Source organism: Rhodococcus sp. 06-470-2 (assembly GCF_002258235.1).
In the GTDB taxonomy this organism is placed as follows: Bacteria; Actinomycetota; Actinomycetes; order Mycobacteriales; family Mycobacteriaceae; genus Rhodococcoides.
The window spans coordinates 56427-114097 of record NZ_NOYB01000038.1; the positions used below are offsets into that span (position 1 = coordinate 56427).

Consider the following 57671-nt stretch of genomic DNA (forward strand, 5'->3'; position numbering starts at 1 on the left):
TGCTCTTCCGTCGCCAGCTGGTCATGTTCGGTCCGCGCGAGGTGCTGCTGACGAGCGACGAGCCGGTGGTCAAGCAGTTCCTCAACGGAACCATGATCGGCCCGATCGGTATGTCGGAGGAGAAGGACGAGGCGCAGATGGCGCAGGAGCAGGCCATGGTCGACGCCGGGCATCACGCCGGTGGCGTCGACGACGTCGAAGGCATCGTGCCGCAGATGAAGGCCACCCCCGGCACTCCTGTGCGCCAGGCCGTCGGGCGTAGGCAGGAACGGGTGCGCCAGATCATGCACACCCTGCCGCACAACGCGCAGGTCGCGATCCAGGAGAGCCTCGACACCACCGATCCGGGTCAGCAGCCGGTGTACGCAGGCCGGCAGGGCTACGACGAGCAGGGCTACGACCAGCAGGGGTACGACCAGCAGGGATATGGCCAGCAGGGCTACAACCAGCAGGGGTACAACCAGCAAGGTTACGACCAGCAGGGCTACGACCAGCAGGGTTACGACCAGCAGGGCTACCAGGCTCCGACTCAAGGTCGGGGTCAATAGCAGACATGGCGGGATCGAAGAAGTCCGCGTTCGCTCCGGCGAACGCCGCTCTGACACAAGCCGGCAATATCGTTGAACTGTTCGTCGAGGTCGTCCGAAACACCTTTCGTAGGCCGTTCCAGTTTCGAGAGTTCATCGAACAGGCCTGGTTCATCGCCAGCGTCACCATCTTGCCGACGGCGCTCGTCGCAATTCCGTTCGGCGCGGTCGTCTCGCTGCAGACCGGATCGCTGATCAAGCAGCTCGGTGCCGAGTCGTTCACCGGTGCGGCCAGTGTGCTGGCGGTCATTCAGCAGGGCAGTCCGATCGTGACCGCGCTGCTGGTGGCCGGTGCCGCCGGCTCTGCAGTCACGGCCGACCTCGGCTCGCGCACCATTCGCGAGGAGATCGACGCCATGCGGGTGTTGGGCATCGACCCCGTGCATCGTCTCGTCGTTCCGCGAGTGCTCGCGATGATCCTCGTCGCACTGTTGCTCAACGGGCTGGTCTCGGTCGTCGGTATCGCAGGCGGATACTTCTTCAACGTGATCCTCCAGGGTGGTACCCCCGGTGCGTATCTGGCGTCCTTCGGTGCGCTGGCGCAGCTCCCGGATCTCTATGTCGCAGAAGCCAAAGCGGCGATCTTCGGACTGATCGCGGGCATCATCGCCTCCTACAAGGGGCTCAATCCCAATCCCGGACCCAAGGGCGTCGGCGAGGCAGTGAACCAGACGGTTGTCATCACGTTCCTGCTGCTCTTCTTCGCCAACCTGATCCTGACCCTGGTGTATCTCCAGGTCGTCCCAGCAAAGGGAGCGTAACCGCGATGACGATCGCACGAGGTCGCGGTGACCGCACGCTGATGCGCGTCAAGCGCGTCGGCAATGCCCCACTGAACGTGCTCGACCGCGCCGGCGAGCAGATGTCGTTCTACCTTCGGGCCATCGGGTGGATTCCCAAGACCGCTGTGCACTACAAGAAGGAGGTGCTCCGCCTGCTGGCCGAGGTCACCTTCGGCAGTGGCGCGCTCGCGGTCATCGGCGGAACCATCGGCGTGATCGTGATGATGTCCGGCTTCACCGGCATCGTCGTCGGTCTGCAGGGTTACGCCGCACTCGAGCAGCTCGGTAGCTCCGTGCTCACCGGCTTCCTGTCCGCATACGTCAACACCCGTGAGATCGCGCCTATCGTCGCCGGACTCGCGCTGTCGGCCACTGTCGGCTGTGGCTTCACGGCCCAGCTCGGTGCCATGCGAATCTCGGAGGAGATCGATGCCCTCGAGGTGATGGCGGTTCCCAGCGTGCCGTTCCTGGTGACCACCCGCATGATCGCCGGCTTCGTGGCCGTCATCCCGCTCTACATCGTCGGACTGCTGGCGTCGTACGTCGCGTCCCGAGGGATCAGCACCATCTTCAACGGGCAGTCCACCGGGTCCTACGACCACTACTTCAACCTCTTCCTACCTCCGGAAGACGTGTTGTATTCGTTCCTGAAGGTGTTGATCTTCGCCTTCGTCCTGATCATGATCCACTGCTATTACGGCTACCACGCCTCCGGCGGACCTGCCGGTGTCGGCGTCGCAGTGGGCCGTGCCGTTCGTACCGCGATCGTCACGATCGCGGTGCTGGACTTCTTCTTGAGCCTCGCCATCTGGGGCACGACCACCACAGTGAGGGTTGCGGGATGATCGACTCGCCGCCGCGACTGAAGCGAGTACTGCTCGGTTTGGCGTTCTTCCTGGTGCTCATCCTGTTCCTGGGATGGAGCATCACGTCCTACAACAAGACGTTCAAGTCGGTGGTGAACGTCAGTCTCGAAACCGACTCCGTCGGCAATGCACTGCCGATGAACGCGGACGTCAAGGTCCGCGGAATGATCGTCGGTGAGGTGCGCTCGGCATCGACCGTCGACGGCGTGGTCACCTCGCAGCTCGCGATCGACCCGGACAAGGCGCCACTGATTCCGTCCAACGCCACGGCGCGGTTGCTTCCCAAGACGCTGTTCGGTGAGCGATACGTCTCGCTGATCGTGCCCGAGAACGACTCGGCGTCGCCGATCACCGACGGTACGGTCCTGCGTCAGGACACCAGCGGAAACGCCATCGAGGTCGGGCAGTTGCTCGACGGACTGCTCCCGCTGCTGCAGGCGATTCCGCCGCAGGATCTGGCCAACACTCTCGGGTCATTGGCGCAGGGCCTCAGCGGACGCGGCGAGCAGCTCGGACAGACCATCGACAATCTGACCAACGTCGTCTCCGGTCTGAACACCGAGCTGCCCAACATTCAGCAGACGCTCGTCGGGCTCGCCGACTTCTCCCAGACGTACGCGGACGCTGCGCCCGAGTTGATCTCGGCACTGGACAACCTGCGCACGACGGGCAACACCGTGGTGGAGCGGCAGTCCAGCCTGGAGACGCTGTACGGTTCGCTGACCTCTGCGTCCTACACCACCGCGGACTTCCTCCAGACCAACTCCGAGAATCTGATCGGATTGGCCGCGAACTCGCGGGAAGCCCTCGAGCTGCTGGCCGAGTTCTCCCCGACGTTCGGATGCACGTTCACCCAGTTCGCCGAAGGTGCCAGGCGCGGCAAGGTCGTGCTCGGCGAGGGCGACGAGTACCCCGGCATCAACGTGTCCGCATCGTTCGTCAACCCGAAGGGCCGTTACTTGCCGAACCAGGACGAGCCGCGCTTGTTCGACGATCGCGGAGCCACCTGCTTCGAGCCTGCTGCACCGGGTGAGTTCTTCCCGCAGTATCCGGGAGGTTCGATCAACGACGGTTCCTACCAGGTGCCGACCCGCAACCCGGGCCCGCAGGTGATCGAAGGACAGGGACCCCCGAAGTCGGCTCAGAGCTCCATCGTTCCCGCCGTTTCCGCTTCTGCGCAGCCGGCGAGTTACGAGGGCTCGGACTTCGAGCGTGACACTCTCGCCGTGATCTACGGACAGGCGAGTGGTGTTGCACCGGACAGTATTCCGTCGTGGGCGGCCGCTATCGGCGCACCGGCATTGAGGGGAGTGGAGGTGACCGTGCCATGAGAGGCCTTCTCGCGCCGATCATCAAGTTGATCGTGTTCGCCGTGATCACGATCCTTGCCACGGCCACCCTCGCCTTCACCATCGCCAATTCCAGCGGTGGCGGCGGCACCAAGTTCTCGGCGATCTTCACCGACGTCACTTCGCTCAACGAGGGCGACGAGATTCGTATCGCCGGCGTTCGCGTCGGCCAGGTCGACTCGATCGAGATCGCCAACGAGCGCGAAGCCAAAGTGGACTTCACCTTGAGCAGTCGTGATTGGCTGCCGGCCAGCTCGACGGCGACCATCCGGTTCAGGAACCTGGTCGGTCAGCGCTACATCGCCATCGAGCAGGGCTCGGGGGACCAGGGGCAGAAGATCACCGAAGGTGCGACCATTCCGTTGGAGCGGACCAAGCCTGCGGTGAATCTGACCACGCTGTTCGACGGTTTCCGGCCGTTGTTCACCACGCTCAGCTCCGACGACGTCAACAAGCTGTCGTACCAGATCATCCAGGTGTTCCAGGGGGAGTCGGGCACCATCAACGAGTTGGTGACCAACACGGCGACCCTGACGAACACCGTCGCCGACAAGGATCAGGTCATCGGCCAGGTCATCACCAATCTCAACAACGTGCTGGCGACGGTCAACCAGAACGACGGCCAGCTCGACAGCCTGATCGTCAACACCCAGCAGCTCGTCTCGGGTCTGTCGGCCGATCGTGATGTGGTCGGCTCGGCCGTCACCTCGCTCGCCGGTCTGACCAACGCGACCGCCGACCTGCTCGAGCCGACCAGGCCGTCGATCCAGGGATCGGTGACTGCGTTGAACACACTGTCCGAGACGATCAACCGCCGCAGCGACGACGTCGACGCTGTCCTCGGAAATCTGCCCGTCAAACTCGACAAGCTCATTCGCACGGCCCAGCAGGGATCCTGGTTCACGTTCTACCTCTGCGGCATCGACATCGTCGCCGGACCGGGTAACTCGCCGAACCTGAATCTGCCGACCGGGCTTCCGACCGTCAACCAGCCGCTGTACACGAACTCGGCAGAGCGTTGCAAAGCTGGGGGGATCAAACAATGACATCTCGTCGTAGTCCGGCCACCATCGGTGCACTGGGCATCGCCATCATCCTGCTCGCCACGATGTCGGTCTTCTTTCTCGACCGGCTCCCGATCATCGGTGCCGGCTCGGTGTACACCGCCGAGTTCAGCGAGGCAGCGGGTCTCAAGCCGTCGAACGAGGTCCGCATCGCGGGCGTCAAGGTCGGCAAGGTGACCGACGTGCGTCTCGAAGGCGACCGAGTACTCGTGGACTTCACGGTGCAGGACGCCTGGGTCGGTAACGAGTCACGGGCCGCCATCGCGATCAAGACCCTGCTGGGACAGAAGTACCTGGCGCTGGACCCGAGCGGGCCGGACACACTGAGCCCCAAGGACCCGATCCCGCTCGAGCGCACCACGTCCCCGTACGACGTCATCGACGCGTTCTCCGATGCGGCGTCGACCATCAACGACATCGACACCGATCAGCTCGCGACGAGTATGCGGACTCTGTCCGAGGCGTTTTCCGAGACGCCTCCGAACATCCGTGCCTCGCTCGACGGCGTCACCCGGTTGTCGCAGACCGTGGCCAGCCGCGACGAGGAGCTCAAGAAGTTGTTCGAGGCCACCGGTGAGACGTCGAAGGTGTTGGCCGACCGCAACGAGCAGTTCAACAAGCTGATCACCGATGCCGGTCCGCTTCTCGAAGAGCTCAACAACCGCCAGCAGGCGATCTCGCAGCTGCTCACCGGCACGCAGCGCGTGTCGCAGGAGCTGACCGGTCTCGTTCGCGACAACGAGGCGACCATCAACCCGATGCTGCAGCAGCTCAACGGCGTCATCGAGATCCTGCAGCGCAACAACGACAACCTCGACCGCGCGCTCGAGCTGTACGAACCGTTCATTCGGCTCTACACGAACGTCACCGGCAACGGTCGATGGCTCGACATCACGCTGGCCAACCTCACACCTCCCGGAGTTCCGTTGATACCTGGCTACCGCCAGCCCTCGCTCGACAAGTTGCCGGGGGAATGATGACAGACACGCAGGCAGCACCGAGAAACAAGAACAAGCTCGCGCTCATCGCCGTCGTCGTGATCGTGGCGCTGGTGTTGGCCGTCGCCGGCTGGTGGCTGTTCACCAGGGCCGGTACGACCAAGATCACCGCGTACTTCGACAAATCGGTCGGCATCTACTCCGGCTCCGAGGTGCGGGTGCTGGGCGTCAAGGTCGGCACGGTCGACTCCGTCACGCCGCTCGGTGACGACGTCGAGGTCGTGCTTCGTGTCGACCGCGGGATCGACATTCCGGCCGACGCGAAGGCCGTACAGGTCAGCCCGTCGCTCGTCGCCGATCGCTACGTCCAGCTCTCGCCCGTCTACACCGGCGGCGACACCATGGCCGACGGCACGACGATCGGTCGCGATCGCACCGCCACCCCCGTCGAGGTCGACGAGTTGTACAAGTCCATCAACGACCTCTCGACCGCCCTCGGTCCCGACGGTGCCAACAAGGACGGCGCGCTCACCGACCTGGTCAACACCGGCGCGGCGAACCTCGACGGCAACGGTGAAGCGTTGGGCGACAGCATCACTCAGCTCTCGGCTGCCGGCCGCACGCTGAGCGACTCGCGCACCGACGTCTTCGACACGATCAAGAACCTGCAGACGTTCGTCAGTGCCCTGGCCGTCAACGACCAGCAGGTACGCAACTTCAACACCCAGTTGGCCGACCTGACCGGTTTCCTGTCGGGCCAGCGCGAGGACCTGGGAGCTGCGCTTCAACAGCTGTCGGTCTCGCTCGGCGACGTGGCGACGTTCGTCGCGGACAACCGGACCGAACTGACCGATGCCGCAAACGGTCTCGTGGTTCCGACTCAGACGCTCGCCGACAAACGTGAGCAGCTGGTGCAGACGCTCACATTGCTGCCGCTGGCCATCAGCAACCTGGTGAACGCCTACGACGCGGAGTCAGGCACGCTCGCCTCGCGCGCCAACCTCCAGAACGAGACGCAGGATCCGCTCGGCACCGTGTGCCGGCTCATCGATCTCGGCAAGCTCGTTCCCGGCGATCCGCGCTTCGAGGCCCTCGGTGCGCAGATCCAGCCGATCATCGATCAGTGCGCCAACATCACCACGATGATCCAGGCCCCGATCGCCGACCAGAACCGGATCGTGCTGCCGTTCGGTGTTCTCACCAACGACATCGAGCAGAACGTGTCCGTTCCCGGCACCGTTCCCGGCGTCGTCTCGCCGAGGCTCGGAAACAGCACGATGCCCGGACTGGAGCAGTCGTACATCGGAGGTGGGGGACAGTGAGAACCTCTGTGAAACGGAATCGAGCTCGTGTGAAGCGTTCCTTGGTCGTCGGAGCGGGCGTCTGTGTGGTCGCTCTGTCGGCCGGAGCCTGCTCGTCGGCAGGCATCTATGCCATCCCGCTTCCCGGCGGTGCCGATGTCGGTGACAACCCGTTCAACCTGACGGTGCAGTTCGACGACGTGCTCGACCTCGTCCCGCAGTCGACCGTCAAGGTCGACGGTGTGGCCGTCGGCCGGGTCGACTCCATCTCCGTGCCGAACGAGGGGTGGACGGCCGATGTCGAGGTCATCCTCAACTCCGACGTGGATCTGCCCGCCAATGCGATCGCATCGGTGCAGCAGACCAACCTGCTCGGTGAGAAGTTCGTGCAGCTCTCGGCACCTCCCGGTGACGAGTCGGCAGCGCGGCTGCAGGACGGCGACACCATTCCACTCGATCGCACCCGTCACGCCACCGACATCGAGCAGGTACTCGGCGCGCTGTCGCTGCTGCTCAACGGTGGCGGCGTCGGGCAGCTCTCGCCGATCATCAAGGAACTGAGCACGGCTTTCGACGGTCGCGAAGGCAGGACCAAAGAGCTTCTGCAGCAGGCGAACACGCTGATCGACGGCCTCAACCAGCAGCGGGACGACATCACCCGTGCCATCGATGGTCTCGACACTCTCAGCGGCCGCGTCAACACGCAGACCGACAAGATCGACGCAGTGCTGAAGGACTTGCCGATCGCCACCGAAGTTCTCGAGCAGCAGCGTCCGCAGCTGACCGAGATGCTCGGCGCGCTCGACCGACTCGGAGCCGTGGGCACCGACGTGATCGACCGTTCCAAGGACGATCTGATCGCAGACCTGCGGGCACTGCGCCCGACGCTGCAGGCCCTGGCCGATTCGGCGGACGACGTGGTCACCTCGCTCGCGGTCATCCCCACGCTGCCGTTCGCCGACGGCACCGAGAAGATCATCGAGGGCAACTCCGCGAACCTGTTCCTCTCACTGGACCTGTCGATCGGAACTGCGCTGCGCAACTTCGGCGTCGGTGAAGGCGATCCGGTCTACATCCAGCCCAAGTACGGCAACACGCTGCCGGTGGTCGACCCGTCGAATCCGTACTACAACGGAAACGGACCTCGGCCGGGTTGGCCGACGATCTCACTGCTGCCGTTGCCGCCGATCATCCCGTCACCGGTTCCCGGCCCGGGTGCACCTGCGAACGAGCAGGCGGCTGCAGCCGCTGCGCCCGCACCTGCCGATCCGTTGGCACCGTTGAACGATCTGCTCGAGCGATTCGGAGTTGGACAGTGAGATCGAGACTGGTTCGTATTCAGTTGGTCCTATTCGTCGTCGTAGCGGTTCTGGGTCTGGTTTTCGTCGGTGCCAAGTACGTACGCCTGGACAACATGCTCGGCTTCGGGCAGTACCAGGTCGATCTGAACCTGGCCGATTCCGGTGGCATCTTCTCCAACGCCGAGGTCACCTACCGAGGTGTCCCGGTGGGAACCGTCGGAGATCTGGAACTGACGCAGGACGGTGTCCGTGTCGCACTGATGCTCGACAACGGCGGGCCCGACATCCCGGCCGACACGAAGGCCGTCGTGGCCAACCGGTCTGCGATCGGTGAGCAGTACGTCGACCTCCAGCCCGAGACCGATCAGGGCCCGTTCCTGGTCGACGGTTCGCAGATCGCTCAGGCCGACACCACCACACCCGTGCCGGTGGAGGACGTCCTCGCCAACACGAACACGTTGGTTCGGTCGGTGCCGCTCGACACGTTGACGCGAGTGGTCAACGAGCTCGGCGTGGCATTCGACGGCAAGGGAACGGATCTCGCGTCCCTCGTCGATTCGCTCGGGAACATCTCCGAGGCAGGCAACGAGGCGCTGCCGCAGACGCTTGCTCTGGTCCGTGACGCGGTGCCGGTGCTCGACACGCAGTCCGAGCAGTCGGATCTGATTCGTGAGTTCAGCACCAGTCTGGATCAGGTGACGGCTCAGTTGAAGTCCAGCGATCCAGACATCCGCCGCCTGATCGACACGGGTACCGCGGCAGGCGATCAGCTCGGTGGTCTCATCACCGATGCGGGTCCGGCGCTGACCACCGACATCAACAACCTTGCGCTGGTTGCCGCTCAAGCCGAACCGCGTTACGTCGCGCTTCGTCCGTTCCTGACGTTCCTGCCTGCCCTCGGTGCCGGTATCTCGACGATCGTCCCGAACGACGGCACGATCCATCAGGGTCTGTTGCTCGAGGTCAACAATCCGCCGCCGTGCACGGTCGGCTACGAGGGAAGCCAGGCGATCCTCGACGAGGAGAAGCGGAAGAACCCGAACTTCGATCCGACTCGGGAGAACTACCCGCTGAACCTCGACGCGAACTGCGCTACACCGCAGGGCAGCGTGACGGGTGTGCGTAGCGCGAACCGCATCGTGTTCGCCGATCCGGACGTGCCGCAGCCGTGGGACCTCAAGCCCAAGGTCGATCCGGAGAAGCTCAACCTCAACCCCATCGCCACCCAGTTGGCACCGCTGATCGGCGTGACGCCGAAGTAGTGGAATCGGTGAAACTGCTGCTCAGCACTATCGTCGGGCCGAGGGCGGTTCGGCCGGATATTACCGAGTAGTAGGGTGGAAAGTGTGAACTCGAGCACCGAAGCCCTGGAGTCCCCAGCGACTCCAGGGCGTAACAAGACCGCGAAAATCCTGTTTGCCGTCGTGACGGTGATCGCCGTGGCCGCCCTCGCAGCGGCAGTGTTCTTCGGGTACGGCTGGGGCAACGCGCTTCTGAGCCAGAAGCCCACCGCGGACACCAGGGACGCGGCGCTCACCGGAGCGCAGCAGGCGGCAGTCAACCTCAACACGGTCGACGCGGCGCAGATCGATCAGTCGTTCGACAACATGAAATCGTCCATCACCGGCGACCTGATGCTCAACGACCTCGAGCAGACGCGGTCGGGCATCACCGATCAGGTTCGTCAGTCCGGTGCCAAGAGCGAGGCCGAGGTCCTGCACGGCACGCTGACGGAGCTGAGCACGGACGAGAACACCGCCACTGCTCTGGTGGTCATTGCGACGACCACCACCTGGCCCGATCGCGTCGAGCGAAGCAAGCTGACGATGCGTCTGGCCATGGAGGAGGTCGACGGGGTGTGGAAGACCAACAAGGTCGACCCCATCGGTTCACGGATCTCGCTCGACAACCCGAACACCAACCCCGTCGTCCCGACCGATCCGGGCGGCCCCGCCGACCCGAACGCGGTCGACCCGAACGCGGCCGACCCCAGTGCGGAAGCGACGCCGGCTCCTCAGCCGGACACCGGCGGCAACTGAGGTACCTGGCAGTGGTGTCTTCCGTCTGTACCGAAGTGAGTTTCGAAGGAGTTCTGTAGTGCCTCCCCAGCGTCGCAAGATCGTTCCACCCACCACCACCAGCAAAGTACGCCGCAAGGTGGCCGGCACCGGGAAGCCGACTGCTGCATCCACCGTCACGGGCTCGACCACCGAGGGATCCGCGGCCGACGACACGACGGCTGTCACGACTCCGCCGCCGAGCACGCCGATTCTCGACAAGCCCGCAACGGACAAGCCCGCAACGGACAAGCCTGTTCTCGACAAGCCTGTTCTCGACAAGCCTGCACTCGACAAGCCTGCACTCGACAAGCCTGCACTCGACAAGGCCGCGACCGAGGAACCCGCACTCGACAAGCCTGCAGAAGGCGAATCTGCCGACGAATCCACCGCAGCCGAGTCGTCCACCGCCGCTGAGTCCTCCACTGTCGCTGGCTCGTCCACCGCGTCGGGGTCGGGTATCGGCTGGAAGCACGTGATCGTCGTTGCGGTCATTGCCGTCGTGCTCGGCGCGTTCGCTGCCGTTGCCGCGTTCAAGCCGTTCGCCACGATCGACAATGCGGCCTGGGTGGATTCCGCGGCGACGCAGGAAGTCACATCGGCTGCGACCGATGCGTTGCAGACTCTGTACACGTACAAGGCCGCCACGATCGACGCCGATTTCGACGCGGCGCGCGCGGTGCTCAATCAGTCGATGCTCGACGAGTTCAACTCCACTGCCGAAACCACCAAATCGGCTGTGGTGCAGACGGATACCGGGACCGAAGCGATGGTCACCGATATCGGAGTCACGCGGCTGGAGGACGGCATGGCCGAGTTGATCGCCAACGTGAACATCAGTGCCACCCAGAACGGCGTTGCGTCGGGCAGTGCCGAGGGTCCGTTGACGGTGAACATGGAGAAGGTCGACGGCACCTGGAAGCTGTCGGCCATCGACGATCAGTAGGAGCTCGGCCAGCATTCGATTCGGCCCCGTTCGACGCAGAAGCCCTGCTCGGACGGGGCTTTTTCGTGGGCTTTTCCGCCATCTGTCACCGGCTTTCCATCGCGTTACCATCGCGATTGCGTCCTGGCTTGGGACGAGCCCTGGTTGTTCGGGACAACCAATCGAAGCTCGACAGCCAGGGGTGGATCCGATGAAAACGGAGCATGCTGGTCATGACTGACACAACTATCGAATATTCCGTGGTGGAATCCAGGTCCGGTCGATCGGGGTTTGCCGAGCACGTCAATCCCGAACTGTATCGGCTGTTGTCTGCGCTGAATCTGGATCGCGAGTACGTGCGCGGCGACGGGACGGTCCTGTTCGACGCCTCGGGTCGTCGCTATCTCGACTTCGCCGGGGCGTACGGTGCACTCCCGTTCGGGCACGGTCCCACTCCGATCTGGCAGGCGGTCAACGACGTTCGTTGCAGTGGAGAGGCGATTTTCGTACAGCCTTCGGTGTTGAGCGCGGCCGGTGAACTGGCGGATCGGTTGGGGCGCATCGCACCCGACGGATTGACGCGGACGACGTTCGTCAACAGTGGTACCGAGGCCACCGAAGTGGCGCTGAAGATCGCGCGAGCGCACACCGGTCGGCTGGGGGTACTGACGACCGGGAACAGTTTTCATGGCAAGACTCTCGGTGCTCTGTCCGCAACGGGAAACGTCAAGTACCAGAGCGGTTTCGGTGCTCCGGTCGAGGGATTCGATCACATCGAGTTCGGTGATTCGGATGCGCTCGACGCGGCACTGGCGGCAGCCCCAGGGCACTATGCGGTGTTTCTGGTGGAACCGATTCAGGGTGAGGGTGGCGTGGTGTGTCCGCCCGACGGTTACCTGCGCCGCGTGCGGGAGATCTGTGATCGGCACGGGGTGTTGATGGCCCTCGACGAGGTGCAGACCGGGCTCGGCCGGACCGGCAGGATGTTCGCGGCGGAGCACGAGGGCGTGGTGCCGGACATCCTGACCGTCGCCAAGGCGCTCGGTGGCGGCATCGTGCCGGTGGGTGCGGTGTTGTGTGCGCCGAGGCTGGTGAACGAGAGTTTCGCGCTGCGCCACACGTCCACGTTCGCGGGGAACGCGTTGGCTGCACGGGTGGGTATCGCGGTTCTCGACGAGTTGACCCGGGACGACTACGCGGTGGTGGAGAACGCGGCCGTTGTCGGGCGGCAGTTGAAACTCGATCTGAGTGTGTTGGCAGAGAAGTACCCGTCGGTGGTCACCGAGGTGCGCGGACGCGGGTTGTTGCTCGGCATGGAATTCACCGCGGACGTCAACATGGTCGGGCGGCAGTCGTTGCTGGGATCGATTGCCGATCAACACAATCTGGCCGTGGTGATCTGCTCGTACCTGCTCAACGTCGAGGGGATTCGAGTGGCTCCGACTCTGTTCGGTAACAGGGTGATTCGGATCGAACCGCCGCTGACGGTGTCGGCGGTGCAGTGCTCGCGGCTGGTCGCAGCACTGGATCGGGCGTTGGGGTACGCGGCAGCGGGGGACATGGACGGCTTGTTCGGGCATCTGCTCGGCCGCCCGACCGTCGCCACTCCGCCTGCTCTCGAGGCGTTGCGTCCGGGTCGAACGCCCGATATCGCTGTGCGGGCGACGGATCGTCGCTTCGCGTTCATCGCGCACCCTCTCGATCTGGGGTTCTTCGCGGCGTTCGATCCGGCACTCGAGGTGTTCGATCACGGCGAGCGGCAGGATCTGCTCGAGCGGTTCGCGGCGTCGACGTCCGAGCTCGAACCCGCGTCGTTCGTCATCGGCAGTGGCCGGGTCGTCGGAGGTGGGGAGGCGACGGCGCACGGCGATCTGATCGGGCTGCCGTACACCTCCGAGCAGTTGCTGCGTCTGCCGACCGAGCGTGCGCTCGCTGTGGTGGGCGGGGCCGTCGAGCTGGCGATCTCGCGCGGTGCGACGGTCGTCGGGTTGGGCGGCTATTCCTCGGTGATCACCGGGAATGGGTTGGGCCTCGGCGCGACGACGCGTCCGATCACCACCGGCAACACGTTCACCGCTGCGGCGAGTCTGCGGGCTGTCCGACGCGTGTGTCGCGAACGCGGTATCGATGTCGCGCGGGCTCGGGTGACGATTCTCGGTGCCGCCGGGGCGATCGGGCGAACCATCGGCAAGCAGTTGGCGGGCGAGGTCGGCGGCATCGTGTTGGTCGGCAGGAAGGGGGAGAGTTCGGTCATCGCGCCCAAGTTGTGGGCGGCTGCGCAGGAGATGGTGGCGAGTGCTCGGGTCGGTGCTGGTTCGGGGGATCTGGCCGGGGCCGCGCACGCGGTCGACGGCGATCTGGACGATCTGATCAGGTCGCGCCATGTCGAGTTCTTCACCGATCCCATTGCTGCAGTGCGTGATTCGTTGATCGTCATCGCTGCCACGTCGGCACCGCATGCGCTGATCGATCCGACGGATCTGATGGAGGGTGCCATCGTCTGCGATGTGGCGCAGCCGCCGAACATCGGCAGGGACGTGCGCAGTGAGCGGCCCGACGTCACGGTGTTCGACGGCGGCATCGTGCGGGTGCCGTCGGGTTCGGATTTCGGGTTGACCTACGGGTTGGCACCGGGGTTGACGTACGCCTGCATGGCCGAGACGATGCTGATCGCGTTGTCGGGTGAGTTCGGTCTGCGCAGCATCGGCACCACCCTCGACGGCGACAGCGTGGAGCGGTTGGGCGAACTGGCAGATGTCCACGGGTTCACGCTCGCCGAGGCCACGCGGTGGCGCGAGGCCGACCGGTAGATGGCAGGGGGCGGGGCGCGTCGGGGTCCCCGCCCCCGGCTGCGTCAATGGACCATTGCACACGTCTCGGCGGTGCAGTGGTCCATCGACGCGACCGGTTCGAGTGCGGTCTCACGGAAAACGGATCGGGCCGAACCTCTTGACGAAGGGGGCGGCACGGGTCAGTCTTGTCGTCAGGAGCACCCCCAGTGGTTTTTCGAAGCGCAGTGGTTTCGGCATCGGGCGTCCGGCAGGCGACACGCTTTCGCCGAGTCAGCGCGTGAATGGACCCCGGGTGCTACTTTTGATGCCCCCGTTGCGCTGTGCGCACATTTGGGGTACCTTTGGACGTTGCGCTGGCTGCCTCCTGTCCACCTCTCGATCGCTGTTACCCGAAAGCACGTTTTCGGGCCGCTGTGATGGGGATTCGGTCTGGTTGCACCAGCCGAAATTCGCCCCACATATAGCAAACAGATACAGCGGCGGTCGCACTGCACGAGCGACCCGCGTGAGGTGCTGGAAGGACGCATCTTGGCAGTCTCTAGCCAGACCAAGGCAGTTGTCGGAACACCGGGAGCCCCGAGGAGGGTTTCGTTCGCGAACATTCGCGAGCCGTTGGAGGTACCCGGTCTCCTCGATGTACAGACGGATTCGTTCGAATGGCTGGTAGGTGCGCAGAGTTGGCGTGACCGTGCCGCCGCCCGTGGAGACAGCAGTGTCGCCGGTGGACTCGAGGACATCCTGACCGAGCTCTCTCCGATCGAGGATTTCTCGGGCTCGATGTCTCTGTCCTTCTCCGACCCACGGTTCGACGAGGTCAAGGCCTCGACGGATGAGTGCAAGGACAAGGACATGACGTACGCGGCTCCGCTGTTCGTCACGGCCGAGTTCATCAACAACAACACCGGTGAGATCAAGAGCCAGACGGTCTTCATGGGTGATTTCCCGATGATGACCGACAAGGGCACCTTCATCATCAACGGCACCGAGCGTGTCGTGGTGTCGCAGCTGGTGCGTTCTCCGGGCGTCTACTTCGATCATTCGATCGACAAGACGACCGAGAAGGACCTGCACAGCGTCAAGGTGATCCCCGGCCGCGGCGCATGGCTCGAGTTCGACGTCGACAAGCGCGACACCGTCGGTGTCCGCATCGACCGCAAGCGTCGCCAGCCCGTCACGGTGCTGCTCAAGGCTCTCGGCTGGTCCACCGAGCAGATCACGGAGCGCTTCGGCTTCTCCGAGATCCTCATGGCCACCCTGGAGAAGGACAACACCGCCGGTACCGACGAGGCACTCCTCGACATCTACCGCAAGCTGCGTCCGGGCGAGCCGCCGACCAAGGAGTCGGCGCAGACCCTGCTGGAGAACCTGTTCTTCAAGGACAAGCGCTACGACCTCGCTCGCGTGGGTCGCTACAAGATCAACAAGAAGCTCGGCCTCAACTCGGGTCAGCCCATCGTGGCGTCGACCCTCACCGAGGAAGACATCGTCGCGACCATCGAGTACCTGGTGCGTCTGCACGCAGGTGAGACCTCGATGACCGCACCCGACGGCGTCGAGGTTCCGGTCGAGGTCGACGACATCGACCACTTCGGCAACCGTCGTCTGCGTACCGTCGGCGAGCTCATCCAGAACCAGATCCGCGTGGGCCTGTCCCGCATGGAGCGCGTCGTGCGCGAACGTATGACGACTCAGGACGTCGAGGCGATCACGCCGCAGACCCTGATCAACATCCGTCCCGTCGTCGCTGCGATCAAGGAGTTCTTCGGAACGTCCCAGCTCTCGCAGTTCATGGACCAGAACAACCCGCTGTCGGGTCTGACGCACAAGCGTCGCCTGTCGGCACTGGGACCCGGCGGTCTCTCTCGTGAGCGCGCCGGCCTCGAGGTCCGCGACGTTCACCCGTCGCACTACGGCCGCATGTGCCCCATCGAGACCCCGGAAGGCCCGAACATCGGCCTGATCGGATCGCTCTCGGTGTACGCACGCGTCAACCCGTTCGGGTTCATCGAGACCCCGTACCGCAAGGTCGTCGACGGCAAGGTCACCGACGAGGTCGATTACCTGACCGCCGACGAGGAGGATCGCCACACGCTCGCGCAGGCGAACTCTCCGGTCGACAATTCGGGCCACTTCATCGAGGACAAGATTCTCGTCCGTCGTAAGGGTGGAGAGGTCGAGTTCGTCTCGTCCGACGACATCGACTACATGGACGTCTCGCCGCGACAGATGGTTTCCGTCGCAACCGCGATGATTCCGTTCCTCGAGCACGACGATGCCAACCGTGCCCTGATGGGCGCCAACATGCAGCGTCAGGCCGTCCCGCTGGTTCGCAGCGAGTCGCCGATCGTCGGAACCGGCATGGAGCTGCGTGCAGCCGTCGATGCCGGTGACGTCGTCATCACCGAGAAGACCGGTGTCGTCGAAGAGGTCTCCGCCGACTACGTCACGGTCATGGCCGACGACGGATCGCGTAAGACCTACCGGATGCGCAAGTTCGCGCGCTCCAACCAGGGCACGTGCGCCAACCAGCGTCCGATCGTGGACGAGGGTCAGCGCGTCGAGTCCGGCCAGGTCCTCGCCGACGGCCCCTGCACCGAGAACGGTGAGATGGCACTCGGCAAGAACCTGCTGCTGGCGATCATGCCGTGGGAGGGCCACAACTACGAGGACGCGATCATCCTGTCGCAGCGCCTCGTGGAAGAGGACGTTCTCACCTCGATCCACATCGAGGAGCACGAGATCGATGCTCGCGACACCAAGCTCGGTGCCGAGGAGATCACTCGCGACATCCCGAACGTCTCCGACGAGGTCCTCGCAGACCTCGACGAGCGCGGCATCATCCGGATCGGTGCCGAGGTTCGTGACGGCGACGTGCTGGTCGGAAAGGTCACGCCGAAGGGCGAGACCGAGCTGACCCCCGAAGAGCGCCTGCTGCGCGCCATCTTCGGTGAGAAGGCTCGCGAAGTTCGCGACACCTCGCTCAAGGTTCCGCACGGCGAGAACGGAAAGGTCATCGGCATCCGCGTCTTCTCGCGTGACGACGACGACGATCTGCCTCCCGGCGTCAACGAGCTGGTCCGCGTCTACGTGGCTCAGAAGCGCAAGATCCAGGACGGCGACAAGCTCGCCGGCCGTCACGGCAACAAGGGCGTCATCGGCAAGATCCTCCCGCAGGAGGACATGCCGTTCCTGCCCGACGGCACCCCGATCGACATCATCCTCAACACCCACGGTGTTCCGCGTCGTATGAACATCGGTCAGGTCCTCGAAACCCACCTGGGTTGGATCGGCAAGACCGGTTGGAACGTTCAGATCGCCGCGGACGGCACGAAGCCCGATTGGGCCGAGCGTCTGCCCGAGGAGATGTTGGCGGCTCCGGCCGACAGCAACATCGCCACCCCGGTGTTCGACGGTGCCAAGGAGAATCAGCTCGCCGGCCTGCTGGAGAGCACGATCCCCAACCGCGACGGCGAGCAGATGGTCGGACCCGACGGAAAGGCCACGTTGTTCGACGGCCGCTCCGGCGAGCCGTTCCCGTACCCGGTGTCGGTGGGCTACATGTACATCATCAAGCTGCACCACTTGGTCGACGACAAGATCCACGCTCGTTCGACCGGGCCGTACTCGATGATCACGCAGCAGCCCCTCGGTGGTAAGGCACAGTTCGGTGGTCAGCGCTTCGGTGAGATGGAGTGCTGGGCCATGCAGGCCTACGGTGCCGCGTACACGCTGCAGGAGCTTCTCACCATCAAGTCGGACGACGTTGTCGGTCGCGTGAAGGTGTACGAGGCGATCGTCAAGGGCGAGAACATCCCGGAGCCCGGTATCCCCGAGTCCTTCAAGGTGCTCCTCAAGGAGCTCCAGTCGCTGTGCCTCAACGTGGAGGTGCTGTCCTCGGACGGCGCAGCCATCACGATGGCCGACGGTGACGACGAAGACCTCGAGCGTGCCGCAGCCAACCTGGGAATCAACCTCTCCCGCAACGAAGCAGCCACGGTCGACGACCTCGCTCAGTAGTTCTGTGATCCCCGTGCCTGCGTCACTGCAGGCACGGGGGTGATCACGCTTTTTCTGATTCGGTATCACAACACCCATAACGGGGAAAGGAAGTTACGTGCTCGACGTCAACTTCTTCGATGAACTTCGCATTGGCCTTGCCACTGCGGACGACATCCGTCAGTGGTCCTACGGCGAGGTCAAGAAGCCGGAGACCATCAACTACCGCACGCTCAAGCCCGAGAAGGACGGCCTCTTCTGCGAGAAGATCTTCGGCCCCACTCGGGACTGGGAGTGCTACTGCGGCAAGTACAAGCGCGTCCGCTTCAAGGGCATCATCTGTGAGCGCTGTGGCGTCGAGGTCACTCGCGCCAAGGTGCGTCGTGAGCGCATGGGCCACATCGAACTGGCGGCTCCCGTCACGCACATCTGGTACTTCAAGGGTGTGCCGTCGCGTCTGGGCTACCTGCTCGACCTGGCTCCGAAGGATCTCGAGAAGATCATCTACTTCGCTGCCTACGTCATCACGACGGTCGACGACGAGCTCCGTCACAACGAGCTCTCGACGCTCGAGGCCGAGATGGAGGTCGAGAAGAAGGCCGTCGCAGATCAGCGCGACGCCGATCTCGAGGCTCGTGCGCAGAAGCTCGAAGCCGACATCGCCGAGCTCGAAGCCGAGGGTGCCAAGTCCGACGTGCGCCGCAAGGTCAAGGACGGTGGCGAGCGTGAGATGCGTCAGCTCCGTGACCGCGCGCAGCGTGAGCTCGATCGTCTCGAGGAGATCTGGACCACGTTCACCAAGCTCGCTCCCAAGCAGCTCATCGTGGACGAGCTCATCTACCGCGAGCTCATCGACCGGTACGGCGAGTACTTCACCGGTGCCATGGGTGCCGAGTCGATCCAGAAGCTCATGCAGACCTTCGACATCGATGCCGAGGCGGAGTCTCTTCGCGAGACCATCCGCAGTGGCAAGGGTCAGAAGAAGCTGCGTGCGCTCAAGCGTCTGAAGGTCGTCGCTGCGTTCCAGGCCGGCCGCAACTCGCCGATGGGCATGGTTCTCGACGCTGTCCCGGTCATCCCGCCGGAGCTTCGTCCGATGGTGCAGCTCGACGGTGGACGTTTCGCGACGTCCGACCTCAACGACCTGTACCGCCGCGTCATCAACCGCAACAACCGCCTCAAGCGTCTGATCGATCTCGGTGCCCCCGAGATCATCGTCAACAACGAGAAGCGGATGCTGCAGGAGTCGGTCGACGCCCTGTTCGACAACGGCCGTCGTGGACGTCCGGTCACCGGACCGGGTAACCGTCCGCTCAAGTCGCTGTCCGACTTGCTCAAGGGCAAGCAGGGTCGCTTCCGTCAGAACCTCCTCGGCAAGCGCGTCGACTACTCGGGCCGTTCGGTCATCGTCGTCGGACCGCAGCTCAAGCTGCACCAGTGTGGTCTGCCGAAGCTGATGGCTCTCGAGCTGTTCAAGCCGTTCGTGATGAAGCGCCTGGTGGATCTGAACCACGCGCAGAACATCAAGTCGGCCAAGCGCATGGTCGAGCGTCAGCGTCCGCAGGTGTGGGACGTTCTCGAAGAGGTCATCGCCGAGCACCCCGTGCTGCTGAACCGTGCACCCACCCTGCACCGGTTGGGCATCCAGGCGTTCGAGCCGCAGCTCGTCGAGGGCAAGGCCATCCAGCTGCACCCGCTCGTGTGTGAGGCGTTCAACGCCGACTTCGACGGTGACCAGATGGCTGTCCACCTCCCGCTGTCCGCCGAGGCTCAGGCCGAGGCACGCGTGTTGATGCTGTCCTCGAACAACATCCTCTCGCCGGCATCGGGCCGTCCGCTCGCCATGCCGCGTCTGGACATGGTGACGGGTCTGTACCACCTGACGCGTCTCGACGCCGGTGCTGTCGGTGAGCGCGTCGACGCGTCGACCGATCAGGCCGAGTTCGGGGCGTACTCCTCCCCGGCCGAGGCTCAGATGGCTGTCGACCGTGGAGCGCTCACGGTGCAGTCGCAGATTCGGGTTCGTCTCACCACGCAGCGCCCGCCGCGTGACATCGAGAACGAGCTGTTCCCCGAGGGCTGGAACCGGGGCGACGCGTGGACCGCGGAGACCACTCTGGGACGCGTGCTGTTCAACGAGCTGCTTCCGGCGGACTACCCGTTCGTCAACGAGCAGATGCCGAAGAAGCGTCAGTCGACCATCATCAACGATCTCGCCGAGCGTTACCCGATGATCGTGGTCGCGCAGACCGTCGACAAGCTCAAGGACGCAGGCTTCTACTGGGCCACGCGTTCGGGTGTCACCATCTCGATCTCCGACGTCCTCGTGCCGCCGGAGAAGCCGCAGATCATGGAGACCTTCGAGGCTCAGGCCGATCAGATCGAGAAGAAGTACCAGCGTGGCGCACTCGACAAGGTCGAGCGCAACTCCGCACTGGTCAAGATCTGGCAGGACGCGACCGAGCAGGTCGGTAAGGCCATGGAGGCCCACTTCCCCGACGACAACCCGATCCCGATGATCGTGAAGTCCGGCGCAGCCGGAAACATGACTCAGGTTCGCTCGCTCGCCGGCATGAAGGGCTTGGTGACCAACCCGAAGGGTGAGTTCATCCCGCGTCCGATCAAGTCCTCCTTCAAGGAAGGCCTGACGGTCCTCGAGTACTTCATCAACACGCACGGTGCTCGTAAGGGTCTGGCCGACACGGCGCTTCGTACCGCCGACTCGGGCTACCTGACGCGTCGTCTGGTCGACGTCTCGCAGGATGTCATCGTTCGGGAAACCGACTGTGGCACCGAGCGCGGCATCGTCACGACGATCGCCGAGAAGACAGCCGACGGCAAGATGATCCGCGACGCTCACGTCGAGACCAGCACGTACGCCCGCACGTTGGCGAACGACGCTGTCGACGAGAACGGCACGGTCATCGTCGCTCGCGGACACGATCTCGGTGACCCGGCCATCGACGCGCTGCTCGCTGCGGGCATCACGTCGGTCAAGGTTCGCTCGGTGCTCACCTGCACCACGGGAACCGGCGTCTGCGCCACCTGCTACGGCCGCTCGATGGCCACCGGCAAGCTGGTCGACATCGGTGAGGCCGTCGGTATCGTTGCCGCACAGTCCATCGGTGAGCCCGGAACCCAGCTGACCATGCGTACCTTCCACCAGGGTGGTGTCGCCGGAGATGACATCACCGGTGGTCTGCCTCGCGTGCAGGAGCTGTTCGAGGCACGTGTGCCGAAGGGCAAGGCTCCGATCGCGGACGTGTCGGGACGCATCCAGCTCGAGGACGGCGATCGTTTCTACAAGATCACCATCGTCCCGGACGACGGCGGCGAAGAGGTTGTCTACGACAAGCTCTCCAAGCGTCAGCGTCTGCGCGTCTTCAAGCACGACGACGGCACCGAGCGCCTGCTGGCGGACGGTGACCACGTCGAGGTCGGCCAGCAGCTCATGGAAGGTGCTGCCGATCCGCACGAGGTGCTGCGTGTGATGGGTCCCCGTCAGGTGCAGATCCACCTCGTCAACGAGGTCCAGGAGGTGTACCGGTCGCAGGGTGTGTCGATTCACGACAAGCACATCGAGACGATCGTGCGCCAGATGCTCCGTCGCGTGACGATCATCGACAGCGGCTCCACCGAATTCCTGCCCGGTTCACTTACCGAGCGCAGCGAGTTCGAGTCGAGCAACCGTCGCGTCGTCTCCGAGGGTGGCGAGCCTGCAGCCGGACGTCCGGTCCTGATGGGTATCACCAAGGCATCGCTGGCCACCGACTCGTGGCTGTCGGCTGCGTCCTTCCAGGAGACCACTCGTGTGCTGACCGATGCGGCGATCAATTGCCGTAGCGACAAGCTCATAGGTCTCAAGGAGAACGTCATCATCGGTAAGCTCATCCCGGCTGGTACCGGCATCAACCGGTACCGGAACATCACGGTGCAGCCGACCGAGGAGGCGCGTGCCGCGGCATACGCGGTGCCGTCGTACGACGATCAGTACTACAGCCCGGATGGCTTCGGCCAGGGAACCGGCGCTGCAGTGCCGCTCGACGACTACGGTTTCTCCAACGAATACCGCTAGAGCGACTCCGTCGCATGTGAGCAGAACTTCGTAGCCCACTACGAATTTCCGCTCACGACGACAGAGTTTGCAGACAAAGCCCCGCATCGACTTCGGTCGGTGCGGGGCTTTGTCGTATCTGGTGGGGAGTTCGTATCGGCGTCCGCGGTGAGTTCTCCGTGCCACTCGGGTCAGTAACGGCATGACCAACCCAGAATCCAGCACCATCGTGAACATCGGCGTGGCCATGTTCACCGTCTCGGACCAGGACGCGGCTCTCGAGTTCTATTCGCGTGTACTCGGCTTCGAGCTGCGCGACGATACGCGCTTCGGTCCCGAGGGCGAGTATCGGTGGGTCGAGGTGGCTCCGCCCGGTTCGACGGCGCGGCTCGCCCTGAATCCGCCGATGGGAGGAACGCCCGGCGGCGGATCCATCGGTGTCGAGACAGCCGACGTCGCGGCCGAACACAAGCGTCTGAGTGCACTCGGCGGAGTCGATCTCGACGACTTCATGGAAGAAGTCGACGGTGTTCCGCCCATGTTCGCGCTGCGTGATCCCGACGGCAATTCGGTGTGGGTCGTGCAAGCCTGACAGTTCGACCGGCTATCTCCGGTCGATGAACGTGTACAGCTCGGCGATCGTGCCGTCCTTGATGACGGCGAAGTCCTGGCCGGTGACGACGGCTGGGGCGTCGGGTGGCGAGAGTGCCCAGGAGATGCGTGCGACGTCGCCGAGCACGGCGGGTTCGACTGTGACGGAGAAGGACAGGCCGGCAGCGTCGGTGAGGAGTGCGGTGATCACTCACCGAGCGGACGGTCTCGACCACCGACGGCCGCGCCACGGATGCCGTTCTGACCGAGGCGGGCCGGGCGGCTCTGGACGCGTCGGCGGCGGGTCATGTCGAGCTGGTGCATCGCCTGTTCTTCGACGGCCTGGCAACCGAGGAGGTCGACGCTCTCGGATCGATCCTCACTCGTCTGCGTGACCATGTGCGAACCAACGGGACGCTGCCTCGGCCGCAGTGACACCCTCCACCTCATACGGCAACGGTTCGTTCACTCGTGGTGGCAGACGGCTTCGAGGTCGATGCCGTTGAGGTCGCGCACGAAGGATCCGTAGTACGTGGCGTGGTATTCCGGCTGCAGTCCCGGCGGCCGGAGCTCGACTGCTCCAGCCGAGAGTGCTGCCGCGTGGAAGGCGTCGACGGTGGCGCGATCCGGGGCGCTGAACGCGAGATGGGTGTGGGGTCCGATGGCCGATCCCGGTGCGTCGACGATCCAGAAGAAGGGCTTCACGTTCGCCCAGCCGAACGCGATCATGGCGAGCTGGTTGGCCTCGGGGGTGTGCGGTACCCGCATGATTTCGCTGATCCCCAGCGGTGCGAGTGCAGCACCGTAGAACTCGGCGCTGGCGGTGAGATCGGTGACGCCGATGTTGAGGTGGTCGATTTGGGAGCCGGTGCGGTCGATGTTCGTCATGCGCTCGAGTGTGGCCGAGGTCGCGAACGACTTCGGTCCTGAATCGAATGACAACGTCGTGTTCACTTTCCCGTTCGATCGATGACGGGCACAGTTCGCTCGGGCGCGAGAGCCTCGAAGGATGGTGAGACGGGGTAACGAGATACGGTTCGGGCAGGACATCTCTCTGCGTGCCGGGGCCACGCGTCGACAGTTCCTGACATGGAGTGCGCTGGTGGGGGCGCTGGCGTTCACTCCCGAACTCGCGGGAACCACGGCGACGGCAGGTGCGCAGTCCGTGGTGACCCCGGACTACCCGTTCCGCCTCGGCGTGGCATCCGGCGACCCACTGCCCGATTCGGTGGTGCTGTGGACCAGACTCGCCACCGATCCCTTCGCGCCACTGGGTGGAATGACCCCCGGCGTGGTGCCGGTGCGGTGGCAGATCTCGGCGGACGAGCGATTCGCGAGCATCACCCGCGAAGGTATCGAGCTGGCCACCGAGTTCGACGGCTGGTCGATTCACGTCGACGTCCGAGGTCTCGAGCCAGCTCGTGAGTACTTCTATCGCTTCCTCGTCGGGCCGCATGCCAGCCCGGTGGGTCGCACCAAAACTGCACCGGCACTAGGCCAACCGTTGAGCAAGCTCGACTTCGCGTGGGCGTCGTGCCAGAAGTGGGAGGACGGCTACTTCGGCGCGTACCAGGACTTGGCCGCGTCGAATCTCGATGTGGTGTTCTTTCTGGGCGACTACATCTACGAGTACGCGATCAAGGACGAGGGTGCCAGGCAGGGCGAGCCGCGGACCGAATCCGCTGCCCGAGAAACCATGGTGCTCAGCGACTATCGCGACCGATATGCGCTGTACAAGGCGGACGAGAATCTTGCTGCGGCCCACGCGTCGGCACCGTTCGTCTCGACGTTCGACGATCACGAGGTGGACAACAACTGGGCCTCGCAGATCAGCCAGGACGACGACGATCCGCGAGAGTTCTTGTTGCGCAGAGCCGATGCGTTCAAGGCGTGGTGGGAGAACACTCCGGTTCGGGCGAATCTGAAGCCCGTCGGACCGGACATGACGGTCTATCGACGGTTCTCGTTCGGAGATCTGGTGGACTTCTCGGTACTGGACACGCGGCAGTACCGCAGCGATCAGGCGCACGGCGACGGCGAGCATGCGCAGGACGCCGAGACGGCAGATCCGTCGCGCACGATCACCGGTGCAGCGCAGGAGAAGTGGATACTCGACGGTTTCGCATCACCGTCGAGGTGGAACTTCCTGGCGCACCAGACGGTCATCTCGGACTTGGCCCGTGGGCTCGGCAGCGATCGCAAGGTCGGGATGGACCCGTGGAGCGGGTACGAGGCATCTCGGCACCGAATTCTGGACGGGGCCAGGGATCGCGGCACGAAGAACGTCGCGTCGATCGTCGGCGACATTCACCGCACGATCGTCTCTGAACTGCGCCGCGACTACCAGGATCAGGCGTCGCCGATCCAGGGTGTGGAGATCGCGACCACCTCGATCGCGTCGGGTAAGGACGGTGCCGATGTCGACTCGGCCGGTGCGGCCATCGCCGAAGCTTCTCCGCACGTCAAGTACGGAAATGCTCGGCGCGGCTATCTCCGTGGCACGCTGACGAACACCGAATGGCGTTCGGAGGTCAGGGTTCTCGATCGCGTCTCGACACCGGGGGCATCGGTACGAACCGCAGCAACGGTCACCGTCCCCGAAGGCCGCCCCGAGATTCAGCTGGGCTGACGCCGGTCATTGGCGGATCGCGAACATCGGCATCGCCAGACCGAGCAGCATCACGGTGAACAGCAACCATGCCGCGCCCTGCCAGATCGGCCAGGTGCCACCGGCACGGTAGGACCTGTATCCCAACGTCAGAGCTCCGATGCCGCCGAGGAAGCACACTGCGGGCACCGACGCGGCCAACACGGGATTCGTGCGGTCGACGGCCAGGAACAGCGCGGTCAGTGCCGCAGCCACCGCCACCACGACCGCACAGTATCCGGCCGCTCTGCGAAAGACGACGGGGTCGTTCCAGCGCTTTTCGACGTCGCGGTCGGCGATGGTGCGTTCGGTCGGATCGTTGGCGGGCATACCTGTGGGTTACCCGCTGCGCGCGGGTCTACCCACATGTCGGCCGGTCAGCGACCGTCGGCGATGATCTGTGCGACGTTGCGTTCGGCGAGTGCGGTGATGGTCAGCGACGGGTTCGCGGCTCCGGTGCTGCCCGGGATCAACGCACCGTCGACGACGTAGAGCCCGGGGTGACCCTTCACCCGGCCGTAGCCGTCGGTGACGTCGCCCAGCACCGCGCCGCCGAGGGGGTGGGCGGTGAAGGTGTCGTCGACGTCGCGGGTGAACGGTTCGGCCGCGACGATGGTTCCGCCGGCCTGGGCCATCCGATTCTGTACTGCGCGTAGGGCTTCGACGGTGTCCCGGCTGCCGCCCTTCGGCCAATTCAGCGTCAATCGGTCTGTGGCGGAATCGAATCCGAAGTTTCCGCGCAGTGGGTCGATGGTCATGCCGAGTGAGCCGATGAATCCGAGGTTCACGGGAACGCCTGGCACGTACCAGTTTTCGACGGTCAGTGGCAGTGAGGAGTCGTCGACGATGCGGGATGCGCAGGGCGCACCTTGCGGTCCGGCGGACATCGGCCCGAGCGACCGTGTCATCGACGCGTCGCCGTTGGTGCCCCAGCCGGTGCCGACGAATTCGTTGAGGTTCGGCAGTGCTCCGGTGGTGCGGGCGCGCATCAGCAGTTCGGTGGTGCCGATGGATCCGGCTCCGAGGACGAGCGTGTCGCAGGTGACGGTGCGTGTCTCGACGATGTTGCCGAACGGGTCGAGGCGTTCGATCTCGACGCGGTAGCGGTCGCCGGATTCGGTGCCGATCGCTGCGACGCGGTGGCTGTGGCACACCGTCGCGCGGCCGGTTGCCTCGGCCTGGGGGATGTAGTTCTGCGTCAGGTCGTGCTTGGCGCCGTTGGAGTTGCCGAAGGTGCTCGCGCCGACGGTCGCGGACGGCCGCGAGCGTCCGGCGAGCTCGTCGCGGACGACGTTCCAGTTCCAGTTGCCGTCCACTGCCTGTGGGGTGAACCCGGCCCGCCGGGCGTGGTCGTCCCAGGTGCGCGAGTGCGAGAAGTTCGGGCTGTTGTAGACGTCCTCGGGCATGGGCGACGGCCGGAGCATCGAGCGCGCCTTCGGGTACCAGGTGGCGGCCATCTCGTCGTAGTTCAGGCGTCCGCCGAATGAGGCGTCGAAGAACTTCTTGTCGGGGGCGATGGTGACGCCGGTGTAGACGATCGAGCCACCGCCGACGGCAGCGCCGCGCCAGACCGAGAGGTTCTCGTACCGGGTGGTGTCGAGTACGCCGCCGAACAGGTCGACCGGTCCGACGGGCATTCCGGTGATGTTGGTGAACGAGGTCTGCTGCCACAGTCCGCGTCCGTCGGCGGTCATGTCCGCGGTGAAGATCTCGCGCCACGGGTCACGTGGCCAGCGCAGTCCGCGTTCGAGGACGGTGACCTGGGTGCCGGCCTGTGCCATACGAAGGGCGGCAGCGCTGGCACCGAATCCGGAGCCGATGACGAGGACGGGAGAGTGGTCCGGTGGGCGCGGGGGATCGGCGAACAGCTCGGGGACCAGTGATCGGATTCGTTCGGCACCGATGGGGAGTGCGCCTGCTGTGGAAGAACCCGGTGCCCCGGCGGAGCCCAGGACCGGAGCGGCGGCAGCGCCGAGCATTCCGGCAGCGGCCAAACGCAGCAGTTGCCTTCGATTCACGGAAAACTTCCCCCTAGTACGTGCGGACAGCGCTCTCGATTGTGTCGTGTTTGCTGTAAGAAAGCGAACACTTCGGTCGGATATAGGGACGGCTCCCAGCTCGGCCTCAGGTTTGCCTGTCACACTCCGCTCATGGTTTCGGCATCGGTGGCTCTGTTACTGCTCTTGGCAGCGGTAGTGGGCATCGCAGCGCACCTTGTCGACGCCCGTGGGCAGGCGATGCTCGTCTTCGGTGCTTTGGCACATGTCCTCATGCTCGCCGCGGTGCCGGGCACTGTTCTCGCGGCCGTGGCGTTCGGTTGGTGGGGGCTGGCGGCGGGTGCGGTTGTATCGGTGGGCGCCGCCGCCACACAGATTCCTCTGCACAGGCACCGCTCCCGGACGGCGGCGGAGTCGGAGCTGACGGTGTTGCATGCCAACATCTGGTTGGGTCAGGCCGATCCCGACGCGTTGGTCGCGCTGGTCGAGCGGCACCGACCCGACGTGCTCACTCTCGTCGAACTGACGCCGGAGGCCGACGCCCGCCTTCGCCCGGTGCTGTCCGGCTCGTTGCCGTGCGCGCATGTCAGCGCTGCTCCCGGCGGCGAGGGCACCGGAATCTACAGTCGCTTCCCGCTCGTCGACGAGCAGCGTCACGACGGTTTCGTGACAGAACTGCTCTCCGCGCGGGTGGAGATGCCGGGCCGGCCGCTGGTGTTCGCGGTCCATCCGGTGCCGCCGTGGCCGCGGGAGCCGTCCGAATGGGTACGTGAGCTGGGGCTGTTGCGCCAGCTGCTGGCCAAGATCCCCGTCGACGACGGTCCGGTGGTGGTGGCGGGCGACTTCAACGCGACGCAGGACCATCGGCGGTACCGAGATCTACAGGACGGCCGGTTCGTCGATGCGGCGGTGGCCACCGGGGCGGGCATGCTCAGGACGTACCCGGCGCACACGTGGTATCCGCCGGTGATCGCCATCGACCACGTTCTGGTGGCAGATCTGGCCGTTGGATCGGTGGAAGCCGTGACGATTCCCGGCTCCGACCACCGCGGCATCCTGGCTCGGCTGGCCTTCGGTCCCGGTCAGCGCTGATCAGGACTGTGCGGGCAGTTGCTGCACCGACCACTTGTTGCCGTCGGGGTCGGCGAAGTACACGAACGTGCCCCAGCCCTCGTCCTTCGGCGGGTCGATGGTGAGGCCGGCTGAGGTGAGGTGCTCGTAGGCCTGCTGGACGTTGTCGACGACCATCAGGATTCCGGCGCCCTTGCCCGGCTCGGCGTCGGTGATGTTCTCGCCGATCGCGATGGAGCACGCCGAGCCCGGGGGAGTGAGCTGGACGTATCGGATGCCGTCCCAGGGGCGGGCATCGTGGTCGGCGTCGAAACCGATCGATACGTAGAAGTCCTTGGCGCGGTCCACGTCGGTGACTGCGAGGGTGACGAGTTCGAGCTTCATGGTGAGGTTCATGACGCAATGATGAGCGCCATTGCGGACACATTCGGTCCGCGTCGAACGAACAGTTCGAGAAATATGCCCGACGCCTCGTCGGTTGAGATATCCGTGTTCTTCTCATTGCTCGACAGGTCCCGCACGCGATCCGGTTTCGACGACGCCTCGGCGCTGCGCCATACCGTCGAACGAGCGGTACATGCGGAGAAGATCGGGTTGCATCGGTTCTGGGTGGCCGAGCATCACGGCGTTCCCGGGATCGCGTCGGGTGCGCCGGCGGTGCTGGCTGCGGCGGTGGCGTCGCGCACCTCGCGCATCCGCGTCGGATCCGGCGGAGTGATGCTGCCCAACCATCAGCCGCTGGTCGTGGCCGAGCAATTTCTGATGTTGGAGTCTCTGTTTCCCGACCGGATCGACCTCGGTGTCGGTCGCTCCCTCGGTTTCACCGAACCGGTTCGGGCAGCATTGCGCAGTGAGCGGATGGACACGTTCGAGGCCGACGTCGCCGAATTGCGTTCCTATCTGGACGGTTCGGGTTCGGTGACGGCCCGGCCCGCTGTCCCGTCTCCACCGGTGTTCGTACTCGCGACGGGAGCCGGTCTCGAGGTTGCCGCTCGCGCCGGGCTTCCGGTCGTCGTCGGCGGACCGATAGTGCATCAGGACGATCCATTGGCGCTCTACCGCAAGCATTTTCGTCCCTCGCCGTCGAATCCCTCACCGTACGTGATCGTTTCGTTGGACGTGACCATCGCAGCGGACACCGCCGATGCCCGCAGGCTCGCCGTCCCGGAGGCGTGGGCGATGGCCAGATCCAGACGTGAGGGTGAGTTCCCGGCTCTGCAACCGGCGTCGGGGATCGATGAATCACAGTGGACGCCGCAGACGCGGAACCGAATCGAGGCGTCGTTGGCGTCGAGCATCCTCGGCACGGCAGGGCAGGTCCGTCCGCGGCTGGAGGAGGTGGTCGAGCGCACCCGCGCGAACGAGATCATGGCGTCGACGTCGACGTACGATCGCGCCGAATTGTTCGACGCCGATGCCGCGTTCGCTCAGCTCGCAGGGGTGGCGGGTTGAACCGGTGCCGTCGCTGCCAGGGCGGCCACCAGGTCGCGTTGAATGTCGGTGATGGGCACGGTCGCGTCGACCACTGCCGATACCGGTAGTCGCAGCCTGCGGTCGGCCTCGGTGCGGAAGACCAGGCCGGTCTTGGGGGTGCTGTCGGCGGTGCTGGCGTACAGGATGGACCAGCATTGTGGGTTCTTGAGGAGTTCGGCGCTCGCGGTGTGATCGGACGCGACGGGCGGTCCGAAGCTCAGTGGCAGTCCGCTCCGTTTCATCTCACGCTCGATCACCCGGTGCAGCAGGATCTGCTCACTCCGTTTGGGAAGTAGCAGGGGGTAGCCGGCGAGCTGACTCAGACTCGGGTTGCTCTCACCCGCCAGAGGATGCCCCTCGGGGAGGACGACGACGAGGTCTTCGGTCCACAGCTCGGTGACGTGCAGACCGGAGCGTTCGACGCTGCCGCGGATCAACGCCACCTGGCAGTCGCCGGACGTCACCGCTTCGATCTGTTCTGCGAATCGTTTCAGGACAAAGTCGATCTCGGCGTCGGGATGGCGCTCGCGTACCGCGACGATGGCGGAGATGGCGTTGGCTGCGAAGGTCATGTTTCCGGTTAGGCGCAGCTGATTACGTTTGCGCGTCGTCAGCGCCAGGGCGGCTTGCTCCAGCTCCACCATGTGCCGGGCGATGGACACCAATTGTGCTCCGACAACGGTCAATCGGACGGTACGAGAGGTTCGCTCGAACAGGGGCTCACCGATTTCTCGTTCCAGCTTGGAGATCTGCAGGCTGATCGCCGATTGCGAGACGTAGCAGCGTTCGGCAGCGCGGGAGAAGTTCAGTTCCTCCCCGACCGCGAGGAAGTATTTCAGCTGCCGCAGTTCCATGCGGCCATTCAATCATGAGTTCTGCTCATAGATGCTATTTCAACTTCCGCGTTGATAGAGCATCGCGGTCGGAGTTTCATGGAGGTAGTTCTTCGTAGAGGAAAAGACTCGAGCCGAAAAGGAAAGTGCTGTGCAAACGTACGACGTCGTCATCGTGGGATCGGGATTCGGAGCATTGGCCGCCGCCAAGTCTCTGGGCAAGGCCGGTGTGACGTTCTCGCTGATCTCCAGCACCACCGAACACCTCTTTCAGCCGCTGCTCTACCAGGCCGCAACCGGAATGCTCTCGACGGGCGAGATCGCCCCGCCGATCAGGCGCATTCTCGCGCAGTACGAGTCGGCCGACGTGCGTCTCGGACGCGTCGTCGATGTCGATCCCGAGGCGCACCAGGTCACCTACATCGGTGCCGGGCAGAGCCACACCATCGGCTTCGGTCGTCTCATCGTCGCCACGGGAGCCACGCAGGCGTACTTCGGTCGTGACGAGTTCAAGGACCGCACGTTCGCGCTCAAGACCGTCGACGACGCGATCGCTCTGCGTGAGCAGATTCTGAGCTGCTACGAATCCGCGCACCTGACAACCGATTCGGCTGCTCGTAAGGAGCTGTTGAGCTTCGTCGTCGTCGGTGCAGGCGCGACGGGTGTCGAGCTCGCAGGTCAGATCAGGGATCTCGCGCACCGCTACTTCGCCGGTTCGTTCCCGGACATCGATCCCGACGACGTCACGGTGACCCTCGTCGACGGTGTCAAGGAAGTGCTGCCGGCGTTCGGCGGCAAGCTCAGCGCGTACGCCCGTACGAAGCTCGAGAAGTCGGGCGTCGACGTCGTCACCGGTGCCATGGTCACCGATATCGCCGACGACGTGGTGACGGTGCAGGACGTGGACACCAAGACGTCGAGGACGTTCGCCGCCAAGACGGTCATCTGGTCGGCGGGCGTGCAGGCCAGTGACCTGGCGGCCACCGTTGCCGAGCGGACCGGGTGTGAGACCGACCGTGCCGGACGGCTTCTCGTGCACGACGACCTGACGGTCGGTTCGGCGAAGGACATCTACGCGATCGGCGACGTGACGTCGCTGAACAAGTTGCCCGGTCAGTCGCCGGTGGCGATGCAGCAGGGCAGGCACGTTGCGAAGATGATCATCGGAAAGGTCGACGCGGGAACGCCGTTCGAGTACACCGACAAGGGCAGCATGTCGATCGTCGGCCGCTTCAGCGCGGTGGCGCGGCTGTTCGGCAAGGTCGACATGTCGGGACCGATCGCGTGGATCATGTGGCTCGCGGTGCACCTGATGTACCTGGTCGGCTTCCGGAACCGCTACGTTGCGGTGGTGTCGTGGATGACCTCGTACATCGGTGACAAGCGACCGCACTTCCAGTACACCGACCATTCCGCTTCGCTGGAGGAGCACACCAGCGACACTGCCGACGAAGACGAGCGCAGAGCGGCCTAGTTGTGGAGACTTAGGTCGCGATGCCGTTGCGGTAGGCCCAGATCACCACGTGCACTCGGGTATTGACCTCGAGTTTGCGGCAGATGTTGCCGATGTGAGTCTTGACGGTGCTCTGTTCGACCTGCAGTGAACGGGCGATCTCGTTGTTGCCCAGTCCCTCCGCAAGTAGTCGAACCACTTCCATTTCGCGCAGACTCAGGTCGTGTTGCGGTGCAACGGGAGTGGTTCGAATCGGCCTGCCCCGGCGAGCGAACTCTGTCATCAAGCGCGGGGTCAGTCGTGGAGAGAGGACCGCTCCGCCGTCGGCGACGGTGACCACCGCGTCGGCGAGTTCGTCGGGGTCGGCGTCCTTGAGCAGGAAGCCGGACGCTCCGCTGTCGAGAGCTGCGAACACGTACTCGTCGAGGTCGAACGTGGTGACGACGATGACGCGAACGCTGTCGAACTGTGCGAGTATCTCGCGCGTTGCAGTCAGTCCGTCGCCGTTCGGCATCCTGATGTCCATCAGTACGACATCCGGTCGCAGTGCCGACACCTGCTGCACGGCATGCCTTCCCGAGCTCGCGTGCCCGGTGACCTCGATGTCGGGATGGCCGGCGAGGAACAGCTCGAATCCCTGCCGAACGACGGGCTGATCGTCCGCGATGAGTACGGTGATCATGCCGGCATCTCCTGTGGTCGAGAGATCTTTCCGCCGACAGGTAGTCGAGCACGCACGGTCCACGTCGTTCGGTCGTCGGACGATCCCGCATCGAGGGTGCCGCCGAGTAGTGCGGTGCGCTCACGCATTCCGGGGATGCCGAACCCCTGACCCGAGGACTCGCGCAGCTCGGAGCTGTCCGGCGTGAGCGTGTTGGTGACGGTCACCTCGATGGCCGAGTGTAGGTCGGATACCTCGACGTAAACATCGCAGTTCGGCGCATGGCGTCGGGCGTTGGACAGCGATTCCTGAACGACGCGATAGCACGTCAACTGCACCGCGCTGTCGGTGTCGTCGCTGTCTGCGAGGATGCTCGTGTCGATGCGCCCGAACGACATTCGTGACTGCTCGATCAGTTCGGGAAGGTCGGCGATCATCGGCTGCGGATTGCTGTTGTTCGTCTCGCTTGGGCGCAGTATGCCGACGATCTGGCGTAGGCTGTCGAGGGTCCGTTGGCCGTGTTCGATTGCGCCGGTGAGTAGTTCGCGTGCCTGCTCGGGGTTGCTCGTGATGAGTGTCTTGGTTGCCTTGGCTTGGATGAGCATGCCGGTCAGGTGGTGGGCTGCGACGTCGTGTAGTTCGCGTGCCATGGCTCTTCGTTCGTTGTCCAGGGCTGCGTTCAGCTGTTGCCGGTGTTCGAGTTCGGCTCGGCCCAGGGCGGCCTCGCTCTCGAGTTCCTGCGCGCGGTTTCGTGCGATGTACTTGCCCAGTGCGATGAGCACCGTGTAGTTGATGGCGAGGTTCGCGATCTGTTCGGCGACCACGCCGATCGTGCCTCCGGGGCCGGCCGCGGCATCCGGGTAGGACAGGCGGGTGTCGACGCTGACTGCGATTTCGAGAATCAGCCCGACGGCGATGGGGGCGAACAGGCGTGGCCCGGTCACCCGAATTGCCAAGGCGACGATGGCGAACCAGTACAGCGGGGTGAACCCGAGAGTCCGGTCCGGCAGGACGAGAATGAGCGCGACGCTGATCGCCACCACCGACAGGTATGCCGTGACGGGAAAGGATCGGCGCACGCACGTCACCGCGGTCATCGCCAGCAGGGCAACGACACTCACTGCGATCAGGGGTGGGCTGCTGACCAGTTCGTCCCGGGTGTCACCGACGGTGCCGGTGGAGAGTTGGAATCCGGCGTAGAAGAGAGTGGCCAGGAGCATTTCGATCGGCAGTACCACGGGATTGCGCGGCCGCCAGGACGGGCGAAACGTGCGCACTACGCGGTGAAAGCCCGGTACCCGGGAATCACCCAGCATCAGAGTCGACTCCGTTCTCCTGCCGCATCTTTCGAGCTCGAGCTCTTCGTACCCGCAGTTTTGGAACCCAGCACCCACAGCGGTCCGGTGACGAACCAGAAGAACGTGATGACGCCCAGTGGCTGGATCACGGTCTTCAGCGCTGCTGCCTGCTCCGAGTCTGCCACGGTGTAGGCCAATGCGTAGGTGATCACCAGCGCGATGGCGGCGGCGCACAGCCATTTCACGAATCCCCGAATCTCGTTGCGGTAGGCCCGCGGGCCGGTCTTCGGGGGCTTGACCGGTGCAGGTCCGCCGGCGAATCGGTGCGCGAAGCGTACATCGAGCCAGGCCACGGTGGAGTGCGCGAACACGACCGTCCAGCCGAGGTAGATCCCCGCGAGGCGATGCGCGAATTCGACGTCGCCGCCGCGGTGCAGGTCGAGTGCCACCGCGGCGACGAGGACGACATCGAGGACCGGGAGCAGAGCCAGGGTGACGGTGCTGGCGCGTCGCATGCGTGCCACGTAACGCAGGCACAGGCCACCGATCACCAGAACCCAGAAGCCGACCTCGCAGATCGCGATCGTCAGCAGAATCGGATTGTTCATGGACCCGATCTCACCGCAGCGGACGCCGCTGCGATACCCCCGCGGAGGCGTCGTACCTGGTGGTTCGGCCGAAGGTACGACGCGGCGCTCCACCGAAAGTCGTAGCCGAACGCGCTACTGTGGAATTACGCATACAGGACACGCAGGCGACAGGGAGTCCGTCATGGCAGGCAAGAAGATCGAGAGAGTGCACGCACAGTCCGCGTTGGAGACGGTGCGCGAGAACCCCGGCATCGCGTTGATCGCCGCCGCGCCCGCGTTGGTTGTGCTGGCAGTGGTGTGGTGGCTGCTCGGGTTCCCCGCCGCGTTGATTCTGCTGATCGCGGCAGGCGGGGCCGGCTACCTCTACCTCAGGAACCGCTGACTACCGACCAACACTGATCACTGATCGGCGCGCGGGATGCAGAACTCTGTGATGGTTGCCGAGCCTGCGGCCAGCTCTGCCCAGGACGCCTCGGTGGTCAGCACTGCGATGGCCGAGGTGGGAAAGCGGTGTCGAACCTCGCGGGCCAGGTCGGTGTCGTCGTCGGCCGCCAGTTCGAGTGCGGTCCAGGGGATTCCGGGTTCGTGCCCGACGACCAGCAAGGTCGATACCGTCACGTCGTCGAAGTAGGTGTCGGCCAACCGGATCTCGTCGATGATCTCGTCGGCGGATCCGCCGTAGATGTCTCGCTCGAAGTGGGTGGGAGCGCCGTCCAGGCCGGTAGCAGCCAGGGTCTCGCGGGTGCGCAGAGCCGTCGAGCACAGCACTGCGTCGACTGTGCCGACGTGCTCGCCGATCCAGGCTCCCGCGAGCGCCGCCTCGCGTTGGCCGCGGGCGGCCAGGGGGCGTTCGTGATCCGGCACTCCGTCGGGGTAGCCGGATTTGCCGTGCCTCATCAGCACGAGGGTCCTAGTGGTCGCCATGCCGTCCACCGTAAACGGTCAGGGCGGCGGGATCGGGAAGAACGTCCACCTGCTCCGGGAAGACGAACTTGCGCATCGCCCACCATCGGAAAGCGGTTGCCAGCAACGTGCCGATGATGGATCCGCTGACGAAGTCGGCGATGTTCTCGGTGAGGAAGGACACGTTCGGCGAACGCAGATCCAGCATGTAACTCGACACCCACAGCGGTAGCTGGTTGATTGCCAGGCCGGTTCCGGCGACGGCGAAGAACAGCGCTGCCTCGTGGTGGCGACGTCGTCCGCCGCGTGCTGTGAACGACCATTCCCGGTTGAGGATGTACGACACGATCGTCGCGATCAGCACGGCCAGAACGTTCGCTGTCACCGGCTTGTCCTGCAGGATCGTCCACTTCAGGCCGAAGAACAGTACGACGGTGACGACGAAGGTGATCGCTCCGACGATGAGGAACTTGAGGGCCTCGGCGTGCTTGACGAGGGGCTCGAGCCAGCGCTGGGGAACGTGGTCGGTGAGGCGGTCGGACACATGCATCCCATCGACGTTACCTCGAGTAACGGATCGGGCCGGATTCGTCGCGGCTGCGAAGAGGGCCTAGAGCCGCGTCTTCAGGTGGTCCCGCAGCATTCGACGGACCTCTTCGGTCGCGAGTTGCTCGGGATATGTCACTGCCTGCAACGTCAGTCCGTCGACGAAGGCGTGCAGTTCGGCTGCTGCACGTTCGTCCGTGGCGGTGTCGAAGGTGAAGGCGGGGGAGTTCGGTCGATCGAGGTCGTGCAGGTGTGCCCACGCGAGTCGGCACAGATACTGGCTGCCGAACCACCCGGCCGTCTTGAGGGCGGAGAGTCGTTCGTCGACTCTGGCTCGCACGATCGCTTCGAGCCACACCGACGCCTCGGCGCGGCGGTCCTCGTCGAGTGGCAGCATTTCTTCGAGGACGCGGATAGCTCGCGCCAGGCCGTCGCCCTCGGTGGAGTGCGCCTCCAACCGCGCTACGACGCGTTGCGTCATGGCCTCGGCCGCGAACAGGACGAGTTCTCCTTGGTCGGAGAAGTAGTACCGCAGTGATCCGGGGGACACGCCGGCTTCGGCGGCGACGCTGCGTACCGTCGCCCCGTCCATTCCTGCTCGTTCGATGACGCGCCATACGGCGGCGACGATCTCCGCCCGGCGCGCATCGTGGTCGACGATCTTCGGCATCGGTCTGTTCTAGCACGGGGGAATCTTTTTCACACACCTGTACTGAAAAGCTGTTACGGTACAGCTGTGTCAATACAGCTGACCGGACTCGCGCTGGTGGACAGCATCGGCGTCGGGACTCTTGCGGTTCCGCTGTGGATGATGCTGCGGCCGTCATTCCGGGCGCGTGTCGTTCTGCTGCATCTGGGTGTGGTGGGTCTGCTCTACCTCGGGGTCGGCATCGCGGTGTGGGCGGCCACCGATGGCTCGACCGTGGCGATTCCCGGCGACGCGCGGATTCGGTTGGCGGTGGGTCTTGTGGTTCTGGTCGTGGGCCTGCTCTGTGACCGTCGGCGGCGAGCCTCGGGCAGTGCGTGGTGGACGCGGCCCCCGGGGAGTGTTCGCGGGGTGGTCCTGCTCGCGGTCGCGGTGGGCGCGTTGGAGGTGGCGACGATGCTGCCCTATTTCGCAGCGATCGACGCGGTACGTGATGCCGGATTGGGGTGGGAGTTCTCGTCGCTGCTGCTCGCGGCGTACGTGCTCGTGACACTCTCACCTGCCCTCGTCCTACTCGCCGCCAGAGTGGCTGCGCAGGAGCGTGTTTCGTCGCTCGCGTCAAGGCTGCTGCGACGCGTGGATCGCTGGAGCGGGGACGTGTCGGCAACGGTGTTGCTCGTGGTGGGCGCACTACTGGCCGCGAATGCGGCGATCGAATTGAACCTGGTCTGAATCGACGAGAGGAAACACGATGAATGCACGAGATGCGCGCAGCATCGTCATGATCGTCGCCGGCGCGGCGCTGGCGCTGTTCTTCTGGGACCTGCAGGTGTTCTGGTTCCAGGGCGGCCCGATCGGCTGTGTTCTGGTGGTGCTCGCAACGGTGGACGTGTGGGAATCGCGTCGCGGCACCCCCAAGAAGGGCCTGCTCGCGGAACTGCGAGATGACATCGTCGGCAGCAAGGAATCGAGCGATCCATCCGAGCGTGACACTCGACCGTGAGCGGGCCCGCCGGTTCGCGTATCGCAAGGACGGTACTGAATTCTCGGCCCAGGCGTGATAAACAAGCTGTTCGGCGATCTGTATCGAGCGGAATGGTGGTGACCTGGTGACGACCGGTGTCGGCACGGAACTCGCTCGCTCGCCTCGGCGTGGTCTGACCGCTGCCGGCACCGCGGCGATGGTCCTGGGTCTGGTCGCCGGTTGGGTCGTCGTCTACTCGGTGAGCCTGATGGGTGCGCTGTGGCGCTTCCGTGAACCCGACGCGCCGGCACCGACACTGTCCATGGGGGACCAGTGGGCCGATCTGGCGGTGGGTGCGGCGCAGGTGACGGTCGGTGCCGTGGCGATCGCCGTCGTCTGTCTCGTTCGGCGTCGGAAGCTGCCTGCGGTGTGGCCTGCCCGCAGTGGCACCGCGCTCGAGGCCGCGCTCACCTGGTGCGCGGCGATCGGTGCCGCGTCTGCTGCGCTGCTCGTCTTGTCTCGCATGGACATCGTCCGATTCAGCTTCTCGGTTCCGGCCTCGGTCGAATCCGATTGGCTCGCAGTAGTTTCGGCTCTCACCGTGGGCCTACGCGAGGAGCCGATTCTGGTGGCGCTACCGGTGTTGCTGCTCGTGGGCCGGCTCCCGATCTGGGCGATCATGGCGTTGTCGGCGACGATGCGAGGCCTTCTCTACATGTACTTCGGTGGCGGCGGATTTCTGTGGGCACTGTGCTGGGGTGCCGCGGCGGTCTGGGTGTTCTACCGCTACCGGCGGCTGTGGGTGTTGATCGCCGTCCACGGCCTGGTGATGAACATTCAAGTGTTCGATCGAGTGATTCCATCCGAGAATTCGGCGACCGTTCTGCAGTGGATCAACATTCTGATCCTGTTCGCGGCGCTGCTGTGGTGGCTCACCCCGCGTGCGCTGGAGGCGTTCCTGCCGAACACGGTGGCCGTTCGGTACGGCGATGTGACCGTCGAGACGACTCCGGTGGTGGCCGAGGTGGTCCTGAACCCCGAGAAACTCGACCCCGACGAGTCCAGACGAGAGCCGCCCGTCAAGCCCTGACCATGCGGGCTTCGCGGCACTCCCAGATCGGGTCGAATTTCTCGGTGCCGTCCAGCTCGAATCGATGTTTGCGGTAGAACGCCACCGCACGATCGTTGGCCGCTGCCACCCATAGGTATGTCGATGACTCCCGGTCGACGACGGTGTCCATGAGTTCTGTTGCGACTCCGGTGCCGTGGTGCTCGGGCACGACGTTCAGTGACCACAGTTCGGTCGGTGCCGGCGGATCGTCGTCGCGTGGTGGTCCGCCGGTGGCGAAACCGACGATGCGTGAACTACTGGTGTCGACGGCGCAGCGGGTCCGCACGCCGCGGCTCGACTGCTCGTCGCGGCTGGCGATGATCTGCTCCCATCGTTCGATGCGGTCGCGAGGGCGGATTGCATCGAGCTTGGCTCTGTTCATCATTCCCGCGTACGTCGCTTTCCAGATCGCCACGTGCGCTGCACCGAGCTGTTCTTCGTCGCCTGGGCGGATGTCGCGAATCGTGTAGCCGGCCACGGTTGTAGTTGTACCGCTACGGCTCGTGTTGTTCGTCGGATTTTCTTGTCGGACCCCTCTCGTACTATCGAATGCATGTTCGATAATGGTGGGTGGGGGGTGGCGCAGACGCCGCCGGTCGACGACTGCATCGCGGGCTTTCTCTACGTCATTGCACTCAACCGTGTCAACGAGAACCTTGCTAGGGCGGCGACCGTGCTCGCGTACTGCGACGTGCTCGAGATGCGCCTCGAGGCAGCCGAAGCCGACGGCGGAGATCCGGGCGAGACCGTCCGCGGTGCCCTGTGCGATCTCGCCGTGACGATGACCGGAACGCGTCGCGATGCGTCCGTTGTGCACGATGTCGCGGAGCGTCTGCATCGAATGCCGTTGACCGCCTTACGATTCGTGACCGGCAGCTTCGACTGGTCGACGGTGGTCACGATCACCTCGGTGCTGCACCGCGCCGGTGACGAGGTGATTGCGGCAATCGAGCACGAGGTCTGTGCGGCGGGTGGCCGAATGCGTCCGCAGGCGTTGCGCAACCGGATCTGGCGGCTGTGGATGAAAGCCGATCCGGTCGGAGCCGCAGCTGCCCGAGAGACCGCGAAGTCCGAGGAGGTCGGTGTGCGAATCGACCGCACCGGTCCGGGTGGGATCGCGTCGCTCATCGCGAAGATCACCGATCTCGAAGCAGCCGAAGCGGACGCACTCATCGTCGAGATCGTCGGGACGGTCTGCAAGCGCGACCCACGATCGACGGGCACGCTGCGGGCCGCGGGTCTGATGGCGTTGCTGCACGGCGAGCATTCACTGGTGTGTCAGTGCGATCGCGGCGACGACTGCCCGGTGGCCGGCGCTGCCGACGATATCCCTCCTCGACGCGGGCATCTCCTCCAGATCGTGGTGGCGGTGGAGACGCTGCTGGGGCTGTCCTCGGAGCCCGCAACCCTCGCCGACGGCACACCTATCGACCCCGAAGTGGTGCGCCTCGTTGCCGCCGACGCGAAATGGCAGGCGCTGCTCACCGAGCTGGTCGAGATGCTGAAACCCGAACAGAGAAATTCGGGCGACGACGGATCGAACGATGACGGCCGGGACAGCGGTGGCCCCGATGACGGCGGTCCGGACGATGATGGCCCCGATGACGGTGGTCCAGACGATGGTGGCCCGGACGGTGGTGGCAGCACGTGCAGCCCCGACGTTGGTGGCCCTCTCGCCGGTGGTGGCAGCACGTGCAGCCCCGACGGACCGGCCCCGGAACGCCCCGATGGTGGTTCGGACTCCGGCCGCGGGCAGTCGAACAGTGATGCCGGCTTCGGCCCCGGCCGTGCCGACTCCCGCAGCGGCGATGTGTCTGGTTCGGTGTCGGGTCCGTTCGGGCCGTTCTCGACGGCTCCGCCGCTTTTGCGTCGGGTCGTCTGCATGGGCCGGGTGCGTGGTGCCGCCGAGCTTCCGTCCGTGCGCCTCGTGGACGCTCACTGCCTCCTATGTGCAGTCCCGGTATTTGGGGGAGGAGTCTGTCCGCGATGGGCTCGTTGCACGGTGGCTTGCATGGATTGACGATCAGCCCGAGCGTGCTCGCGGCATCTTTCCCGACGGTCATGGCGGCGAATCGGCTCCGTCGGAGTCGGCGGTGACGTATCGGCCCGGTGCCCGCGTCGTAGCGTTCGTTAGGGCGGCGTATCGCACCTGTACGTTTCCGAATTGCGACGTGCCGTCGGCTCGGTGCCAGATCGATCATCTGGTTCCGTTCGATCACGACGATCCCGAGCGCGGCGGCTGGACGATCGTGACCAATCTTCAGCCGGTGTGCGTCTTCCATCATCAGGCGAAGACCTCGGGGGCGTGGTCGGCGGTGATGCTCGCCGGAGGCGCGATTCTGTGGTCGAACTCTGTCGGTCTACGTGCGGTCTCGTTGCCGGACTTCTCGATCGCCTCGCCTCTCCGACGCCACCGACGCCACCGACGCCACCGCAAAAGTACATCGGCCGGGACGTCGGTGTCCCCGGCCGAACCCACCCGTTGGGAGCTCGAGTACAGTGGGTGTGCACCGCCGACACTCGAGGACTTTCGTTGTGCAGCAACGGAAAACGAGAGGCAGAAGCTCGCAGGGAAGAGGCGGGCCTACCTCGAACACTGTCGTGTCGTCCATGCGCGTGTTCGGTACGACCGCACCCGATACGACCCTCCGCCCTTCTGAAGAACACCCGCGCCGGTGTGGCACGGGCCTCTGGCCTGCTACCTTGAACGCCGTTCAAGTCTCTGGGGCAGGTCACCGTCCCACTCCTCGAGGAGCCACCCGTGTCAGATGTAGACCGCAGTACTCGCCGGCCGAGCCGTAAGGTCGGGCGAATGAACGTCTCGGCCCGCGACATGGCGCAGATCGCAGTGTTCGCAGCACTCATCGCCGCGCTCGGCCTGCCGGGATCCATCACGGTCGGATTCTCGGGTGTGCCCATCACCCTGCAGACCCTCGGCATCATCCTGTCCGGTGCCATCCTCGGACCCCGCAAGGGCACGGCCGCGGTCCTGGTGTTCCTCGCCCTGACGATGATCGGTCTGCCGCTGCTGGCCGGCGGGCGTACCGGCCTCGCAGCGGTGGCCGGGCCCACCGTCGGGTACCTCATCGGCTGGATCCCGGCCGCATTCCTGATCGGCCTGCTCACTGCGCGAATCCTGCCCAAGTACTCGATCGTGCTCGGCCTGCTGATCAACGCGGTCGGCGGAATCCTGGTCGTCTACGCATTCGGCATCATCGGGCTCGTTCTGCGCACCGATGTCGGACTCTGGGCCGCCGTCACGTCCAACGGACCGTTCCTGCCCGGTGACATCGCCAAGGTCGTCGTCGCCACCGTCGTCGCCAAGAGCGTCCACCGTGCGTACCCGGGCCTGATCAAGGCGTGACCCTTGAGCTGGGAGGTCGAGGCAACGGCACCGCGATCGTCCGGGCGGGTCGCGTGCTCACGTACACGGACCTCGACGCAGCCGTCGAGCAGTGGCCTCACCTCCCGGTGCACGATGCATCGGCGCTCGATCTGCCCGAGGCGTTGATCTGTGTGTTCGCGGCGGCCAGGCAGGGCAGCGCGGTGCGGGTCGAGGATCCGGCCATCAGGCCGGAACGTGCCGACGAGCAGAGTCCCGACGCGTTCCTGCTGGTGGCGACCTCGGGCTCCACCGGGCGCCCGAAACCGCTCGCTCGCACCGTCGCGTCGTGGGTCGACAGCTTCTCGGAGTTCACCGCCATCTCCGGTATCCGACGGACCGACACCGTGCTGATCACCGGACCGCTGCACGCCACGATGCACCTGTTCGCCGCGGTGCATGCACTGTGGCTGGGGGCGTGCATCACCGACGAGCCTGCGCAGGCCACTGCCGTTCATGCGGTGCCTGCGGTACTCCGTGACGTCCTCCGCCGGATGCCTCGCGCGAGGGTTGCCGTCGCTGCCGGCGCCGGCCTCGACGATGCTGCCGCGCAGACGATCTCGGCGCAGGACATCAGGCTGGTCGAGTACTACGGCTCGGCGGAGCTGTCGCTGGTGGCGGCACGAGTCGTGGGCGAGCACTCGTCACTGAGGCTGCTCCGTGACGTCGAAGCACGCACCGAGGACGGGTACCTGTTCGTTCGATCGCCGTACGCTGCACTGGGTGCGCGCGATTGGTTCGGCGTCGGTGATCTGGCCGAACTGAACGGCTCCGAACTCCTCGTCCACGGCCGCGGGGATGCAGCGATCAACGTGGGCGGAACCACCGTGATCGCCGAGGACGTGGAGAACATCCTGACCGCACTCGACGGCGTCCGAGCTGCGGCAGCGATCGGCATACCGCACGCGGTTCTCGGCGAAACAGTCTCTGCCATAGTCGAACTCGACGGAACCCGCGACCTCGACCTCGTCCGCGCCGACGCCCGCGCCATCATGGCCAAGGAAGCACTGCCGCGACGCTGGACGGTGGTGCAGCAGTTGCCCCGCACCTCGAGCGGCAAGATCGCGCGAGGGGCATTGCAGGGAACGGCCCTGCAATGATGATCCCTGCTGTGCATGCGCCCGTCATCGTTGCGGCGAAACGCACGGCAATCGGTATCGCCGGGCATGGCTTCGCCGATGTCACCGCCCCCGAGTTGGCCGCTCCTGTGCTGAAAGCTGTTGCGGCAGAGATTGTCTCACTCGACATCCCTATCAACGACGTGATCCTCGGCAACTGCCTCGGTCCCGGCGGCGACGTCGCACGTGTCTCGGCGCTGCTCGCGGGTCTCGGTCTCGACGTTCCAGGTGTCACCGTCGATCGGCAGTGCGGATCCGGACTCGACGCCGTCGTGCAGGCCGCGTCGCGCATCCGCAGCGGCGACGAGACACTGATTCTGGCCGGTGGCGTCGAATCTGCCAGCACCAGCCCGTGGCGATTCTGGCCACCGGTCGACGGTGAAGCACCCGTCCGCTACACGCGAGCGCCGTTCGCGCCACCCGGCTTCGCGGACCCGGACATGGGCGTGGCGGCGGACGACCTCGCGCGAATCCGCGGTATCGGGCGCGAACGCCAAGATGCCTACGCGGCACAGTCTTTCGCGCGCGCGGCGGTCTGCGACTTCTCGGCCGAGATCGTCACCGTGAACGACGTCGCAACCGACGAGCGTATCCGCCCCAACATGACCGCTCAGCGGCTCGGGAGGCTGCGCCCCACCTTCACCTCCGACGGTACCGTCACCGCGGGCAACTCCTGCGGAATATCCGACGGCGCAGCGGTTCTGGCCGTCACCACGGCCGAGCACGCAGCCGGGATGCCGGCGTTGCGCATCCTCGGTAGCGCGGTCGCAGGGTCCGACCCGGCTCTTCCGGGACTGGGTCCGGTGCGGGCGATCGAGAAACTGCTCGCCCGCACCGGGGTGCGCATCGCCGATATCGACACCGTCGAGATCACCGAGGCGTTCGCGTCGGTCGTGCTCGCGGTCTCGGACGAATTGGGCCTCGACGAAGGTCTTATCTGTCCGGAGGGTGGGGCCATCGCCATGGGGCACCCGTGGGGAGCGTCGGGCGCAATTCTACTGGTACGGTTGGCATCTCGAATGCTGCAACCCGGAGGACCGGCATTGGGCCTGGCGGCCTGCGCCATCGGCGGCGGGCAAGGGATAGCGATGCTGGTGGAGCGAGCAACATGAGCGAGGTTGTATGAGTACGGTCAGGTTCGAGAACATTTCGCACTCGTTCGGGGAACGGCAGGTGCTCTGCGGCATCGACCTCGAGTTCGACGAGCGGCGCATCGGCATCATCGGATCCAACGGCTCGGGCAAGTCGACGCTCGCCCGGATGATCAACGGTCTGATCAAGCCCGATACCGGCCGCGTCACGGTCGACGGCGTCGATGCCGCGAAGAAGGGTGCGCAGGTTCGCAAGAAGGTCGGTTTCGTGTTCACCGATCCCGATTCGCAGATCGTGATGCCCACGGTCGCAGAGGATCTCGCGTTCTCGTTGCGCAGGTCCGGCCTGAGCAAGGCCGAGGTGGCCGAGCGGGTGGACGAAATTCTGGTCCGGTTCCGTCTGGATCGGCACCGCGACCATCCGGCGCACCTGCTCTCGGGTGGACAGAAGCAGCTGCTCGCCATCGGCGCGGTTCTCATCCGACGGCCGGAGGTGGTCGTTGCGGACGAACCGACAACGCTGCTCGATCTGCGCAACGGCCGCGTCGTCGCGCAGGCTCTGGATTCGATGGATCAGCAAGTGATCGTCGTGACCCACCAACTGGCACTGTTGGACAGCTTCGAGCGCGTCATCGTCATCGACGACGGGCGTGTCGCATTCGACGGGGCTCCCGCCGCTGCCGTTCCGGCCTACCGAGAGCTGATCGGATGATCGGTCTCTACCGGCCCGGGACCTCGCTGCTGCACCGGATGAGTCCGGGATCGAAGTTGCTGGCACTGATCGTCGCGATCCTGGCGACGGTGATCTTCGCGCGCACTCCGCTCGAAGTAGGTGTGGTTGCGCTGCTGGTCGCGGCGTTGTTCGCAGCGGCTCGCATTCCGGCGAAAGTGGCACTGGCGCAACTACGTCCGGTGCTGTGGATGCTGTTGATCATCGGTGTGTTCCAGGTGATCATCACTACCTGGCAGCGGGCTGTGGTGGTGTGTGGGGTGCTGGTGATCTCCGTTGCTCTGGCGGCTCTGGTCACCCTCACCACCCGGGTGACCGACATGCTCGATACGGTCACCAGGGCGCTCGGTCCCGTCCGACGCTTCGGCGTCGATCCGGATCGCATCGGACTGCTCCTGGCCCTCGCCATTCGGTGCATCCCGCTGCTCGCGTCCATCGTGCAGGAGGTGTCGCAGGCGCGTAAGGCACGCGGACTGCAGTGGTCGATGACGGCGCTGGCAACCCCGGTCCTGGTGCGTGCTCTCCGTACCGCCGACGCCATGGGAGACGCGCTCGTCGCGCGCGGTGTCGATGACGATGACGTGAGAAGAGACGATGACGAGTGAGTTGCTCGCCGCCCGAATAGCGCGGCATTCCGACAGTCCCGAGGCGGCGGTCGTCGATGCGACCGGGGAGATCTCCTATCGCGAATTCTGGGGTGCGGTGGAACGCACCGCGGGCTCGTTGGCGGGCACGAGTCGCATCGCGGTGCTGCCGACGTCGGATATCGGATCCTTGGTGGTCGTCGTCGCGGCGATGCATGCCGGAGTCAGTGTCGTTCTGCTGCATCGACATCTGCTGGCTCATGAATTCGCCGATGTCACGGCGGTGTGCGAGCCCTCGCTGATTGCCGCGCATCCGCGTCAGCATGCGAGATTGCGTGGTTGGGGCGCAGTCGACGTGTTCGCACCCGAGGACGTGGCTGCCGACCCGACCGCCGCCATCCCTACTCCCGCAGCGAATTCCGAGTTGCTCGTGGGCGTCACCTCCGGAACCACCGGCCCGCCCAAGTTGTTCGTGCGCAATCAGGCGTCGTGGGCTGCCACGCTGGACCGCTCCGATGCACTGTTCGATCTCGGTCCAGGCGATCGGGTGTCCGCACCCGGCACCCTCGATCACACCCACTTTCTCTACGGTGCGTTGCACGGGCTGACCCGGGGTGCGACGGTGGACCTACGCAAGGTGCCGGTCGCTCTCGAAGATGCTCCGACACATCTGTATTCGGTACCGACCATCGCCTGGGACATCGCTCGCTCGGGAGTGCGATCGGACAGTGTCCGCGAGGTGCTCTCGTCTGCGGCGCGATGGCCGCAGTCGGGTCGAGCGGCACTGGCGAGAGCGCTACCGAAGGCAACCACGACGCACTTCTACGGGGCGTCCGAGCTCAGTTTCGTCTCCTACGACCGAAGCGAAATCACAGGCACCGAGGTCAGCGGACAGCTGTTCGACGGGGTCGAGGTCGAGATCAGGGACGAACTGCTGCACGTGCGCAGCGACATGCTGTTCGACGGTTACCTGAGCCGAGTGGGAGGCCACACGACCCTGACGAACGGGCCGGTCGACGGGTGGATGACCGTCGGCGATCGCGGCAGTGTCGAAGAGGGACGACTGATCTTGCACGGCCGCGACAGCGAGACGATCGTTCGAGCCGGACTCAACGTCGAGCTGGCTCCGATCGAAGCGGCACTGTTGTCGATCTCCGGTGTGCTCGAGGCCGGGGTGGTCGGCTTGCCCCACGACCGAACCGGTGCGGAGCCCGCGGCCGGAGTGGTTGTTGCGCAGACCGATCCGATATCCGTGGATCGGATCCGCCGCCACCTACGCACCGTGCTGCCGGGTCCCAGCCTGCCGGTGGTGATCGCCGTCGTGGATTCGCTGCCCCGCACACCACGCGGCAAGCTCGACCGTCACGCCTTGGGTGCAACCTTGGCCACGGTGCGGACCGTCGGCTCGCCCGATGCTCCTGTGACGACGAACCAGACGGTCAACGCGCCGCCGTCGTAGCGGTGGCGCAGAGTGACGCGTTCACCCGCCAGCACCGGGGTCAGGTATTCGATGACGGCGCGGTGCGGTGCCGCGGCCAGCTCCGGCACGTCCACCAGCAACTCCTCGATCGCATGCCAGTATGCGGCGTTGTTGAGGTGGTTGAACGGGTCGATATCGGTTGCGCGCAAGGGGAACTGAACGTCCTCGTGAGATTCCGCCGGCACCGGCTCGGTCAGCCATGCCTTCCAGCGCAACCGGTGTTGATCGGTGGTTCGCGCCAGCATTTCCAGGGCACCGTCGCTGATGCGGGTCGGCATTCCGGTGTCCTTGCTGATGTTGATCCAGAAGCCCTCGGTCTCGATGCGCCCACCCTTCGGTGTCGTCAGTGCCACCCGCATGTTGGACCATCGCGTGGACATCGAGGAACACCAGCGCCGCATATGGACGCGGTCCGGGAAGTGGATCGGCTCGAAGACGTCGATGACGGTGCGTCGCACGATCCACATCGGATCGGTCTTGCCCAACGGTGTGGCATCGAGGTTGTCGGTGCCGATGTCCTGCAGGTAGCGGGCAACGCCGTCGAACCGCAGTCGGTTGTTCGGATCGATGTCGCCGGTCCGCACCGGCCAGCTGGCCTCGAAACCCTCACCGGGCGGCGGCTCCGGTGCCAGTTCGTCGTCGAAGCCTGCCGGTTCCACGCGTGCATTGGTCACGATGGCACTGTACGCGGACAGGCCGAATGTGCACTGTCAGACGATGTGCCGGGCCCGCATGCCGTCGAACACCGGTGCCACACGCACCACGTCTCCGGTGGTGGGAGCGTGCACCATCTGCCCGTTTCCCATGTAGATCGCCACGTGACCCGGCCCGGCCGGGCCGAAGTTTCCGAACAGCAGGTCGCCCGGTTGCGCGAGCTCCATCGGGACCTCGGTGCCCACGTTCCACTGGGTTTCCGAGGTGCGGGGCAGTGTCACTTTCCCGCCCGAGGCCTTGTAAAGGGCATACGACGTCAGGCCTGAGCAGTCGAATCCACCGCCGGACGGCCCGTTGATGTTTCCGCCGCCCCATACGTACGGCAGTCCCAGGTAGTCCATCGCCAACTGCACCGATCGGCCGCCGATTCCGGTGAGGTCGAGTCCGGCGAAGGGCGTCAGGATCGCGGCGAACTGCGCTTCGGTCGCTCGGATGCGAGAGACGTACGGCTTGGTCTGCGTCTCGTAATCGAATGTGCCCGAGGGCATGCCGCCCGATCGCAATACAGCCCCTGCGCCTGCGTTGTATCCGGCCAGGGTCAGATCCAAGGTGTCACCGGACACCTTGCCCTCCCGCTTCCACCCGTCGACCTGTCCGTAGATATCGCACAGCAGTGTGCCCGACGCCATCACCGAATCACCGATGCTGTTGACGTCGGCGACGCCGTTGCCGTCGTAGTCCTTGCCGTACGTGGCCCATGTGCCGGGCATGAACTGCCCCGGTCCCTGCGCGCCGGTGCTCGAGACCGGAGCGGTTGGGCCGTGTCGAAAGCCGTTCTCGGCGGCATACAGTGCCGCGATGGTCGTCGCCTTGACGCCGCCGCAGATGTTGCCTGCCTTCTGCAGCCACGGCACGAAGGCCGTGATGGCTCCCACTGCACCCAAACCGATCGGGCCCACGTTGATGCCGGTGAACGTGGCGGGTTGACCGGGGAACAGCGCACGCCGAATGGCCTCGGCCGACGCCATGAACGCGGTCTGGGTGGCGATGTCGGCGGCGGTGTACGTCCGGCCGGCGAATTGAACGGCACCCGCCCCGAGGGCGGCTGCGGTGGTGGACACCGCATTCGACGAGAACACACTGAACGGCAGTGGCGCAGAGGGGGAACCGGCAGTCGACGTGGTCGACAGTGCGGCGGGCAGGGCGGCAACAGCCGTCGGGTCGGTCGGTACCGCAGAACCCTCGGCTGTATCCGTGCCTGCTGCTTCTGCGCCTGCCGCCTCCGCGTCGGCTGCTTCGATGTCTTCCACCGTCGGCAGATCGGGGAGCATCGGTTCGGCGGCGGTGTGTATGCCCTCGGCGGCGTCGGAGAGGGTGCGGTCGGCGATGTCGGCGGCAGGTTCGGGCAGGGTCCCCAGGAGTTCGGTCCACTGATCACTCATCGTGTTCGCCTGATCCTCGGCATCGGCGGCAATCGCGGCCGCCTGATCCTTCACCGCCTGATCGGGAATCGGAGCCGGGGCGTCGGTTCCGGCGACAACTCCGGCGGCGGACACGATGACGGCAACGATGACTGCGAATGGATCGCCTGCCATGTATCGACTCCTGCTACTCGAACGACCTTCCCCGAGCCAGTGGCTGTGATCAGGCTCACTCGGGTGCTGCTCCCATCATGCACGGTGCAGACGTTCGACTCATGAGTTTTGCGAAACTGTCAGAACAGGGATGCCCAGTAGTCCGAGAAGCGGATTCCGATGAGCGCGACGACGATTGCGTACCACACCGCGAGCAGCGTCCACCGCCATTCGAGGAAGAGGCGGCCGACGGTGCCGCCGTTGTTCGGTCCGGAGCCGATCAGTCGGCTCAGAGCCAGCACGAACAACGGCATCGTCACCGCCCAGACCACCATGCAGTACGGGCACAGGGCGTTGATCTCGTACAGGCTCTCGAAGATCAGCCAGTGCACGAACACTTCACCGAGCAGCAGGCCGCCGCTCATGCCGAGCCAGAACCAATGCGGCAGTTCGACGCGGCCGAGCCACAGCACCCCGGCGACGAGCGCGACGGAGAACGCGACGATACCGAGGATGGGGTTCGGAAAACCGAACAGCGCAGCCTGTTTCGTCACCATCACCGACCCGCACGAGAGCACGGGATTCAGGCTGCACGACGGGACGTACGACGCGTCCTCGAGCAGTTTGAATCGCTCGATCGTCAGCGTCAGCGCTGCGAGCAAGCCGAGAGCGCTGAACAGGGTGAAGACAGCGGCACCAGCGCGGGTTCTCATGTCGGTCGTCGGATGCTGCTCAGCTACCGGCGGCGGCGGTGAGAATGTTCTCCGGCGTCGGGTTGGCGATGTCGGTGCCGTTGACCCGCACGTTCGGTGTTCCGTTGATGCCTTCGCCGAGGACCGACTGTGTCTGGGTGGTGACCCAATCGGTGTAGCTGCCGTCGGTGATGCACGACGCGACGGCGGGGGAGTCGGCACCTGCAGCGGCGGCGATCGCGACGAGTTCGTCGTCGGTCAGTCCGGTACCGCCCTCGGACGGCTGCTGCTCGAACATGGCGGTGTGCCAGTTCATCCAGTTGTCGCGGTCGTTCTCGGCGACGCAGATCGACGCACTGGCCGCGCGGGTCGAGTACATGGTTCCGTTCGAGAACCGGTCGAGAATGGAGATGGGACGGTAGTCGACGGCGACATTGCCTGCGTCGGCCAGCTGCTGCAACGTCGATCCGCTGACGGACTCGAAGTTCTTGCACGCCGGGCACTGGAAGTCCTCGACGACGCTGATGACGGTAGTGGCGTCGGGATTGCCGAAGCGGATGGCACCGTCGTCCGTGAGCGACGTGGGGGTGAGCTGGGCACCGGTCGACCCGCTGGAGCCGGCGGCCGATGCATCCCCCGACGTCGAATCTCGGTTGACGATGAAGAGGGCAATCGCTGCCACGAGCGCGATCAGAACGACTGCGACGACGACCTGAATCAGAGTCCGACGATTCTTGTCGCCGTTCTGCATGGCCTTGATGTCTTTGGAGACGTTCTTGCTCGTGTTCACGGCGACCAGTTTAGGCAGTCGATCCTGAGTGCCGGATGAGAGCCGGCGTCAGCCCAGATGCGTCAGACCAGGGATGCGAGTCGTTGGATGGCGAACCGGTATCCGTCGATCCCGAGCCCGGCAATGACGCCGCTGGCGATGGGGGAGACGAAGGAGTGATGCCGAAATTCCTCGCGGGCATGCACGTTGGAAATGTGCACCTCGATGATCGGCACCTCCGGGATCACGAGCGCGTCGCGCAGCGCCACGGACGTATGCGTCAACCCGCCCGGATTGATGACGATGCCCGACGCCACCCCGCGGGCCTCGTGGATCCAGTCGATGATCTGACCCTCGTGGTTGGACTGCTCGGCCCGGACGGTGAGACCGTGCTCGGCACCGGTCTTCTCGCACAGGGTGACGACGTCGGCGAGGGTGGCGTGGCCGTACACCTCGGGCTGCCTGGTTCCGAGCATGTTCAGATTCGGACCGTTGAGCACCAACACCTGCTTGGCCACGACGTCACTCCTTTTCCTGCTTCGGGTACTACCGAGTCCGATCATTTCACAGCGGGTTGACACAATCGTCCGGTGAAGGCAGTGACCGCGTGAAGGCAGTGTGGGTGGTGTGGGGCATCGGTGTCTTCGCCTACATCGTCGGGGTGCTGCATCGGACGTCCTTCGGCGTCGCGGGCCTGAGTGCGGCCGATCGGTTCTCGGTCTCGCCGTCTCTGCTGTCGTCGTTCGTGGTGTTGCAGGTGGTCGTGTACGCGGGGATGCAGATCCCGGCCGGGGTGCTGCTGGATCGCATCGGTTCGCGGAAGATGATCGCCGCGGGCGCGCTGATCATGGCGACGGCTCAGATCACGCTGGCGCTCACCGAATCGCTCCCCGTCGCCGTGGCCGCGCGAGCGTTCGTCGGCGTGGGCGATGCGCTCACCTTCATCTCGGTGCTGCGATTGGTGCCGCGCTGGTTCACGCCCCGGCGAGTACCGATCGTCTCGCAGCTGACGGGTCTGCTGGGCCAGCTCGGCCAGGTGCTCTCGGCGGTCCCGTTCCTGATTCTGTTGAACGGACCCGGCTGGACGTTCGCGTTCGGCAGCTCAGCGGCGCTCGGGCTGCTTGCCCTGGTGCTGGTTCTCGCGCTCGTCCGAGATCGGCCCGACGACGGAGCTGCCCCCGTGTTCGAGCCGACGACGTTGCGCCAGACCCTCGCCTCCATCGCCGAGGTGTGGCGACGGCCCGGCACGCGGCTCGGCTTCTTCTCGCACATGGGCACCCAGTTCTCGATCACGGTCTTCGCGTTGCTGTGGGGTGTGCCGTATCTGACGTCGGCGCAGGGCCTGTCGGCGTCGACGGCCGGAGCGTTGCTGACGGTGTCGGTGGCGGCCGCGGTGGTGTCGGGCATCGTGGTCGGGCTCCTCACCGGGCGTTACCCGATGCGGCGGTCGTGGCTGGTGCTGGCGATCATGATCAGCAACGCCGCGATGTGGGCCATCGTGCTGTCGCTTCCCGGGCCTGCGCCGCTGTGGTTGCTGGTGCTGCTCGTGGTGGTGATCTCCGTGGGTGGTCCCGGTTCGGTGATCGGTTTCGACCTCGCCCGCACGTTCAATCCGAGCGCCAACCTGGGGACGGCTCAGGGGATGGTGAACATCGGCGGCTTCCTGGCGTCACTGTTGGTGATCGCGGGGATCGGATGGATTCTCGACGCGATGGGTGGCTACACGTTCGACAGCTTCCGGATCGCATTGCTCGTGCAGTTCCCGGTGTGGATCATCGCGATCACCGGAGTTCTGCTCACGCGCCGCAAGACCAGACGAGTTCTCGCGGCCGAGGGAATTCATCCGCACACGATGCGTGAGGTGCGCGATCGGATCCGGCGCAAATAACTCTTTGCACCGACGGCATTCTGCGCGCATGCTGGTGTCCCAATATCGTTGTAGGACACAAGCAAATGCTACGTAAAGGTGCGTCAAAGAGATGGTAACCGAGCCTGAAGTGACCCCCGCGTCCGGCGAGTATTCGCATCGCGAGATCATGACGATTCTGTCGGGCCTGATGATGGGTATGTTCCTCGCGGCGCTCGATCAGACCATCGTCTCGACGTCCGTCCGCACCATCGCCGACGACCTCAACGGGTTCTCGGTGCTGGCCTGGGTCACCACGGCCTACCTCATCACCTCGACGGTCTCGACCCCGTTGTACGGCAAACTCTCGGACCTCTACGGGCGCAAGCCGTTCTTCATGACGGCCATCTCGATCTTCGTCGTCGGATCGATGCTGTGCGGCATCGCGACGTCGATGTACGAGCTCGCCGCCTTCCGCGCCATCCAGGGCCTCGGTGCAGGCGGTCTGATGTCGATGGCGCTGGCGATCATCGGCGATATCGTGCCTCCGCGCGAACGCGCCAAGTACCAGGGCTACTTCCTGGCCGTGTTCGGCACGTCCAGCGTGCTCGGACCGGTCATCGGTGGCCTGCTCGCCGGGCAGTCGTCGATTCTCGGAATCACCGGCTGGCGTTGGGTTTTCTACATCAACGTCCCCCTCGGCATCATCGCGCTCGTGGTGGTGTGGCGAGTGCTCAATCTGCCGGTGTACCGCCGCGAGGCGCGCGTCGACTGGTGGGGCGCAGTGCTTCTCAGCGTCGGCCTGGTCCCGCTGCTCATCATCGCCGAGCAGGGTCGCGTGTGGGGATGGAGCTCGCCGCGGGCCCTGCTGTGTTTCGGAATCGGCATCGTCGGCGTCATCGCGTTCGTGCTCGCCGAGATCAAGATGGGCGACGACGCCCTCATTCCCATGCGATTCTTCCGAAATCCGTTGTTCTCGTTGTGTATTGCCGTCAGTGTCATCGCCGGTGCGGCCATGTTCGGTGGCATCTCGCTGCTGCCTCAGTATCTGCAGGTGGTCAAGGGATCGTCGCCGACGCTGGCCGGCTATCAGACCCTGCCCCTCGTCGGTGCCCTGATGGTCGCGTCGATCGTCTCGGGTCGGATGATCTCGAAGACGGGACGCTACAAGATCTTTCCGATCGTCGGTACGGCACTGATGGCGCTCGCGATGTTCGTCTTCCATTACGTGCACGCCGATACCCCGCTGTGGCAGACGATGGTCGTCATGGGCGTGTTCGGCCTCGGGCTCGGTTCGATGATGCAGCCGCTGACCCTGGCCATCCAGAATGCGATGCCGCCCAAGGACATGGGTGTATCCACCTCTGCCGCAACGTTCTTCCGGCAGATCGGTGCGACGGTCGGCGTTGCCGTCTTCCTGTCGATGCTGTTCACCCAGCTCACCCCGAAGACGGGAGACGCGTTGATCGCCGCCAGTTCGACCCCGGCATTCCAGCAGGCAGTACAGAGCGCCGCCACGAGTTCCGATCCGCTCGAATCGGGTTTCGCTCGAGCCATCGCCTCGGGTGACGCCTCCGTCGCAGGCAGTGCACTTCAGGACAGCTCGTTCATCCAGAAGCTCGAACCGGCTCTGGCCGAGCCGTTCCGCATCGGGTTCTCCGACGCCATGGATTACGTGTTCCTGGCCGTGTCGATCCTGATGGTCCTCGGATTCGTACTGGTGCTCTTCCTCAAGGAGGTTCCGCTGCGCACGATGTCCGGCCTGGCCGCTGCGCAGCAGGAACGAGACGAAGAACGAGCGAACGAGGCAGGCACCGGACTGCTCTGATGGCGTGAAGTCCGATGCCGTGAATCCTGGGACCAGGTACGGCTCGGTCCGGTGCGGACCCCGGGAGCGTCGATCCGCTCAGGTCGAAGGTGCGGTGATGCCTCGGAACAGCACGTCGAGACCCAACTCGAGTTCGAGGGCACCGTCGTACTCGGTGATCAGAGGTGGCAGCGTCGACAGCAGGGGAAATGTGTCGATGGGCAGTCGGCGCAGAGCGAGGCTGAGGCGGTCGCCGGTCTCGTCCGGGTTGGCGGTCGTTTCCTGGGTCTCGCTCACTAGATGGCCGCGTAGGAAGGAGATCATCAGCCGATAGCTCGTCAGGGCCTCGGGCAGCGTGAATCCCGCGGTGGTCAGCAGAATCAGAATGTTCTCGAGTGAGGCCAGTGACCGGGGCGTGCCCAACCCCAGTGGGGTCGCCTGAGGGCAGGTGGTCAGCAGCACCGCCGCGTGCGGGTGTTGGAGGGCGAGCTCACGGTAGTGCCGCGCAAAAATTCTGAGCTGACGCTGCCAATCGGGGTCTGCGCCGTCGACGCAGACGAGTGTGCCCAGTACCGAATCTGCGATGGCGTCGAGCAACGCCTGTTTGGTGGGCAGGTATCGGTAGACGGTCATCGGATCGCGATCGATCGATGCCGCGAGGCTCCGGATCGTCAGGCTGTCGAGGCCGGTTCGATCGACGATGCTCAGGGCGGCGGATACCACGTACTCGCGGTCGATCTTGATATTGGAGTGTGGGCCCGGTCGGTTCGTCGTGGACATCGGTAGGCAACCTCTCGAAAGCAGTGAACCGACCGGAAAGTAGGGGGGCAAACAAACTTGTTGTTCGACAACACTTTTCGCTTGACTCATTATCCTACACATGGTGTGCTGTAGCTCTACACCGTAGAGATACGGGGAAACTCGTAGTTGCGGAGTGGGCACGAGCCTCCGCTGATCGCACGGTTGTGCCACCTTGCCGAACACCGTCGGCCGGTGACGTCATCGAATACGGAACCGCGATACCTCCACGCACTCGGATCGGTCCGGGGCGGCCGTTGAGCGTCGCGACATCAATTGCTGCGCAATCGAACTCGTCGGGGGATCGATTGCGCGGTTCACGAAGTCCGGCAACAAGTCCGCTTCGCCCAACCAGCAGAACGGTATGCAATCCATGCCCGCTTCACAGCACACGTGCACGTCGACCCCCATCAAGCGCAGGGGAAGAACCCTCGTTCCGCTTGCCGGTTCGGTCGCTTTGGCCACCAGCGCACTCATGCTGATCAACGTCCCCGCAGCCGAGGCTCAACCCACCACCGTCGAACTCGGCACCGCGGAGAGTTACGCCGTTCTGGCCGGCTCCAAGATCACGAACACCGGCCCGTCGAGGATCGGCGGCAACGTCGGAGTGAGCCCAGGCGTCGGTGTCGAACCGTTCATCACCGGATTCCCACCGGGAGAGCTCACCAGTGGAGTTATCGACGACCGCAATTCGGTTGCAGCGCAGGCGAAAGCGGATCTGAGTACCGGATACGACGACGCGGCCGGTCGACCGGGAGCAACCTCGACCGGAGTCGAACTCGGCGGACAGACATTGTTGGCCGGGTTGTACGGTTCGGGCACGTTCGACCTGACCGGAACCCTCACACTCGACGCACAGGGCAACTCCAACGCCGTGTTCATCTTCCAGGCGGCATCGACGCTGATCACGGCATCCGACAGCAGTGTCTCGCTGATCAACGGGGCCAACCCGTGCAACGTGTTCTGGCAGGTCGGAAGCTCGGCCACACTCGGCACCGGTACCGATTTCGTGGGCACGATCATGGCACGGGCGTCGATCACGGCGACCACGAATGCCGATGTGCAGGGACGGCTACTGGCTCTGGACGGAGCTGTCACCCTCGACTCGAACACGATCACCAACCCGGGTTGCGGAACCACCGAGCCGCCCGTGACCACCACACCTCCGATAACGACCACGCCTCCGGTGACCACGACATCTCCGGAGACCACGACGCCTCCGGTGACCACGACATCTCCGGAGACCACGACGCCTCCGGTGACCACGACATCTCCGGAGACCACCACGCCGCCCGTGACCACGACATCTCCGGTGACCACCACGCCGCCCGTGACCACGACATCTCCGGGTGATGGTGGCGGTACGCCGGGTGACGGTGGAGGTACGCCGCCGATCGTCATCGAGGTGCCCCCGATTCCGGGTGTGCCGCCGGTGATCACCATCCCGCCGATCCCGGGTGTCCCGAACGTGCCGAACCAGCCGAACGTGCCGAATCAGCCGAACGTGCCGAATCAGCCGAACGTGCCGAATCAGCCGAACGTGCCGAATCAGCCGAACGTGCCGAATCAGCCCAACGTGCCGAATCAGCCGAACGTGCCGAATCAGCCCAACACGCCTGATCAGCCGATCACACCGGGTGGCCCGGATCAGCCGGGCACGTACAACCCCGGTGGGCAGATCACACAGATCCCGAACGGTGGTGTCGACACCGGTGACGGCAGTACCGTGAACCGTTCGACTGCAACGTCGTTCGCTCCGATGTGGACATTGCTGGCGGTACTCGCGGTCGGTGCTTTCTCTGCCTTGGCTCTGACTCGTCGTCGGAACTGATCGGTGAGACCTACCGTCGAGGTATCGGTACCTCCGGCCGAATCCGCCCGCACCACGACCCGTCATCGGGTCGTGGTGCGGGCGGTGGCAGCGGCGTTCCTGGTGCTGCTGTCGCTGGTTGCCGGCTGCGCAACGCCCTCGGATGCCGGCCCCGCGCAGAACGAGTCGATGCCCTCGGCTTCTGCTCCCGCCGTCGTCACGCCGTCGGGTGAGGTCGGCGCCGGATCGTCGTCGGCGCCCGGGTCCCCGCCTGCGCGCCTCGAGATCGGTGCGATCGGCGTCGACTCCGATGTGATGGGTCTGGGTCTGCGTCCGGACGGATCGATGGAGGTACCCGCGGGCGGTTTCCCCGCCGGTTGGTACACCGGGTCGCCGGTTCCGGGGCAACTGGGACCGTCGATCGTTGCGGGGCATGTGGATTGGGGCGGCAGCCCCGGTGTCTTCTACCGGCTGCGCGATCTCGAACTGGGCGACGATGTCACCGTTGTCAGCCAGGACGGCGGCACGGTCCGGTTCGTC

The 57671-nt window shown here is 65.0% G+C and carries 55 protein-coding genes (2 of these 55 cut by a window edge); 35 read left to right on the forward strand and 20 right to left on the reverse strand.

What is annotated here, in order from left to right:
* The 15 genes from CH276_RS21150 to CH276_RS21220 form a co-directional block, all read left to right on the forward strand.
* Window positions 1-548 carry the 3' end of an ABC transporter ATP-binding protein gene (locus CH276_RS21150; protein WP_176459366.1) on the forward strand. The gene continues 637 nt to the left of window position 1, outside the view, so 548 of the gene's 1185 nt are visible here — the last part of the coding sequence; the start codon falls outside the window, past its left edge; it ends in the stop codon at window positions 546-548.
* A gap of 5 nt (window positions 549-553) precedes the next feature.
* Window positions 554-1348 (forward strand): MlaE family ABC transporter permease, encoded by a 795-nt coding sequence (locus tag CH276_RS21155; protein ID WP_032393959.1) that lies wholly within the window; start codon window positions 554-556, stop codon window positions 1346-1348.
* A 5-nt stretch (window positions 1349-1353) separates the two neighbouring features.
* Window positions 1354-2214: an MlaE family ABC transporter permease gene (locus tag CH276_RS21160; protein ID WP_027498223.1), complete on the forward strand. Its 861-nt coding sequence runs from the start codon at window positions 1354-1356 to the stop codon at window positions 2212-2214.
* Window positions 2211-3566 carry an MCE family protein gene (locus tag CH276_RS21165; protein ID WP_094629501.1) on the forward strand — a complete coding sequence of 452 codons (1356 nt, stop codon included), beginning with the start codon at window positions 2211-2213 and terminating at the stop codon, window positions 3564-3566. The genes CH276_RS21160 and CH276_RS21165 overlap by 4 nt, the downstream gene beginning before the upstream one ends.
* The gene (locus CH276_RS21170) at window positions 3563-4630 is read left to right on the forward strand and encodes an MCE family protein (protein WP_032393961.1); all 1068 of its coding nucleotides are present in this window, start codon (window positions 3563-3565) and stop codon (window positions 4628-4630) included. The genes CH276_RS21165 and CH276_RS21170 overlap by 4 nt, the downstream gene beginning before the upstream one ends.
* A complete protein-coding gene (locus tag CH276_RS21175; RefSeq protein WP_032393962.1) occupies window positions 4627-5625 on the forward strand; it encodes an MCE family protein in 999 nt (332 codons plus the stop codon). The genes CH276_RS21170 and CH276_RS21175 overlap by 4 nt, the downstream gene beginning before the upstream one ends.
* Window positions 5625-6908: an MCE family protein gene (locus CH276_RS21180; protein ID WP_032393963.1), complete on the forward strand. Its 1284-nt coding sequence runs from the start codon at window positions 5625-5627 to the stop codon at window positions 6906-6908. Before CH276_RS21175 ends, CH276_RS21180 begins: the two co-directional genes overlap by 1 nt.
* 29 nt (window positions 6909-6937) lie before the next feature.
* Window positions 6938-8206: an MCE family protein gene (locus tag CH276_RS21185; RefSeq protein WP_032393964.1), complete on the forward strand. Its 1269-nt coding sequence runs from the start codon at window positions 6938-6940 to the stop codon at window positions 8204-8206.
* A complete protein-coding gene (locus tag CH276_RS21190) occupies window positions 8203-9450 on the forward strand; it encodes an MCE family protein (protein WP_032393965.1) in 1248 nt (415 codons plus the stop codon). Before CH276_RS21185 ends, CH276_RS21190 begins: the two co-directional genes overlap by 4 nt.
* 84 nt (window positions 9451-9534) lie before the next feature.
* Entirely contained in the window at window positions 9535-10227 is a 693-nt protein-coding gene (locus CH276_RS21195; RefSeq protein WP_094629502.1) for a hypothetical protein, read from the forward strand.
* Window positions 10228-10285: 58 nt separating this feature from the next.
* The gene (locus CH276_RS21200) at window positions 10286-11191 is read left to right on the forward strand and encodes a hypothetical protein (protein WP_094629503.1); all 906 of its coding nucleotides are present in this window, start codon (window positions 10286-10288) and stop codon (window positions 11189-11191) included.
* 212 nt (window positions 11192-11403) lie between these two features.
* Window positions 11404-13980, forward strand: coding sequence for an aminotransferase class III-fold pyridoxal phosphate-dependent enzyme (locus tag CH276_RS21205; RefSeq protein WP_094629677.1), 2577 nt, complete (start codon window positions 11404-11406; stop codon window positions 13978-13980).
* A gap of 492 nt (window positions 13981-14472) precedes the next feature.
* Window positions 14473-17979, forward strand: coding sequence for a DNA-directed RNA polymerase subunit beta (gene rpoB / locus CH276_RS21210; protein WP_094629504.1), 3507 nt, complete (start codon window positions 14473-14475; stop codon window positions 17977-17979).
* Between the two features lie 97 nt (window positions 17980-18076).
* Window positions 18077-22033, forward strand: a complete 3957-nt coding sequence (locus CH276_RS21215; protein WP_032393969.1) for a DNA-directed RNA polymerase subunit beta' — start codon at window positions 18077-18079, stop codon at window positions 22031-22033.
* Between the two features lie 181 nt (window positions 22034-22214).
* The gene (locus CH276_RS21220) at window positions 22215-22604 is read left to right on the forward strand and encodes a VOC family protein (protein ID WP_094629505.1); all 390 of its coding nucleotides are present in this window, start codon (window positions 22215-22217) and stop codon (window positions 22602-22604) included.
* A gap of 12 nt (window positions 22605-22616) precedes the next feature.
* Here CH276_RS21220 and CH276_RS21225 read toward each other — a convergent pair whose 3' ends face one another.
* The 3 genes from CH276_RS21225 to CH276_RS21235 all read right to left on the reverse strand — a co-directional run bounded on the left by CH276_RS21225 (window position 22617) and on the right by CH276_RS21235 (window position 23491).
* Window positions 22617-22814 (reverse strand): hypothetical protein, encoded by a 198-nt coding sequence (locus CH276_RS21225; protein WP_094629506.1) that lies wholly within the window; start codon window positions 22812-22814, stop codon window positions 22617-22619.
* Complete coding sequence (locus CH276_RS21230; protein WP_094629507.1) at window positions 22811-23002, reverse strand: hypothetical protein; 192 nt, start codon at window positions 23000-23002, stop codon at window positions 22811-22813. Before CH276_RS21230 ends, CH276_RS21225 begins: the two co-directional genes overlap by 4 nt.
* A 66-nt stretch (window positions 23003-23068) precedes the next feature.
* Window positions 23069-23491: a VOC family protein gene (locus CH276_RS21235; protein ID WP_094629678.1), complete on the reverse strand. Its 423-nt coding sequence runs from the start codon at window positions 23489-23491 to the stop codon at window positions 23069-23071.
* 121 nt (window positions 23492-23612) lie between these two features.
* On the opposite strand from CH276_RS21235, the gene CH276_RS21240 reads away from it, so the two are divergent.
* Window positions 23613-25232, forward strand: a complete 1620-nt coding sequence (locus tag CH276_RS21240; protein WP_032393972.1) for an alkaline phosphatase D family protein — start codon at window positions 23613-23615, stop codon at window positions 25230-25232.
* A gap of 6 nt (window positions 25233-25238) precedes the next feature.
* On the opposite strand, the gene CH276_RS21245 is transcribed toward CH276_RS21240, so the two are convergent.
* Together CH276_RS21245 and CH276_RS21250 are read right to left on the reverse strand one after the other, a co-directional pair.
* A complete protein-coding gene (locus CH276_RS21245) occupies window positions 25239-25580 on the reverse strand; it encodes a hypothetical protein (protein WP_094629508.1) in 342 nt (113 codons plus the stop codon).
* A 47-nt stretch (window positions 25581-25627) separates the two neighbouring features.
* On the reverse strand, window positions 25628-27268 hold the full coding sequence (locus CH276_RS21250) for a GMC oxidoreductase (protein WP_045199049.1): 1641 nt from the start codon (window positions 27266-27268) through the stop codon (window positions 25628-25630).
* Between the two features lie 132 nt (window positions 27269-27400).
* On the opposite strand from CH276_RS21250, the gene CH276_RS21255 reads away from it, so the two are divergent.
* Window positions 27401-28339, forward strand: coding sequence for an endonuclease/exonuclease/phosphatase family protein (locus CH276_RS21255; protein WP_094629509.1), 939 nt, complete (start codon window positions 27401-27403; stop codon window positions 28337-28339).
* Here CH276_RS21255 and CH276_RS21260 read toward each other — a convergent pair whose 3' ends face one another.
* On the reverse strand, window positions 28340-28714 hold the full coding sequence (locus CH276_RS21260; RefSeq protein WP_094629510.1) for a VOC family protein: 375 nt from the start codon (window positions 28712-28714) through the stop codon (window positions 28340-28342).
* 93 nt (window positions 28715-28807) lie between these two features.
* Here CH276_RS21260 and CH276_RS21265 point away from each other — a divergent pair, with 93 nt between their 5' ends.
* Entirely contained in the window at window positions 28808-29770 is a 963-nt protein-coding gene (locus CH276_RS21265) for an MsnO8 family LLM class oxidoreductase (protein WP_176459368.1), read from the forward strand.
* On the opposite strand, the gene CH276_RS21270 is transcribed toward CH276_RS21265, so the two are convergent.
* Window positions 29746-30645: a LysR family transcriptional regulator gene (locus CH276_RS21270; protein ID WP_032393977.1), complete on the reverse strand. Its 900-nt coding sequence runs from the start codon at window positions 30643-30645 to the stop codon at window positions 29746-29748. The two genes, CH276_RS21265 and CH276_RS21270, sit on opposite strands and share 25 nt — an antisense overlap.
* Before the next feature lie 130 nt (window positions 30646-30775).
* On the opposite strand from CH276_RS21270, the gene CH276_RS21275 reads away from it, so the two are divergent.
* Window positions 30776-32098: an NAD(P)/FAD-dependent oxidoreductase gene (locus tag CH276_RS21275; RefSeq protein ID WP_094629511.1), complete on the forward strand. Its 1323-nt coding sequence runs from the start codon at window positions 30776-30778 to the stop codon at window positions 32096-32098.
* A 10-nt stretch (window positions 32099-32108) separates the two neighbouring features.
* Here the strand turns inward: CH276_RS21275 and CH276_RS21280 are convergent, their stop codons facing one another.
* The 3 genes from CH276_RS21280 to CH276_RS21290 are packed head-to-tail and all read right to left on the reverse strand — an operon-like array spanning window position 32109 to window position 34644.
* Complete coding sequence (locus tag CH276_RS21280) at window positions 32109-32759, reverse strand: response regulator transcription factor (RefSeq protein WP_094629512.1); 651 nt, start codon at window positions 32757-32759, stop codon at window positions 32109-32111.
* Window positions 32756-34054: a sensor histidine kinase gene (locus CH276_RS21285; protein ID WP_094629513.1), complete on the reverse strand. Its 1299-nt coding sequence runs from the start codon at window positions 34052-34054 to the stop codon at window positions 32756-32758. Before CH276_RS21285 ends, CH276_RS21280 begins: the two co-directional genes overlap by 4 nt.
* Window positions 34054-34644: a hypothetical protein gene (locus tag CH276_RS21290; protein ID WP_052683919.1), complete on the reverse strand. Its 591-nt coding sequence runs from the start codon at window positions 34642-34644 to the stop codon at window positions 34054-34056. Before CH276_RS21290 ends, CH276_RS21285 begins: the two co-directional genes overlap by 1 nt.
* Window positions 34645-34807: 163 nt before the next feature.
* Between CH276_RS21290 and CH276_RS21295 the strand changes: the two genes are divergently transcribed.
* On the forward strand, window positions 34808-35008 hold the full coding sequence (locus CH276_RS21295; RefSeq protein ID WP_094629514.1) for a hypothetical protein: 201 nt from the start codon (window positions 34808-34810) through the stop codon (window positions 35006-35008).
* Window positions 35009-35025: 17 nt separating this feature from the next.
* On the opposite strand, the gene CH276_RS21300 is transcribed toward CH276_RS21295, so the two are convergent.
* From CH276_RS21300 to CH276_RS21310, 3 genes are read right to left on the reverse strand one after another with little or no spacing between them, the layout of a single operon-like run.
* On the reverse strand, window positions 35026-35550 hold the full coding sequence (locus CH276_RS21300) for a SixA phosphatase family protein (RefSeq protein ID WP_094629679.1): 525 nt from the start codon (window positions 35548-35550) through the stop codon (window positions 35026-35028).
* Complete coding sequence (locus CH276_RS21305; RefSeq protein ID WP_032393981.1) at window positions 35537-36079, reverse strand: GtrA family protein; 543 nt, start codon at window positions 36077-36079, stop codon at window positions 35537-35539. The genes CH276_RS21300 and CH276_RS21305 overlap by 14 nt, the downstream gene beginning before the upstream one ends.
* A 60-nt stretch (window positions 36080-36139) precedes the next feature.
* Complete coding sequence (locus CH276_RS21310) at window positions 36140-36745, reverse strand: TetR/AcrR family transcriptional regulator (RefSeq protein WP_094629515.1); 606 nt, start codon at window positions 36743-36745, stop codon at window positions 36140-36142.
* Between the two features lie 66 nt (window positions 36746-36811).
* On the opposite strand from CH276_RS21310, the gene CH276_RS21315 reads away from it, so the two are divergent.
* From CH276_RS21315 to CH276_RS21325, 3 genes are all read left to right on the forward strand, one after another.
* Window positions 36812-37453: a GAP family protein gene (locus tag CH276_RS21315; RefSeq protein ID WP_052049254.1), complete on the forward strand. Its 642-nt coding sequence runs from the start codon at window positions 36812-36814 to the stop codon at window positions 37451-37453.
* Between the two features lie 19 nt (window positions 37454-37472).
* The gene (locus CH276_RS21320; protein WP_094629517.1) at window positions 37473-37724 is read left to right on the forward strand and encodes a hypothetical protein; all 252 of its coding nucleotides are present in this window, start codon (window positions 37473-37475) and stop codon (window positions 37722-37724) included.
* Between the two features lie 106 nt (window positions 37725-37830).
* Window positions 37831-38775, forward strand: coding sequence for a CPBP family intramembrane glutamic endopeptidase (locus CH276_RS21325; RefSeq protein WP_254923995.1), 945 nt, complete (start codon window positions 37831-37833; stop codon window positions 38773-38775).
* Here the strand turns inward: CH276_RS21325 and CH276_RS21330 are convergent.
* Window positions 38765-39274, reverse strand: a complete 510-nt coding sequence (locus tag CH276_RS21330; protein ID WP_094629519.1) for a GNAT family N-acetyltransferase — start codon at window positions 39272-39274, stop codon at window positions 38765-38767. The genes CH276_RS21325 and CH276_RS21330 overlap by 11 nt on opposite strands.
* A gap of 75 nt (window positions 39275-39349) precedes the next feature.
* Here CH276_RS21330 and CH276_RS21335 point away from each other — a divergent pair, with 75 nt between their 5' ends.
* The 8 genes from CH276_RS21335 to CH276_RS21370 all read left to right on the forward strand — a co-directional run bounded on the left by CH276_RS21335 (window position 39350) and on the right by CH276_RS21370 (window position 47160).
* On the forward strand, window positions 39350-40816 hold the full coding sequence (locus tag CH276_RS21335) for a DUF222 domain-containing protein (protein WP_141214764.1): 1467 nt from the start codon (window positions 39350-39352) through the stop codon (window positions 40814-40816).
* Between the two features lie 151 nt (window positions 40817-40967).
* Complete coding sequence (locus CH276_RS21340; RefSeq protein WP_094629521.1) at window positions 40968-41456, forward strand: HNH endonuclease signature motif containing protein; 489 nt, start codon at window positions 40968-40970, stop codon at window positions 41454-41456.
* A gap of 152 nt (window positions 41457-41608) precedes the next feature.
* Entirely contained in the window at window positions 41609-42160 is a 552-nt protein-coding gene (locus CH276_RS21345; RefSeq protein ID WP_176459369.1) for a biotin transporter BioY, read from the forward strand.
* Window positions 42157-43278 carry an AMP-binding protein gene (locus tag CH276_RS21350; protein WP_094629522.1) on the forward strand — a complete coding sequence of 374 codons (1122 nt, stop codon included), beginning with the start codon at window positions 42157-42159 and terminating at the stop codon, window positions 43276-43278. Before CH276_RS21345 ends, CH276_RS21350 begins: the two co-directional genes overlap by 4 nt.
* Window positions 43275-44408 carry a thiolase family protein gene (locus tag CH276_RS21355; protein ID WP_094629523.1) on the forward strand — a complete coding sequence of 378 codons (1134 nt, stop codon included), beginning with the start codon at window positions 43275-43277 and terminating at the stop codon, window positions 44406-44408. Before CH276_RS21350 ends, CH276_RS21355 begins: the two co-directional genes overlap by 4 nt.
* A gap of 10 nt (window positions 44409-44418) precedes the next feature.
* A complete protein-coding gene (locus CH276_RS21360; RefSeq protein WP_032393986.1) occupies window positions 44419-45099 on the forward strand; it encodes an energy-coupling factor ABC transporter ATP-binding protein in 681 nt (226 codons plus the stop codon).
* Window positions 45096-45722, forward strand: a complete 627-nt coding sequence (locus CH276_RS21365; protein ID WP_094629524.1) for an energy-coupling factor transporter transmembrane component T family protein — start codon at window positions 45096-45098, stop codon at window positions 45720-45722. Before CH276_RS21360 ends, CH276_RS21365 begins: the two co-directional genes overlap by 4 nt.
* Window positions 45712-47160, forward strand: coding sequence for an AMP-binding protein (locus tag CH276_RS21370; protein ID WP_094629525.1), 1449 nt, complete (start codon window positions 45712-45714; stop codon window positions 47158-47160). Before CH276_RS21365 ends, CH276_RS21370 begins: the two co-directional genes overlap by 11 nt.
* Here the strand turns inward: CH276_RS21370 and CH276_RS21375 are convergent.
* The 5 genes from CH276_RS21375 to aroQ form a co-directional block, all read right to left on the reverse strand.
* Window positions 47064-47855 (reverse strand): acyl-[acyl-carrier-protein] thioesterase, encoded by a 792-nt coding sequence (locus tag CH276_RS21375; RefSeq protein WP_441344207.1) that lies wholly within the window; start codon window positions 47853-47855, stop codon window positions 47064-47066. The genes CH276_RS21370 and CH276_RS21375 overlap by 97 nt on opposite strands.
* Window positions 47856-47891: 36 nt before the next feature.
* The gene (locus CH276_RS21380; protein WP_032393989.1) at window positions 47892-49430 is read right to left on the reverse strand and encodes a C40 family peptidase; all 1539 of its coding nucleotides are present in this window, start codon (window positions 49428-49430) and stop codon (window positions 47892-47894) included.
* Window positions 49431-49549: 119 nt separating this feature from the next.
* Window positions 49550-50122 (reverse strand): vitamin K epoxide reductase family protein, encoded by a 573-nt coding sequence (locus CH276_RS21385; protein WP_032393990.1) that lies wholly within the window; start codon window positions 50120-50122, stop codon window positions 49550-49552.
* Between the two features lie 19 nt (window positions 50123-50141).
* Complete coding sequence (locus tag CH276_RS21390; protein ID WP_254923996.1) at window positions 50142-50891, reverse strand: DsbA family protein; 750 nt, start codon at window positions 50889-50891, stop codon at window positions 50142-50144.
* A 62-nt stretch (window positions 50892-50953) separates the two neighbouring features.
* Window positions 50954-51433: a type II 3-dehydroquinate dehydratase gene (aroQ, locus tag CH276_RS21395; RefSeq protein ID WP_045199075.1), complete on the reverse strand. Its 480-nt coding sequence runs from the start codon at window positions 51431-51433 to the stop codon at window positions 50954-50956.
* A gap of 44 nt (window positions 51434-51477) precedes the next feature.
* Here aroQ and CH276_RS21400 point away from each other — a divergent pair, with 44 nt between their 5' ends.
* Together CH276_RS21400 and CH276_RS21405 are read left to right on the forward strand one after the other, a co-directional pair.
* On the forward strand, window positions 51478-52758 hold the full coding sequence (locus CH276_RS21400; RefSeq protein ID WP_094629526.1) for an MFS transporter: 1281 nt from the start codon (window positions 51478-51480) through the stop codon (window positions 52756-52758).
* Between the two features lie 91 nt (window positions 52759-52849).
* Window positions 52850-54544: an MDR family MFS transporter gene (locus CH276_RS21405; RefSeq protein ID WP_032393994.1), complete on the forward strand. Its 1695-nt coding sequence runs from the start codon at window positions 52850-52852 to the stop codon at window positions 54542-54544.
* Window positions 54545-54622: 78 nt separating this feature from the next.
* On the opposite strand, the gene CH276_RS21410 is transcribed toward CH276_RS21405, so the two are convergent.
* Window positions 54623-55303 (reverse strand): TetR/AcrR family transcriptional regulator C-terminal domain-containing protein, encoded by a 681-nt coding sequence (locus CH276_RS21410; RefSeq protein ID WP_094629527.1) that lies wholly within the window; start codon window positions 55301-55303, stop codon window positions 54623-54625.
* Between the two features lie 391 nt (window positions 55304-55694).
* Between CH276_RS21410 and CH276_RS28555 the strand changes: the two genes are divergently transcribed.
* Window positions 55695-57152: an ice-binding family protein gene (locus CH276_RS28555; protein ID WP_254923998.1), complete on the forward strand. Its 1458-nt coding sequence runs from the start codon at window positions 55695-55697 to the stop codon at window positions 57150-57152.
* A gap of 3 nt (window positions 57153-57155) precedes the next feature.
* On the forward strand, window positions 57156-57671 hold the 5' portion of the coding sequence (locus CH276_RS21425; RefSeq protein ID WP_217901366.1) for a class F sortase. It continues 162 nt past the right edge of the window; the window shows 516 of its 678 coding nt (coding positions 1-516); the start codon lies at window positions 57156-57158; the stop codon falls past the right edge of the window.

Bases quoted from the DNA above. Each gene is read 5' to 3' on its own strand.
- CH276_RS21205 (WP_094629677.1), top strand. From the start codon at position 11,404: ATGACTGACACAACTATCGAATATTCCGTGGTGGAATCCAGGTCCGGT.
- CH276_RS21305 (WP_032393981.1), bottom strand. From the start codon at position 36,079: ATGCATGTGTCCGACCGCCTCACCGACCACGTTCCCCAGCGCTGGCTC.
- CH276_RS21405 (WP_032393994.1), top strand. From the start codon at position 52,850: ATGGTAACCGAGCCTGAAGTGACCCCCGCGTCCGGCGAGTATTCGCAT.
- CH276_RS21155 (WP_032393959.1), top strand. From the start codon at position 554: ATGGCGGGATCGAAGAAGTCCGCGTTCGCTCCGGCGAACGCCGCTCTG.
- CH276_RS21170 (WP_032393961.1), top strand. From the start codon at position 3,563: ATGAGAGGCCTTCTCGCGCCGATCATCAAGTTGATCGTGTTCGCCGTG.
- CH276_RS21180 (WP_032393963.1), top strand. From the start codon at position 5,625: ATGACAGACACGCAGGCAGCACCGAGAAACAAGAACAAGCTCGCGCTC.
- CH276_RS21220 (WP_094629505.1), top strand. From the start codon at position 22,215: ATGACCAACCCAGAATCCAGCACCATCGTGAACATCGGCGTGGCCATG.
- CH276_RS21410 (WP_094629527.1), bottom strand. From the start codon at position 55,303: ATGTCCACGACGAACCGACCGGGCCCACACTCCAATATCAAGATCGAC.
- CH276_RS21285 (WP_094629513.1), bottom strand. From the start codon at position 34,054: ATGCTGGGTGATTCCCGGGTACCGGGCTTTCACCGCGTAGTGCGCACG.
- CH276_RS21255 (WP_094629509.1), top strand. From the start codon at position 27,401: ATGGTTTCGGCATCGGTGGCTCTGTTACTGCTCTTGGCAGCGGTAGTG.
- CH276_RS21260 (WP_094629510.1), bottom strand. From the start codon at position 28,714: ATGAACCTCACCATGAAGCTCGAACTCGTCACCCTCGCAGTCACCGAC.
- CH276_RS21290 (WP_052683919.1), bottom strand. From the start codon at position 34,644: ATGAACAATCCGATTCTGCTGACGATCGCGATCTGCGAGGTCGGCTTC.
- CH276_RS21310 (WP_094629515.1), bottom strand. From the start codon at position 36,745: ATGCCGAAGATCGTCGACCACGATGCGCGCCGGGCGGAGATCGTCGCC.
- CH276_RS21370 (WP_094629525.1), top strand. From the start codon at position 45,712: ATGACGAGTGAGTTGCTCGCCGCCCGAATAGCGCGGCATTCCGACAGT.
- CH276_RS21165 (WP_094629501.1), top strand. From the start codon at position 2,211: ATGATCGACTCGCCGCCGCGACTGAAGCGAGTACTGCTCGGTTTGGCG.
- CH276_RS21175 (WP_032393962.1), top strand. From the start codon at position 4,627: ATGACATCTCGTCGTAGTCCGGCCACCATCGGTGCACTGGGCATCGCC.
- CH276_RS21240 (WP_032393972.1), top strand. From the start codon at position 23,613: ATGGTGAGACGGGGTAACGAGATACGGTTCGGGCAGGACATCTCTCTG.
- CH276_RS21345 (WP_176459369.1), top strand. From the start codon at position 41,609: ATGAACGTCTCGGCCCGCGACATGGCGCAGATCGCAGTGTTCGCAGCA.
- CH276_RS21335 (WP_141214764.1), top strand. From the start codon at position 39,350: ATGTTCGATAATGGTGGGTGGGGGGTGGCGCAGACGCCGCCGGTCGAC.
- aroQ (WP_045199075.1), bottom strand. From the start codon at position 51,433: ATGATCGGACTCGGTAGTACCCGAAGCAGGAAAAGGAGTGACGTCGTG.
- CH276_RS28555 (WP_254923998.1), top strand. From the start codon at position 55,695: ATGCCCGCTTCACAGCACACGTGCACGTCGACCCCCATCAAGCGCAGG.
- CH276_RS21385 (WP_032393990.1), bottom strand. From the start codon at position 50,122: ATGAGAACCCGCGCTGGTGCCGCTGTCTTCACCCTGTTCAGCGCTCTC.
- CH276_RS21355 (WP_094629523.1), top strand. From the start codon at position 43,275: ATGATGATCCCTGCTGTGCATGCGCCCGTCATCGTTGCGGCGAAACGC.
- CH276_RS21365 (WP_094629524.1), top strand. From the start codon at position 45,096: ATGATCGGTCTCTACCGGCCCGGGACCTCGCTGCTGCACCGGATGAGT.
- CH276_RS21245 (WP_094629508.1), bottom strand. From the start codon at position 25,580: ATGCCCGCCAACGATCCGACCGAACGCACCATCGCCGACCGCGACGTC.
- CH276_RS21160 (WP_027498223.1), top strand. From the start codon at position 1,354: ATGACGATCGCACGAGGTCGCGGTGACCGCACGCTGATGCGCGTCAAG.
- CH276_RS21380 (WP_032393989.1), bottom strand. From the start codon at position 49,430: ATGGCAGGCGATCCATTCGCAGTCATCGTTGCCGTCATCGTGTCCGCC.
- CH276_RS21230 (WP_094629507.1), bottom strand. From the start codon at position 23,002: ATGGTCACGCAGACGAGTGAGGATCGATCCGAGAGCGTCGACCTCCTC.
- CH276_RS21270 (WP_032393977.1), bottom strand. From the start codon at position 30,645: ATGGAACTGCGGCAGCTGAAATACTTCCTCGCGGTCGGGGAGGAACTG.
- CH276_RS21295 (WP_094629514.1), top strand. From the start codon at position 34,808: ATGGCAGGCAAGAAGATCGAGAGAGTGCACGCACAGTCCGCGTTGGAG.
- CH276_RS21235 (WP_094629678.1), bottom strand. From the start codon at position 23,491: ATGACGAACATCGACCGCACCGGCTCCCAAATCGACCACCTCAACATC.
- CH276_RS21280 (WP_094629512.1), bottom strand. From the start codon at position 32,759: ATGATCACCGTACTCATCGCGGACGATCAGCCCGTCGTTCGGCAGGGA.
- CH276_RS21320 (WP_094629517.1), top strand. From the start codon at position 37,473: ATGAATGCACGAGATGCGCGCAGCATCGTCATGATCGTCGCCGGCGCG.
- CH276_RS21360 (WP_032393986.1), top strand. From the start codon at position 44,419: ATGAGTACGGTCAGGTTCGAGAACATTTCGCACTCGTTCGGGGAACGG.
- CH276_RS21300 (WP_094629679.1), bottom strand. From the start codon at position 35,550: ATGGCGACCACTAGGACCCTCGTGCTGATGAGGCACGGCAAATCCGGC.